This is a genomic window from Pedobacter ginsenosidimutans (assembly GCF_001442625.1).
GTDB classification, from domain to species: domain Bacteria; phylum Bacteroidota; class Bacteroidia; order Sphingobacteriales; family Sphingobacteriaceae; genus Pedobacter; species Pedobacter ginsenosidimutans.
On sequence record NZ_LMZQ01000002.1, the window covers coordinates 230,687 to 287,333 of the forward strand.

Genomic DNA, 56,647 nt, shown 5'->3' on the forward strand with positions numbered 1-56,647 from the left:
ATAGGGTTTTATCAAGATAATGTAAAAGAAGTAGGTAAACATTTGGAAATTAATCAATCGTTTGATTAATTTTGTGCCGTTAAAAGAAATGAAAACAGAAAAAGTAGATAAAAGACAAGCCATTCTCGATGCAGCTGAAAAGCTGTTTTGCGAGACCGGGTACGAAGGAACTTCAACCCGTCAGATTGCTAAGGAATCCGGAGCAAACATGGCGATGATAAATTATTATTTCGGCTCTAAAGAAGGGGTTTTTGTGGAGATTATGAACGAGCGTATTGCTGGTTTTGCTTCTCAGTTAAAAATCATCAATGAAGATAAGATTTCGGCATTAGAAAAATTGCACAGGGTTATAGAGGGCTATGTAAATAGGATACTGAATAACACTGCGTTTCATAAAATGATGCACAGAGAGCTTTCTTTAACCCAAAGGCCAGAAATGTATGATAAGATAAAAGACGCCATGAGCCACAACATGCAGCTTATCGATCGCATTATTACAGATGGTATTGAAGATGGGACCTTTAACAAGGTAGACGTTCGGATGGTAATCGCCACTATTATGGGCACCATAACCAACATTGTTATCTCTCCCCATAAGGTGATATCATGCTCCAACTTCGACTTGAATAACCCGAAAGATAAAAAAATTATTAAGGAGCGGACAGTCGCTCACTTACAAGATCTAACAACAGTTTATTTAACAACAAAAAAATGATACCCAGATCAATAAGATTAATGCTTGCGGCGTCATTAATTCCGGCAGCTTTATTTGCACAGAGCTCGAAAGAATTAAATATTAACCAGGCAATAGAACTTGGCATAGCCAATAGTAAAAACTTAAAACTTTCTCAAAACAAAATCGATCAGGCTGTTGCGCAGCTGGAGGTTGTAAAAGACAACGTTTTGCCTACCGCAAATGCAAGTTTTATGTACAACCATGCTGAAATACCAACCACTACTTTTGCATTACCAGGTAGCGAATCGTCTTTCCACTTGCCTAAAAGAGCCGATGCTTTTGTGGGAACAGCAGCAGTACAGGAATTGGTGTACGGGGGCGGTAAATTAAGATATGCAAAAGAATCGACCAAATTACTGGCAGATGTTGCGCGTTTAGATGCCGATAAAAGCAAAGAAGAAATCACTTATGCTGTAATTAATACTTATTATTCTCTATATAAGGTTCTGCAAAGCAGAAAAGTGGTTGACCAGAATTTAGAGTCAATTGCAGCACAGATTAAACAGGCACAACGTTTCTTCGAACAAGGTATTGTAACCAAAAACGATGTGTTGCGTTTCCAATTGCAACAGGCAAATGTTACGCTAACACAGATGGATATCGAGAGCAACCGAAAAGTGATTAATTATAACCTGGATATCTTATTAGGTTTACCAGAAGATACCGAAGTGAAAATTGTAGATCCAACAGCTGGTTTAAAAACCCCAGGCTCGTTAAATGAATACATCGGGCAGGCAATGGCTAACCGCCAGGAGCTAAAACAACTTGATGTGCAAAACAAAGTTGCCGATTATAACATCAAAACCATTAAAGCCAACACGTTGCCTACAGTTGGTGTTGGTGCAAACCTATATTATATTAATCCAAGTGGTAAATTTGTTCCGCCAACAAACCAGTACTTAATGCCAATTACTTTGGGCGCTACGGTTTCCTGGAATATCGGCAACCTTTGGACCAACAAGAACAAGGTTAGCGAAGCGAAGATTCAGCAAAGTGAAATTACCATTCAGAAAGATATCTTATCTGATCAGGTAAAAACAGATATCAATAAAAACTTTCAAGGTTATCAGGTGGCGATGAACAAAATCCAGGTATTGGAAACCTCAATTGCACAAGCAACCGAAAACGATAAGTTGTTGGCATCTAAATATAAAAACAATGTGGCTTCGGTTACCGATCGTATTGATGCAGAAACTTTATTGTACCAGGCAAAAATAAACTTAGAGATAGCTAAGGCAGACGCAGGTTTGGCTTACTATACCTTATTAAAATCAACAGGAAAAATAACGCAATAAATACAGCAATGACAACTGAAAAGAAAAAAAAGAACTTAGTAGTACCCATCATTTTAGGTGTTTTACTAGTAATAGGTATAATCTTCGGGATTACTGAATGGAATTATTATAGCAAACACGTAGATACGGATGATGCTCAGATTGATGGCGATATCAGTCCTGTTGTTGCCCGTGTTGGCGGTTATGTTAAGGATATTAATTTTGAAGAAAATACACACGTAACTGCAGATCAGGTTTTGGTTAAACTTGATGATAACGATTACAAGGTTAAATTAGAACAAGCAGAATCTGGTCAGAAAGGTGCAAGTGCAGGTGTTGGTGTGGCGCAATCGCAAATTGTGGCTACCCAGGCAAATACTGGTACTGCAAAAGCAAACGTTGATGCGGCAAAATCAAATGTTGAGGCTGCAAATGTTAAATTAAATTTAGCGCAGAAAGATTACAATCGTTACGAAAACCTTGTGAAAGATGGTTCAATCACACAACAGGCTTTCGATCAGGCTAAGGCAAGTAAGGAATCTGCAGAAGCGGCCAGACAATCTGCTCTGGCGGCATATCGCGCAGCGCAAGATCAATATAATGCTGCGGTTAAACAAGTTGGTACTACACAATCACAGTTGGCAGTGAGCAGCAATGTAATCAGCCAGCGTCAAAGTGATATCGATTTTGCAAAACTTCAATTATCTTATACCGATATTAAAGCCCCTGCAACCGGTATTGTATCTAAAAAGAATGTTCAAAAAGGACAATTGGTTCAGGCTGGTCAATCTTTATTCTCTATCGTGAATGACGGAAGCATTTATGTAACGGCAAATTTTAAAGAAACTCAATTAGAGAAAATTAAAGAAGGTTCTAAAGTAGAAATTGAGGTTGATGCTTATCCAGACGAAAAAATTGAAGGCGAAGTATATAATTTCTCTCCAATTACTGGTGCAAAAGGATCTTTATTGCCTCCTGATAATGCTACCGGTAACTTCGTTAAAGTTGTCCAACGTGTTCCAGTAAAAATCAAAATTCATCCATCAAAAGAACTGTTGGCTAAGTTGCGCCCAGGAATGAGCGTTAAAGCATCAGTATCTACTAAATAATATTAAAATGGCCGAAGTAGGTTTAAAAAAGTGGATTATTACATTTACGGTAATCACCGCTTCATTATTGGAGCTGATTGATACGACTATCGTAAACGTGGCAATTCCACAAATACAGGGAAACCTGGGCGCTACCCTAGAGGATGTGGCCTGGCTTTCTACAGGCTATGCGGTAGCGAATGTTATCGTGTTGCCAATGTCGGGCTGGTTGGGTAACCGATTCGGCAGGAAAAATTACTTTCTTACCTCCATCATCGTTTTTACACTTGTTTCGTTTTTGTGCGGAAACGCCACTTCGCTGAATGAACTTATTTTATTCAGGATTATTCAGGGTTTGGCCGGCGGTGGTTTAATCTCAACAGCGCAAGCTATTTTAATAGAAACCTGGCCACGTGAAGATGTGGGTATTGCAACTGCCTTATTTGGTTTGGGTGCAGTAGTTGGGCCAACCGTTGGGCCAACCATTGGTGGATATATCCTGGAAATCAGTTCGTGGCCCTGGATCTTTTATGTGAATATTCCCGTCGGAATACTCGCGGCCTACTGTACGTACACCTTTGTTCGGGCAACCCCGAAATCAGGGCAGGGGCAACCTGTCGATTGGTGGGGTATCGCATTATTGGCTATTGCAGTAGGTAGTTTACAAACTTTATTAGAAAAAGGGGAGAGCGAAGATTGGTTCGCAACACCATACATTACCGCATTGGCCGTGGCCTCGGTATTTGGTTTACTGCTATTTATATGGCGGGAAATGACCACCGACCACCCGATTGTGAACTTTAAAATTATGAGACACAGAAGTTTCTCTGTGGGTATGTTTACCTCATTCATTTTAGGTTTCGGGTTATACGGTTCGGTGTTCGTGTTTCCGGTATTCTGTCAGAATTTGCTCGGATTTTCACCTTTGCAAACTGGAGAAATCTTGTTCCCGGGTGGTTTATGTACCATTATAATGATGCCTTTTATTGGTATTATGCTTAAAAAAGGTGTTCCGGCACAGATTATGGCAACCTTTGGGATGCTGGCATTCTTCATTTTCTGTTGGATGTTGAGCAATTCGACGCTACAATCAGGAACCGGCGATTTCTTCTGGCCACTGGTAATCAGGGGTGTGGGTATGGCCTTATTGTTTGTGCCGCTAACAACACTTGCTATTCAAGATTTAAAAGGACCAGAAATCGGTCAGGGTTCAGGTTTAAACAATATGATGCGTCAATTGGGTGGTTCATTCGGTATCGCAGCTTTAACTACATTAATTCACATCCGTTCGGGTTTCCACAGAAGTGTTTTATTGGCAAATGTGAACGATTATAACCAACCATTTGTGGACCGTTTTAACGGTTTGATTAAAGGCTTTATGGCAAAAGGACAAACGCTGTTCGATGCCAAAATTATGGCTGCAAAAGCGATGGAAGGAATTGTAACCAGACAAACCATGTTACTTACTTATGACGATGCATATTGGGTTGCAGGATTGATCATGTTGTTCTCCATCCCGCTACTTTATCTTCAAAAGTTTAAGAAAAATGCAAACATTCCTGCCGATGTGCACTAATATTTGCAAAGAAATGCCATAAAAAATGGCAAAAAACAAAAACAGCCGGTGTATATTATTACATCGGCTGTTTTAACCCAAAAAATTAACAATCAATGCAATGCCCTTAAACATTGCAAATGTTCTTACTTAACCACATGGTGGCCAAATAAGATTCTAAAATTAAAATTTATTCTACAATTTTCCAAATAGTAAGCCTTAGAATTTTAATACCTTATGCATTTTTTGTAGTATTACGGTATACAAAACTATTGCATAAGCTATGCCTAAACTTCGTTTAACTACGCAACGAGAATCTATTTTTAATAATGAGGTAATCTCAAAATTCGAACTATTTAACAGTTTATTTCTCACCTTGCCTTTTTACAAAATTAAAGATACCGGAACATTGCTTCCGCTGTTTTTTAAGAGCTGTGAAGAAGGCATTGCAAACGGAGAAAAACCTGCACAGATTATCGAAGAATTTTTTGCCAAGTATACCAGTTATACCAACCCTAAGGATATTGTTGACCTGCTTTTCCGTTTTATCCAGTATATCGAACGTCAGGTGGTGCTTTTTGATGCTGTAGAAGATGCTTCTTTTACCAAGTTAAATACAACTGACGAGCAAAGTACGCTGGCATTCATCTTAAAAAAGAATGCCGATAACAAACCGATGTTATCAAAAATTGAGAAGTTGATTGACGAACTTTCGCTTCGTTTGGTTTTAACCGCACACCCAACCCAGTTTTACCCTGGAAGTGTATTGGCCATTATTACCGATTTAACCAAGGCCATTCGTGATAATGACCTTACTTCGATGAACTCGTTATTGCAGCAATTGGGTAAAACGCCATTTTTTAATAAAAAATCGCCAACACCGGTTGATGAGGCATTAAACCTGGCCTGGTTTTTAGAAAATACATTTTATTTTGCCGCGGCAAACATTCAGGAAGAGATAGACCAGAACCTTGATGAATACAACCTGGAGACCAAGAAAATTTTAGAGCTGGGTTTCTGGCCTGGGGGAGATAGAGATGGAAATCCGAACATTCATGCTGATACCACCTTGGAGGTTTCTAAAATGTTGCGTCAGATTCTTTTCCGTTGTTATTACCGCGATTTCAGGGTAATTAAACGCCGCATCACCTTTAGAGGTGTTGAAGAAAATATCGCAAAACTGCACGACGTATTGTATCTAAATGCTTTCGACCAGACCTGTGAGCTTCATGATATTTCTGATGAACTAAGGGACAACCTGAATAAAATTAAAGAAACATTGTTAGCCGAACACGAAGGTTTGTTTGTTGATCTGGTTAACGATCTGATCCGCAAGATAGATTTATATGGTAACTACTTTGCGTCGTTAGATATTCGTCAGGACAGCCGTGTGCTGAGAAATGTACATACCTATTGCCGCGCAAATAAGCCGATTTCTTCGCTGTATCCTGCCGATTATGATAAACTATCCGAAGCAGAGAAATTAGCTTTAATTTCTTTTAAAGAGGCAACGGTTGTTTATGCCAGTGAGCCCGATGCCCTGACAAAGGATACCATTGAAGTAATCCAAGAAATTAAAGGTATTCAAAGACGTAATGGCGAAAAAGCCTGTCACCGTTTTATTATCAGTAATTGCCAACAAGCGAGCGATATTTTGCAATTAATTGAGCTTTTCCTTTGGAATGGCTGGAGTAAAGAATCGTTGACTATTGATTTCGTGCCGCTTTTTGAAACCGTTAACGATTTAAAGGGGGCAGCTGCAATTATGGATACGCTTTATAGTAATCCATTCTATAAGGCACATTTAGCCAGCCGTGGAAATAAACAGGATATTATGCTTGGTTATTCTGACAGCACCAAAGATGGTGGTTACTTAATGGCCAACTGGTCTATTTTTAACGGAAAAACATCATTATCTGCGGTTTCTGCCAAGCACAATATTCAGCTGGCGTTTTTTGATGGCCGTGGTGGTCCGCCTGCACGTGGTGGAGGTAAAACACACCGTTTTTATGCTTCTATGGGCAAGGAAATTGCGAACAAGAACATGCAGTTAACCGTTCAGGGGCAAACCATCAGTTCTCAATATGGTTCGGTAGAAAGTGCTGAATTTAATATCGAACAATTAATCAACGCCGGATTAACCTCTGGATTGAAAGAGAAACACAATATTCTGTTAGATCCTGAAAATAAGACCTTGCTTGATGAGATGGCCGAAGAAAGTTATAAAGCTTTTGTCGACTTGCGCGAGCACCCATTATTTGTGAGTTATTTAGAGAAGTTGTCTCCTTTAAAACTATTATCACAAGCCAATATTAGCAGTCGCCCGGTAAAAAGAAATGGTGGTGGCGAAATGAAACTCGAAGATTTAAGGGCCATCAGTTTTGTTACCGCCTGGAGTATGCTGAAACAGAATGTTCCGGGTTTCTATGGAATGGGAACAGCTTTAAAAAACCAGGAAAAAGCTGGTAACTGGGATAAAGTGCTTAAAGTTTACCAAGATTCTGATTATTTAAAAACGATTGTAGATAACTGTATGATGAGTATGAGCAAATCAGACTTTACCATTACAGCGCATTTGGCCGCAGATAAAGAATTTGGCGCTTTTTGGACTCAACTACACGACGAATTCGAGTTAGCTAAGGAGATGCTTTTAAAACTCTCCGGACAGCCAACATTAATGGCTAATTATCCTGTAGATAAAAAGTCAATCGCCACACGCGAAAAGATTATTTTACCGTTGGTATTGATCCAGCATTTCGCTTTAGAGAAACTGCAACACGATCAGAACGAGAAAGATCAACATGCTTTAGAAAAGCTTGCAGTAAGAACGGTATTTGGTATTGTAAATGCAGGTAGGAATTTAGCTTAATTAAGCCAAACCCCTAAGGTTTCAAAAACCTTGTAGGTTTATAACATATTTCCAAGGTCTGTGTCCTCGCAGACCTTTTTTTATAATGAAGAAGAATGTTTCAAGCTATCTGGGTTAAAATATCTTTTTCTAACAGGTTTTGTGAAATAAAAGATCAGTGTAAAGAAGTAAAACAAAAGAGGCGAAAGGTTAGCTAAATAAGGAACAGGTTTAATGTTGATCTTTTCACGGCAAAAGAAATAGATGTTAAACCCAAAATCCATTCTCGTTGCGACACTTGCGATAGTAGCGTAAACAAAAAGATCATAAAGGCCATAGACGCATAATAAAACCATAAATAGCCACGATAGCCAGTTACGATGAAAGAACAAAAGGATAATAAATAGCAGTAATGAAATATGAGACCTGTGAAAAAGTAGCTCATGATTCGCAATCATCGTTATTCCATTAATATGATACCGCCGAAAATTATTGTCCAATATCATTTTCCTATTTTGAGTAGCGTATTCATAATCTAAAAGTATCAATTAAATTTTAGTCATGCTCATTCCACTTTGTTTAGGATTGCAGCCCCAGCCAATTAAACCTGATTGGACGAATGCCGATTTAAGCATCTGTTTTTATTTACTTATGGTATGCTTGCTTGTTTCACAGGTTTTCTATCGGCAGCAGGGAAAGCAGGACTGTCAGAACCGATAGAAACGGAACCTTGCTTTCCATAAAAAAACGATAAATAATACTTAAGCGGGATGTTTTGTTAAAAATAGGAAAGATGCTGAAATAAATTCAGTATGACGAGAAGTAGAAGGAATACCAAACAAAAATCCCTCGCTGATTTTCATCAACGAGGGATTATATTTTGAAAAAGCAAGATTAAGCTTTAAAACGATTATCGATCAATCGAACCCATTACCTTTTGGCCGAAAGCATTTAATGCGTCCTTTTCGGCAGCACCTTCACTTACCATCTGGTGTACTTCCAGGGCACCGCAAATATTGGTAATCATTTCGCCCGCAACATCAACTTCGTGTTCGCTAACACCTCTAAATTCGCAAAAAGCCTCTAAAACCTCCAACGTAGTTTCCAGTTGTGCTGGAGTGGTGTTTTGAAATAATTGTCTTATAACCGGAATCTTCATTACTTTATCTTGTTAAATAGTTCAATTAAACCTTCTGCTTTGTTGGTTTGCACCTGATCTACCAAGCTACCGCCTTCAAAAGCTGCGAAAGTTGGTAAATTATCAACGTTTGCAAATTTGCGTGAGTTTGGAAGTTTTTCGGCATCAACAATCAAGAAAGCTACATCTTCATTTTCTGAAGCCAATTTTTTAAACTTAGGCTTCATGATTCTGCAGTTTCCGCACCATGATGCAGCATACTGAACCATAACCTTTGAGTTATCGGCCAAATATTGTTGAAGATTATCTTCTGTTAATTCTAAAAACATAACGTTTTGTTTAATTAGTTAGCGGCTAAATATTCAGCAACGCCAGTTCTGTTCGCATTCATTGCTTCTTTTCCTTCTTCCCAGTTTGCAGGACAAACTTCGCCATGTTTTTGAACGTGAGCATAAGCATCGATTAAACGTAAATATTCTTTAACGTTTCTGCCTAATGGCATATCGTTAACACTTTCGTGGAAAACTTTACCAGTTTCGTCGATTAAGTAAGTAGCTCTGAAAGAAACATTAGATCCTGAGAAAGATTCATTTCCTTCTTCATCATAGTTAACTTCCTGATCTAAAATATCTAAGATACCTGATAATTGTCTGTGTGTATCGGCCAAGATCGGGTAAGTAACACCTTCAATACCGCCGTTATCTTTTGGTGTATTTAACCATGCGAAGTGAACTTCGTTGGTATCGCAAGATGCACCGATTACAATAGTATTTCTTTTTTCAAACTCAGGTAAAGCAGCTTGGAAAGCGTGTAATTCTGTAGGGCAAACGAAAGTAAAGTCTTTTGGATACCAGAACAATAACACTTTGCTATTTTTATTTACAGCCTCTTCAAATACATTGATTTTCAAGTCATCACCCATGTCTGACATTGCATCAATACTAACACTCGGGAATTTTTTGCCTACTATTGCCATAATTTTTTTGTCTTTAATTTTGTGCCACAAAGGTAAGGCTAAAACAGATGTCAAGCAACCCTGTTTCACTAATTGTTAATTGTATTTATTGATAACGATATAGACGAAAACTATATTTATTTAAAAAGATATAATAGACTTCTATTCTGATATTGAGGAATGCTTTTCAGGATCGTCATTTCGACCGTAGTGGAGAAATCTTTGAATTAAATATCGTTCAAAGATCTCTCCGTTCCGCTGCGCTCCAGCCGAGATGACGTAATTTTATTAAAAGCTACTTCTTCAACGTATTTTCATACAGTTTAAATATCCTTTTATACTCATCAGTCCAGCTGCTAGGCTCGATAAAACCGTGGTCTTCAACAGGGTAAACGGCCAGTTCCCAATTGTTTTTGCCCAACTCTATAAAACGTTGACTAATACGAACAATATCCTGAAAATGAACATTCACATCAACCATTCCATGCGCCATTAAAAGGTTGCCTTTTAACTTATCGGCGAAGTAGATCGGTGAGCTTCTTTTATATGCAATCGGATCGTTAAACGGTTCGTTTAAAATATTCGAGGTATAACCATGGTTATAATGTGCCCAGTCGGTTACCGAACGTAAAGCAGCACCACTGGCAAAAACATCTGCTTCATTAAACATGGCCATCAGGGTGATAAAACCACCGTACGAGCCTCCGTACAAACCAACATGCTGCGGGTTAACGCCATATTTCTCTACTAAAAACTTAACGCCATCAACCTGATCGGTTAAATCTTTTCCACCCATATGGCGGTAAATGCCTGTACGGTGATCGCGGCCATAACCAGAACTCCCGGTATAATCGATATCGATTACGGTATAACCGTTATCGGCCAGTAAATTATTGAACATAAACTCGCGGAAGTAGGTGCTCCATCCGAAATGCACATTTTGAAGATAGCCTGCTCCATGAACAAAAACTACCGCAGGGTGATTAGGATGTGGATTGTCGGATTTATAAACCCTCGCATAAACATCTGCCCCATAGCGGTTTTTAAAGCTTACCATATCCGGTTGACGCCACTTGTAAGAATTAAATTCGGCAGAGGTAGATTGTGTAATTTTTTCGGCTTTGGCACCAACCTTATTTGGCTGAAGATACAACTCTCCAGGTTTGTCCATAAAAGAATAATTAATGGCGATGTATTTCTCATCAGGAGAGAGAGTGATATCATTTAAGCCTTTCATGGTGGTAATTTGAACAAGCTCACCACCGTTTACACTGATTTTAAAGAAGTTTGTTATTCCTGGGTGCTCCTTATTTGTTTTAAGATAAAATGTACTTCTATCCTTTGAGAGCTGAACAGATTGCACTTCCCATTTGCCAGATGTTAGTTGTTTTTTATCGCCTGAGGCAGCATTAGCTACATAAAGGTGTGAGTATCCGGTAGCTTCGCTTTGGTAATAAAAGCGGTTATTATCTATCCATCCAGTGTTACCTTGGTAAAAACCGCTGATGCCAGGACCACCAATCCAGGCTTCATCGTGCTGACGGTCTACTAAAGAAAAATTCCCTGTTGATGCATCTAGTTTTAAGATCCAGCGGTCTTTATTGTCGGTAGAAGTTGCAACAACGATTGCCGTACTTCCGTTATCGTTCCAAATGGGGCCAAAGAAATTTACAGGCCTGTCTGCGTTTTTCTTTTTTAGCGAGTCCAATTCTTTTGGATAATCTTTAAGGTAATCAGGAAGATCTTTAATGCCCGGTATGGTAGCAGTTTGAATGGCATAAACAGAATCTTTTTGGGTATCGTAGATAAAGCCCTGCGAAATATTTTCATTTTCTCCAACCTTTGTTCTGCCAGGAATATCTTCGGTATAACCTGATGATGTGATATAATTCGGAACAATGGTGCTGTGGTTATTCTGGGCTGGCGTGGTTAGCTTATAAGTAATAAAATGCCCATCGGGGCTAATGGTTACGCCATTTAAAAATTTATCTTCGGTATAAAGCTCTTTTAATGGTTTTGAATCTGCAGATGTTGCGCCAGAACGGCCTCTTCCACCACGGGCGCCACTTCTGGTCTCAGCATTTCGTTTTTTAATGATATCGAACAATTCGGTTTGCTGTGCCTTTAGCCATGTATCTTGCTCGGTAAGTGGCCTGGCTTCTGGCCGGCCTGCTTTTTTACCTTTAACGAAATTAGTGAGCTGTTTGGTTTCGGCAGATTTTAAATCCACTTCGAAAAGATTATCACCCAATTGATAAACGATATTTCCATTGGTTAAAAAAACAGGACTGTTCTCTCGCTCTTGCGTACTGGTTAGCCGCGTTTCTTTATTGTTTTTGAAATTCTGCAAATAGATATCGCCACTTTTTTCGATTAAACCGAGTGAACGGTCAGTATTATAGGTATAGTTTAAACTTAATAGTTTTTCATCTTCCTTTTCTGCCGCTTTAATGGGTTTGGTAGCTGTTGCCGAAACTTTAAATAATTCTTCCTTAGCTTTATTTTCAGGGTTCCAGTTGAAGTACAGGGTTTTGCTATCTGCAGTCCAACGTAAATTAGTTGGCGCAACGCCCATCCACTTTGGATCGCGCATTATCTTTTCGACGGTTAAAGGCGCTAATTGTTGTGCAAAAGCATATTCGCCTGTGCAAAGCAAAAGGAAAAGTAAATATTTCTTCATGAATTTTAGGTTTGGCTGCAATTTAGGGAATGGACTTGCAAATTTTAGCAGGAAATGGAAATGTTACAACAACCTCACCCTATGAACGGTAGTGCTTTATTGCAAAAGCTGTTCATTCCCTCTCCTTGAGGAGAGGGATACGAGAGACAGAAGTAGCTGCACCAACTTGTATAGGGTGAGGTTAGCGGATTACTCCTCCGGTTTTATCTACATTCACATCATCAAAAGGCTTTAGATACTCGTTGATAATTACTGCAAATTCTCTTCTGGTTAATACTTTTTTAAGGTCATATTTAGAAGTAAACTTATAATTTTTGTTCCACTTTTTTTGCAGGTCGGTCTTGATTGCCTCAACCGATTTATTACCCACGTAACAAACCATCGCAGTGGTGTTTTCTAAATTAATGGGAATATTCTGATGATCATCAAACCAGATCTGGGCCTTGTAATAATAATCTTTGATGGGCTGCTTAATTTCATCGTAGGTAACTTCTTTTTCAGGATTGAAATAGGCTTTATCCTGTTTTATTTCTGCTTTGATGATTCCCGTTATACCCACTTTTTGGATGGCCAGCCAATTAGAATCAATCGCTTTTACATCCTCAAAAGGCATTAACGTATGTTTATAGGCTAATAACTCACCCTGGATCCTTTTTAAATTTGACAAACTGGTTTTGGTGTCGAAAAATGCAGCATAGGCTGCGATTGCCCCAGCAGCAGGGCCAATCTCGAACTGATCGGCAGAAATATATAAAAGGTTTTCTTGGTTCGGGATGAGTAGGCTGTATAATGATAAAAAATTGCTCCCTTTGGACGAAACACTTGCTACTGTTGTTCTATATAAGTTCTCACTATAATTTAATTGATTTGAAGTTGCAGGGTTTAAGCCCGTAATTTTTAATGCGGTCATTAACTTTTCTGGATTATCGGCCATAACCAAAACTTTTGCCCTAATGCTTTTATCTTTGGTGAGCTTCACTTCCCAGCTACTGCCAGAGCGTTTAATTTCGATATAAGGAGCGTTATTGATTACATTTAATAGCTGCGTGCTGTCAACCGTCACTTTTACAGGTTTCTTTTTATCTGGCTTTGGTTTAGGGGCCTCCAAGCTTTTTGCATTTTCGATTTCTCTTTTTAAGAAATTCTGATAGAAGGCCTCTGCGGTTTTAGGTCTGCCCTCAGAAACTTTCTTGAGGTCGAGCTGTTCCTTTTGTGTGAGCAGAATGGTTTTAACGCCAGATTTAAACGACTGAAAAGATGCGGCATAGGCGGCATCGCCACTGCCAATAACCAATACATCTGTTTTTAGGGTTTGGGCATGTATAACCAGGGGAATTATGAATGCGAAAACAAAAAACAATCTTTTCATCGGTGAATATTAAAATTTGCTGCAATATGCTTTAAATGAATGAATTTTTAATGAAACGGATGCATTTTAACTAAATTTAACGATCATTTTTAGCTAGCTCGATTAACCGTTTAATTTTCATATAACCACGCCGACCTTATATTTTCTTAAATTGCTTTTATGGTAAAAATTGTGAGCCTTTGTTAATTATGGAAGAACAGATAAAATCAGTTTTCGATTTACAGCAAAAATACAAATTCGAGTTGCGAAAAACGGATGCTAAAACCCGTATTGGAAAACTAAGGCAGCTTAAACAGGCATTAGAAAATGCCAAGGAAGAAATATTTGCCGCATTGAAAAGTGACTTGCGCAAAAACCGCTTCGAAACTGCTGTAACAGAGCTGTTTTTTACATATGCCGAAATAGATCATGCCATAAAAAAGCTGCGTAGCTGGATGAAACCAAAATCAGTAGGCAGAACCATGAGTAATCTTTTTGCCAGTAATAAAATCTATTATGAACCAAAAGGTGTTTGCCTAATTATTGCGCCATGGAATTATCCATTGCAATTAATCATGAGCCCATTGATTTCTGCGATAGCAGCAGGAAATTGTGTTATACTAAAACCGTCTGAATTGAGTGCTGCGACGGCGGCCGTGATCAATAAATTAATTTCAAATACTTTTGATGCAAAAGAAATTGCCTGTTTTGAAGGTGATGCCGAAGTTTCTACCGCACTATTAAAACTTCCTTTTGACCATATATTTTTTACCGGAAGCACAGCAATTGGTAAGGTGGTGATGGAAGCTGCGGCAAAAAACCTGAGCTCAGTTACCTTAGAGCTTGGTGGTAAATCGCCTGCTATTGTAGATGAAACCTGTGATCTACAAAAAGCAGCAGAAAAAATAGCCTGGGGCAAATTGGTAAATGCCGGACAAACTTGCATTGCGCCAGATTATGTGCTGATTAAAGATAATTTGCTGGCCGATTTTGTAGCGCATTATGAAAAAGCTGTTAAGAAAATGTTTTTTGATGAAGTGGGAATTAACAAAAATGATTATGCTAAAATCATCAATGTAAAACAGTTCCTGCGCTTAAATAAATTGATTGAAGAAGCTCTTCGCGATGGAGCTATATTGGCCTTAGGTGGAAAATCTGACGAAAAAGATTTAACCATTACGCCAACGCTTTTAACTTCGGTAGCCGTGGGTAGCAGCATCATGCAGGAAGAAATTTTTGGACCAATTTTGCCCGTTATTACTTACAACAATATACAGGAGGCAATTGATTTGGTGAACAGGAAAGAAAAGCCTTTGGCACTTTATATTTTCTCGGGCAATAAACAGAACCAGAATAAAATTATCACTGAAACAAGTGCGGGCGGATCCTGTGTAAATGATGTATTGGTCCATATCGGTAATCCGAATTTGCCTTTTGGTGGTGTTAACAATAGTGGGATAGGTAGCTGTCATGGTATTTTTGGTTTCAAAACTTTTTCGCATGAAAGGGCAGTGGTTTTCCAGTCGAAGTTGGGATTGACCAAAATGATTTATCCGCCTTACGAAAAAAAAATGAACTTGTTAAAATGGCTAAAGAAATTGATGTAGGTTTTGCTGTTATATGCCCAGCTCTGCGTACTCTGCGCCTTCCTCTCTGTGATCTTTGTGGTTAAAAAAAACGATAATTATTCTTAAAAACCTTATTTTGGTTTCATGGATTTACGAAATAGAAACTTTGCCTAATCAGCTTAGGAAAGCTACCGAAAATTTGACCGAAAAAGAATTAAACCAAACTTATCGCCCTGAAGGATGGACGTTGAGGCAAGTTGTTCACCACATTCCCGATAGCCACATTAATGCTTATATCCGTTTCAAGCAAGCCATTACCGAAGATGTTCCCATAATCAGGCCGTATTATGAAGAGCGCTGGGCAGAAACGGGGGAAGCAAAAAATGGTGATGTCAAATTATCTATTGATTTATTGGCTGCTTTGCACCAACGTTGGGTTGCTTTTTTAAAAACATTGAACCCTGAAGATTATCAGCGAAAATACATTCATCCAGCTCAAGGAAAAGAACTTACATTAGCAAACATGTTGGGTATGTACGCCTGGCACGGCAAACATCATTTGGCACACATTACCAATACAATAGCAAAATGAAAATAAATCGTTTAAATTTATTGGTCTTAATCCTTATCGGCTTTTGCACCAATGTGAATGCCCAAAAAGATCCTTCAAAAGCTTTTGCTTTTATTTTAGGCTCATGGGAAATGCAAACCGCCAAGGGCAAAATAGTAGAACAGTGGGTGCAAAATCCTGATAAAACACTCAGCGGCAAAAGCTATCGAATAAATGCCAAAGGCGGTAGTTTGCTTACCGAAACCCTTAAGATCAAAAAGATCGGAAAGGATACTTTTTACTGTTCGACTGTAACGGGGCAGAACGAAGGGAGGGAGACTTGTTTCAAACTTATTGCCACAAAAGATGAGACCTATGTTTTCGAAGATAAAACACACGATTTTCCGCAGCGGATAGTTTACCAAAATCAGGGAAAAAATGATTTACTCGCCTGGATTGAAGGCGAGCTTAATGGTAAAAGCCGAAAATCGGAGTTTAGGTACAAGCGGCAATAACTTATATTATAGGGATTAATAAAATCGTAATAAACCAGCCCCCTTGATCTTTTAGACTGTAATACGTATATTTGAATAAATCACACGTGTAATGACAACGAAATTAACATTAACTGTTCAAAAATCGACCATCGAAAAAGCAAAATCTTATGCAAGGCATACTGGGCGGAGCTTATCAGAATTAGTTGAGAAGTATTTAGAGACGATTACACTTGAAGAGAAGCCAATTATTTCGTCAAAACTAAAGGGCATAGTGGGAGCGGTAAAATTGCCAGAGAACTTTAATGAAGACACGGAACTTCGTCATTATTTTGAAAATAAACATATATGAAAAGGGTATTTGTTGATACCAATATCATCGTTGATCTAATTGCCGATAGACAACCTTTCAGCAAATTTGCTATAGAAATTTTTGAAAAGGCTGAACGAAATGAGGTACAATTATTCACCTCATCTCATTCAATCGCAACAACTCATTATCTACTAAAGAAATACCTAGAAGAAAAGAAGTTAAGGGATGTAATCTACAATGTTTTAGAATACGTTCAAATTATTGCGATAGACGAGGATATTATTAAAAAAGGTTTGAAGTCAAAACATAAAGATTTTGAAGATGCCCTTCAAATGCTTTGTGCTTATAATATTGAAAAGCTGGATTATATTGTTACCCGAAACATTAAAGATTTCAAAAATTCTGAAATTCCGGCTTTACCGCCTGATGAGCTGCTTACAAAAATGTAGTTTACATCGAAATCAGCATTGCTGCACTCATCGCAATCATAATGGCATCTTCAACAATGGTTACGGTACTCATGGGTAGATTAAAAACCGCACCCAAACAGGCGCATTGAATCTTTTTCTTATTTAAAACACTTTCCAAAACACCGAGGATACTTATCGTCATTACAACTAGTGTAACCCAGTTTACGACTATAGGTGATAAGTTTAAAGCAAAAGATAATCCTAATCCGAGTTCGATAAAAGCATAAATATATCCCCATGCGCTAAATTTTTTGGCTACAATATCGTACATGGCATAACTTTCGGCAAAAGCTTTCAGGTTAAGCATTTTAAAGAAAGAAAAGGTGAGGAAAAAGCCCGACATAAAAATGCGCATAAACACCATGAAATTAATTCCGCTTGATTGCCACGAAACCACAAGTGATATGGCAGTAACATAACCGAATATCAATAAAATGGGTTTATAAGTTTCGGCCCACGATTTTGCTTCTTCCAATGTTTCGCTGTGGTGGGCTGCAGAAATTTGATATTTGCTTTCTGATCCGCCCAAAGCTTGTTGTAGTGTATCTAAACCAATATGTTTATCCATGCTAATGGTGGCAGAATTGGTGTCTTTCGAAACCTCGACTGAGGTTACATCTGGTAAAACGAGCAGGTTACTTTTCACTTTATTTTCGCAACCGCCACAAGTCATGCCGGTAAGTTGATAGGTGTGTGTCATGATTAAAATCTTTATACAAATTTACCGCTTCATAGGGCTATAAGCGTTACAGAATAATCATAAAGTTTTATAGAATTTTAGCGCATTGACATGTTGTGAATAATTGTCGTTTAGAGCGCAACCGAGAAGTCTATAGTATGCTTCTTTAATGTACTTAATTTCTCAATGGTAAAGAGCGTTACTTTGTTTTTCATCATTAAGGAGTTAAGAAAATTAAGTTTTCAGATAAAAAACAAGTTCTTTAACGGTCTGTTCCTCCCTAAACCCTAAACCCTAAACCCTTGTTTACCCCACTAAAACCGAAGTCATGGTTAACGAACCGCCAACCGCTTTGTCATTAAAGAAAGTAACTTCTTCTTTATCTTTTTTCATACCGAGCGTATAAATTAGTGGTAAATAATGTTCTGGGGTAGGGATCGCCAACATGGCATCGGTACCGAGGTTGCGGTAATTAATTAAAGGTTGATGATCGCCGTTGGCAATTAAATTTTTAAACTTATTGTTCATTTCAATCGCCCAATCGTAACCACCACCATTAATCATTTCCCAGCTTAACATGCGTAGGTTGTGCACCATATTGCCACTGCCGATAACCAGCACGCCTTTTTTGCGGAGCGCATAAATTTCTTTGGCGATTTCGTAATGCTGTTCAGGCGATTTGGTATAATCGATACTTAATTGCAGAACTGGAATATCGGCATTTGGGTACATGTGTTTTACCACTGTCCATGTACCGTGATCTAAACCCCAATCATGATCTAAACCAATGGGAGTGGAGTGGATTAAATTCGGAATTTCTGCAGCCAGTTCGGGGTCGCCCGGGGCAGGATATTGAACATCAAAAAGTGCTTGCGGAAAACCACCAAAATCATGAATGGTGCTTGGGAAATCCATCGCCGTAACAAAGGTTCCGTGTGTGTACCAGTGGGCCGATACCACCAGCACGGCTTTAGGAACAGGAATGTTTTTTGCCAATTCTGCCCAACTCTGGCTAAACTCATTGTTTTCGATACCGTTCATGGGTGAACCGTGACCGATAAAAAGCGTTGGCATTAAATCCGTTTGAGGCAAACGTTGCGTGAAGTTCCTGAATTGTGATAGTGCAGACATGATTTTCTATTAGGTGATCGTCATTTCGACCGAAGTGTTCCAAAGGAACTCCTTTGGAGGAGAAATCTTTAAAGTTTATAAACCATCATAGGCTAAAAGATTTAGCTTCGCTGAGCACTTCGTGGTTCTCGATTCCGCTGCGCTTCACTCGAAATGACGATTCAGGTGTTATTTCCCTTGAACAAACTCCAGGTTTAATTTAATGGCTACATCTTTTGCAACGCCGGCACCAGTTGGATCATATTTAATATTATAATCTAAACGGTTAATGGTTGTTGTAGCACCAAAGCCAGCTTTAGTATTGCCTTGTTGATCTTTAGCTGTGCCGCCATAAACAACAGCAAATTTTACATCTTTGGTTACATCACGGATAGTCAATTTGCCACTTAATTCGTAGTTGTTGCCACTTAATTTTTTGAAAGAAGTGCTTTCGAATTTCATGGTTGGGTAGGTTGCCACATTAAAAAAATCGTCAGTTTTTAAGTGACCATCTCTCATATCAACACCAGTAGTAATGCTATTTACATCAACGGTAAAGCTGATTTTAGCGTCTGTTAAATCAGGTTTAGAAGCCGTAACTGTTCCGTCGAATTTTTTAAAGGAACCATCAACGAAAGAAATGCCCATGTGTTTAACCGAAAAGTTAACAAACGAGTGCATAGGATCAATTTTCCAGCTTGTTTGTGCAAATGATGCTACGCTGATTGAGGTAGCGATCAGAAATAAGAATAATTTTTTCATCAGTTTATAATTTAGTTTTAACTGTGATGAAGCTATCAGATTTTTCACCAATGTGGTTTGAAAAATCATGATGGTTTCATACCTAGTAAATTTATTTAGCTACAAAGTTAGCACAGAATCAGGCGATTAGTCTTGATTTATGGTAAGAAATTGGTGTTGTTAATAGCTGATGGTCTTATGGTTCATGGTCAATGGCTATCAACTATGATCTATCTAACCATCAACTATTTCTATTTTACAATCATTATATCTCGTCAAGCATTTTTCTGCTGTCCGTTGATGCTGTTTTATAAGCTGAAGGTGTAATTCCGGTTACTTTTTTAAACTGTGCCGATAAGTGTGCAACGCTGCTGTAATTCAGTTGATAGGCAATTTCGCTAAGCGTGAGTTCGCCGTAAGTAAGCATCTCTTTTGCTTTTTCTATTTTTTGAGCAATGAAATACTTCTCGATAGTTTGGTTTTCCACCTCCGAAAAAATGCTGCTTAAGCTCGTGTATTCCAGTTTTAACTGCTCGCTGAGATAGGCAGAAAGATTGATTTTTAATGGCTCTTGAGTGTAGTGTACCAGATTAATAATGGTGGTTTTAATCTGCTCTGCGATCTGGGTTTTCTTATCCTCAAGTAATTCGAATCCAAAATGAGTCAAACTATCCGATATCTTGATTTTATCCTCCGCAGAAATATTTTCAGCCAGGGTAACCTCGCCAAGTTCAACCAATAATGGTTTAAAGCCGAGCTTTTCCAGCTCAGCCTTAACCACCATTTTACAACGGTTGCATACCATGTTTTTGATATGCAGTTTCATTAGTTCGATTTTATGGTTTCTGCAACATCACCACAATCGAACATCATGCTTCCATAATATGGATTTTCGATATTTTCTTTTTCGTTTAACCAGCTTGCCTTCGCCATTGGGCAATGTTGTACATAAACGATTTGACTGTTAAATTTCAGGCCTTTTAGTGTTTTGATCATCGCATAAGAAATCCCTTCAAAAGCTTTTCTTTGTGTTTTGATGTCATTAGAGCCCGCAAGTTGAGCAGCTTTACTTTTAATGATGGCCGCTTGATCCATAAATATTTTATGCTGACCGGCAGGTAAATCTTTATGGTTAACCGCATTTACTTTTGCCGATAAAACCTTTACCTTTTCGATAGCCAAGTCTTTTTTATCTGTTGCTAATGCATTTTTTACATCGTAATAAGCCGTTAATACCTGGTTTAAGGCTACATCTGTTTTGCCTTGTGCGTAAGTTAAAGCTGTTGTTGCGATTGTTATGATGGCAACTAATCCTAATATTTTTTTCATCTTTTTTATATTGTTTTTAATGGTGATGAAGCGATCATGGTTTATGTTCAGTTTAATATGAAAACCATGATGGTTTCATTTTTTATACTTATTTTAAAACGTTAAAGAAATTAAATTCTGCCCGAAGCAGATACATGTTTTTGGTGTATCGGTTAGCCATATTTCCGGTTGCCTGAAAGCGGTAACCTAAATCGATCCGTGTTGTGCTATTCAAAATCATCTGTATTGCAGGGGCGATATCCAAATAAGATTGGCCGCTACTTGGATCTGTTTTGCCCAATAACTCTAAATATACGTTAAAGTTCGGCTGCTTATAATCTTTGTAAACTATGGGTAGAACCAAATAACCCGATGATAAACTGTACGATAACATGTTTTTTGGCTGCGGCATTCCGGCAATTTGCCTGTCGCTGTTTTCGAAAGCATGAGCGTAACCCAAAGTGGTTGATAGCGCCAGTTTGTGCAAAAGTTGCGTGAAAATTAATCCACTCTGTATCCCGCTATTATCACCTTCGAGGTTAATGTCTCTGGTGTAGGTTGGCCTTTTGCTGGTGCTTACCCTCCCAAAAGCTGCTGCCCTAAAATGGCTATGTGCTTCATCTAGTGATAAAAACCGATACTTGGCATAAAGACTTCCACCCTCTAAACGGTACTTTCCGTCCATATCAGACATAAAACCTTGGGCATGCATCATGAGGTTTTTATTAAAGCCAATCATTACTTCCGGAATAGTTCTGCTTACAAAGCCGGGATTGTTGAACATGCCTTCGTTCGTAATTCTTACACCAATCGATTTAGTTGGCATATTACTGGCAGGCTCGGTAAATACATATAGTTCTTGTGCAAAACCTTTTGTATAGGCACCGATAATCATCAGCGCCAATACGAGTATCCTTTTCATCTTACGAAAGAACTAAGTGATAAATACGCGTTTTTTTTCCGTTAACTACGCCAATACCACTCGCATAAGCATCAGAATTAGCAGTTGTGGCTTGCTTCTTAAATGCTGAACCAGAAATGAAGTTTTTATCAACCACGCTGGCTTTTACAGTTCCATTAAGTGTTTTGCTTTTAGCATTTACAAAACGGTACACATTACCATCAACCACTGCCTGACCTTTATCGTCTATTTTTACCTGGTTAAAATTGAAACTTGCCGTTAAACCACCAACCGAAAAACCAGCATCCTGAACCTTTTTGCGAACCAAATCAAGATTGATATTGGCATCTTTTTTAAAAGTTAGAACAAAGGTGTTTTTGTTTAAATCGGGTTTTACGCTGCTGATAAAGTTTAGCGTTTCTAACGATTTTTGTGTTGCATTTGAGCACATTGAGCAGGTTAAACCAGTTACCTGTAAATCGGCTGTAGATATTTGTTGTGCCGAAACATTAACGGCGAAGAATAGCATAATGATGCTGAATATTTTTATTGTTTTCATGATTTTTTTGAATTAGAATAATTTTTTAACTGTTGTCAAGCTGCCCCGATTCTCAGATGGAGCAAGGCCTTAGATGCTGAAACAAGTTCAGCATGACGTCAACGTAGAAAATCCTAATTCCTAAAAATGCAATTGAAAATATGCAGGGCAATCCGCGAGGAAAGTGGCGGGGCTTTATTCGAAATTTTACTGAAAAACTTCGGAGTAATGTTAGTCAGAAATTCTAAAACCGGAGGATGAAGAAAAAGTTGAATTGAAAACAACTTTGGCATTTGTACCTGTGCCGCTGTTTGGTGACTATCTTTAACTTTTACGGTTACCTGGGTATTTTTGCAGCAACCATCATCTTTCTTTTCGGCGGGAATGTCTTTGCAGAATTTGCATGAAACTTCATTGCTAAAAAGTTTAACGTTTTCTAATTTGCCCCCACAGAAATGGAGACTTAAAGCCAAACCCATAACACTAACTGCATAGAATACAGCCAAAGAAAGTGCTATTTTTTGTTTTAACTTCATTAATACAAAGGTAAAGGAAAAAATATCGAATAATGCCAGTAATTATTTATTGAATTTCATTTTTTAGCTTACTTTAGCCTTAAACACCAATTAAATGAAGAAAATATTATTATTCCTCTGCACCTTTTCGATACTTTCAGCCTTTGCTGCAAAGCCTAAAAATCAATATGTACGCATTAAAACCGAATTTGGAGAATGTATAGTTAGGCTATATAATCAAACTCCTTTACACCGCGATAACTTTTTGAAATTAACCAAATCGGGATATTACAACGGTGTTTTGTTTCACAGGGTGATTAAAGATTTTATGATCCAGGGCGGCGATCCGGATTCTAAAAATGCCAAGCCAGATTCGTTGTTGGGCAACGGCGGACCAAAATATACGATCCCTGCAGAATTTAATGATAGCTTGTTTCACAAAAAAGGGGTTTTGGCTGCTGCCAGGGAAGGTGATGATGTTAATCCGGCTAAAGCATCGAGTGGTAGTCAGTTTTACCTGGTTCAGGGAAAGGTTTTTACCGACCAGCAGTTAAATAGTGTTGAAGAGAAGCGTTTAAAATTTAAGATCCCTGAATGGCAGCGTGAGGTATATAAAACGATAGGTGGTACGCCTCATTTGGATAGAAACTATACCGTTTATGGCGAAATAGTGGTTGGTTTGGATATGGTAGATAAAATAGCCGTTCTGGCAACAGATAAAAACAATCGTCCAAAGCAGGACGTAAAAATGGAAGTTACAGTTTTGAAAAGAAGAGCGGCAAAAAAGTTAGAGAAACAGTTGTTGATGGGTTGATCAAAGATAATCGTCATTCAGATGATAATTTCCCTGGTTGGCGTCATCTCGAGCGGAGTGCAACGTAGTCGAGAGATCTATTGAGGCAGATCTCTCCATTCCACTGCGTTTCAGTCGAGATGACGGTTGCTAATAAATATCATTAATTGAATTACTAAGCATTTATTCAATTAATTTCTAAATTTACCGCCCACAACAATTGAAATTACTGAATGAAGATTATCTCCTATAACGTTAATGGGATTAGGGCAGCAAGTACCAAAAACTTTTTTGGCTGGCTTCAGGCTACAGATGCTGATATGGTCTGCCTGCAGGAAGTAAAAGCCTTGCCATTGCAGATTCCTGAAATTATTGCCCTGATTGAGCAACTCGGCTACCATCATTATTGGTTCCCCGCAGAAAAAAAAGGATATAGCGGAGTGGCGATCTTGTCGAAAATTAAACCCAACCATGTAGAATTTGGCTGCGGTGAGGAATGGATAGATAAAGAGGGTAGGATTTTAAGGGTCGATTTTAATGATTTTTCTTTAATGAGCCTTTATATGCCATCTGGCTCAAGCGGAGATGAACGTCAGGTTAAAAAGTACGAATTTATGCGGTTTTTTGATGTGTATATTGGAGAGTTGCGTAAAGAGATTCCGAATTTGATTGTAAGCGGTGATTACAATATCTGCCATACAGCCATCGATATTCATAACCCAAAATCAAATGCCAATTCATCGGGTTTTTTACCCGAAGAGCGGGAGTGGATGCAGTTATTTTTGGATAATGGTTTTATCGATACTTTCCGCCATTTTAATAAAGATCCACATCATTATACCTGGTGGAGTTATCGCGCAGGCTCGAGAGGGAAGAACCTGGGTTGGCGGATCGATTACCATTTGGCCACGAAACCTATGGAAAACCGTTTGAAAAATGTTAGAATTTTACCCGACGCAATCCATTCCGATCATTGCCCGGTTCTTTTAGAGATCGATTAAGTATTTGGTTAACTGGTTAATTGTTTAAATCGGTTAACTGTAACCAAAACCCGATTAACCAATTTATACCGTTTAAACAATTAACCTTTAGTCTAACCAATGCTAATCACAAATATAAAAGCCCTCATAGGCCTGCATCTAAAAGACACACTGGTGCTCCGTGGCAATAACTTGGATCACTTACCCATTCTCGAAAATGCCTGGCTTTTAATAGAAGATGGTCTGATCAAGGATTTTGGTAAGATGGATTCAATCCCATCTCATATCTCAAATCTCTCCTCTCATATCTCCGCAGAAGGCCGGTATATTTTCCCTTCATGGTGCGATAGCCATACGCACATTGTTTTTGCTGCTTCGCGTGAGGAAGAATTTGCAATGAAAATCCAGGGCAAAAGCTACGAAGAAATTGCCGCGGCGGGTGGTGGGATTCTAAACTCGGCTAATAAATTGCAAAAAGCTTCGGAAGACGAATTGTTTGAAAGTGCATCTTTGAGATTAAAGCAAATGATCCTTCAGGGCACCGGTGCAGTTGAAATTAAAAGCGGATATGGATTAACCACACAGAGCGAAATCAAAATGCTCAGGGTAATCCGCAGGTTGAAAGATCAGTTTCCGATCCCTATAAAAGCAACTTTTTTAGCCGCCCACGCTTATCCGGCTGAATTTAAAAACAATCATCAGGGTTATATCGATTTAATTATTAATGAAATGCTGCCTCAGATAGCAGAAGAAAAACTGGCCGACTATATTGATGTTTTTTGCGAAAAAGGGTTTTTTTCTGTCGAAGAAACCGATCAGGTATTAAAGGCGGGTGCAAAATATGGACTAAAACCAAAAGTACATGCCAATCAGCTTTCCGTTTCGGGAGCAGTAGAGGTTTCTGTGCAAAATAGCGCCATTTCAGTTGATCACCTTGAAGAAAGTAATGAAGAAACGATCCGGACGTTAAGAAATGCTGATACCATTGTAACATTACTCCCTTCTTGTTCGTTTTACCTAGGGATTCCTTTTGCTGATGCCAAAAACTTTATTAAAGCCAATTTACCCGTTGCTCTGGCTACCGATTATAATCCTGGTTCAACACCTTCAGGAAATATGAATTTTGTAGTGTCACTTGCATGTATTAAAATGAAGATGTTCCCTGAGCAGGCGATAAATGCTGCAACATTAAACGGTGCGGCAGCAATGGAGATGAGTGAAGATTATGGAAGCATTGCTGTTGGTAAAAAAGCGAACCTGTTTATAACCAAACCGATGCCTTCAATTGCCTATTTGCCATATAGCTTTGGCGAAATGCAAATAGAAACTGTTATTTTAAACGGTGAAATTTATAATGGATAACCTTAAAATATATTTGCAGAGCGACATTGATCGTTTGATTATCCCACGCGAGGGAGAAACCAAACTGGGCGAAAGGGTTGCTGTTTTATCCTCATGGGATGAACTGGAAAGCGCAAATGCGAAATTTGTACTGTTAGGTATTCCGGAAGACATTGGCGTGCGTGCAAACATAGGTATTGCGGGGGCAGCCTCTATGTGGCGGCCAAGTTTGGTGGCTTTTTTAAATATCCAAAGCAACCGCTTTTTAAAGGGCGAGGAGGTTTTGGTTTTAGGCCATTTCGAAATCGATGAGCCCGAAGATTCTTCCATAATGGGTTTAAGAAACAAAGTAGCACAGATTGATGAGCTGGTTTATCCCGTAATTGAAAAAATTGTAGCTGCAGGTAAAATACCTATTGTAGTTGGTGGTGGCCATAATAATGCCTATCCAATGATTAAGGGTACTTCTTTAGCACATAAAAGCCCAATAGTGGTTTTAAATGTGGATGCACATGCCGATTTAAGAGAATTAGAAGGTAGGCATAGCGGGAACGGGTTTTCTTATGCGTTAAAAGAAAACTACCTGAATAATTATTTCATGTATGGCTTGCATCAAAACTATAATAATGAAGCCATTTTAAATCAAATAGATACAAATCCAAAGCTTAAGGCTGTGTTTTTTGACGATATTTTAACTGGGGCTGACCTTACTGGCATGGTGAATGAAATGGGTTCAGTTGCAGGCTTGGAAATCGATCTGGACTGTATTCAAAATGTACTTTCCAGCGCCGAAACACCATCTGGTTTTGCAGTTAACGATATTAGAAAGTTAATTTTGACTAGTGCAAAGCAATTTTCTTATTTTCATCTAAGTGAAGGGGCAGCCCGAATGTTGGATGGAAGGGTGAGTAAGTTAACGGCTAAACTGGTTGCATATCTGGTGAGCGATTTTGTTAAAGCACAGAACTCTTAGGTCTTATTATCCTTAGCCACGGAGGCACAGAAAGCACGGAGTATTCCTGTGTTGAGTTGTCCGCCAAAGCCGTCATTTCGAGCGGACCCGATAGCTATCGGGTGTAGCGCAGCCGAGAACCACGAAGTGCTCAGCGAAGCTAAATCTGTCTCGAGCGTACTTTTGATTTAGATCTCTCCATTCCACTGCGTTTCAGTGGAGATGACGAAAAATCGGGGAAGGGTGAAGGCTTTTTTATGAAGCAACCAGACCAAAAAACTATGGCCACTGAACTAATGAGCCCTTACAAATGCTCTGCTTCGTATTTTTCTCCAGCCTGTAACATTAATTCAATCTGTTTCAGGTCTTCAGCGGTTAATTCTTCCTTTTCCTGTAATTCGAATACCGCAATCATATTGTCTTCGTATTGTTTTTCGGTTTTGATAACGATTTCCTGTGGCATGCTGGTAAGCTTAAAATTTTATAATTTCTGTTGGCGTAATGCAAAAATCTAATTTGATGTCGTGTTCATTTACATCGTCGATTTTTTCAATAGCAGGGTACAAAGATAAGCCTATTTTTTGAGCATTTATATCCTGTAAAAAACGATCGTAAAAGCCCTTGCCGTAACCCACCCGGTAACCTTGTTTGTCGAAAGCTAAAAGTGGAATAAGAACAAGATCTACCTCGCCCTCATGTAGGTTTCCTTTTTGCGGTTCCAGGATATTATAAAGGTTTTTCTTTAAATCGTCTACACCTAAATATTCGTGATTGGTCATTAAAGCCGTTTCAAAATCGGCTTTAGGTACAATGATTTTAATTCCCGGGTGATTTTTATTAAGCCATTCGATCAGTAAAAAAGTATTAGGCTCTTTTTTTTCGGTAATGGGCAAAAAGATATGCAGGGTTTTAATTTGGCTAAAATCGAGCGTTTTAAACCTGTCTAAGAGGGCTTCGCTTAGGTTTTCGTATTCCGCATCGCTGAGCAATAATCTGTCTTTTAACGCTTGCTTTCTGATTTCGGCTTTTAACATAGTATTCAAATTTATGTTTTTATAACAAGATAGCGAAGCAGGTTGTTTTTACAGACCTGTAAGGTTTTAAAAACCTTACAGGTCTAAATGTAGAAACCAAAAAGCCTCTGAAGCATTCACTTCAGAGGCTTTCATATATTCTGATCAAGTTATTTTACACGCTCAACATATTCGCCGGTACGGGTATCGATTTTAATTTTGTCTCCTTGGTTTACAAACATCGGAACTTTCACCTCAACACCATTTTCTAATGTTGCAGCTTTTAATGCGTTTGTAGAAGTATCACCTTTAACAGCTGGCTCTGAATAGGTAATTTCGAATTCAGCAAAGTTTGGCAATTGAGCCATAATTGCTTCTTCGCTTTCCATTGAAACAATAATGTTCATGCCTTCTTTTAAGAATTTAATAGCCGAACCGAATAGTGATTTCTCAACGTTAAACTGTTCGTAATTGTTGTTGTCCATTACTACCAGATAATCACCTTCTTCGTATAAATATTGATAATCATTGGTTTCAACGCGGCAGATTTCTACAGCCTCGTCGGTATTCATACGTGCCTCAACAATTCTGCCCGATTTAATGTTACGGAATTTCCCAGTGTAAAATGCGCCACCTTTTCCTGGTGTACGGTGATTCCATTCGTCAACAGTAACCAGCTCGTTGTTTATGCGAAGAATGTTACCTGTTTTAATTTCTGATGCTTTTGCCATATTGTGTTATCCTAAATTGGATTTATATTTCAGTTTTTCGTGACGGCAAAGGTAAAATTATTTTGATAAAAACCTATAAAGGTTTAAGGTATAAGGCATAGGGTTTAAGGAAATCTAAACCTTCAGTTGTGCTATTTTACCCGCTCCATATATTCGCCGGTTTTGGTATCAACCTTAACCTTATCTCCCTGGTTAATAAACAAGGGGACTCTAATTTCAGCACCTGTTTCTACGGTAGCATATTTTTGTGCACTGGTAGAAGTATCGCCTTTTACAGCGGGTTCAGAGTAGGTAATTTCTAGCTCCACGCTATTAGGGAGCTGTGCAACAATCGGTTCATCACTTTCAAAAGCGATGGTTACATTCATGCCCTCCTTTAAAAACTTAATGGAGTTCCCGAAAAGCAACTTAGGGATATTGTATTGCTCAAAAGTGCTGTTGTCCATCACCACCAAATAATCGCCATCTTCATAAAGATATTGATAATCGTTGGTTTCTACACGGCAAATGATCACCTCTTCATCGGTTCGGAAACGGTATTCTACAATTTTGCCTGTTTTTACGTTGCGCATGCGGGCCTGATAAAAAGCCCTTAAATTTCCTGGAGTACGGTGGATGTACTCTTCTACACTTACCAACTCTCCGTTAAAACGAAGCACATTTCCGCTTTTTACTTCCGATGCCTTTGCCATTTTATAATGAAATCTAGTTTTGTTAATTTTTGAGCACCAAAGTTAAAAAAAGGAATGATGATTTGGAAAGGAAAATCTGTGGTTCATTGGTTCGATAGTCATTGGTTAATTGGTCTGAAAGCATACGCGGATGATTGTTTTTAGGGAGCATTAACCTTAAAAATCCGTGTATAAAAGAAATGCCTTTGGGAACCACTCCAAAGGCATAATCAACCTAAACCTCAAACTAAACTATGAAAAACTCTTTGCCTTTTACGGGCTATATATTTTGATTCCGAAATACGGAAAATATGATCTTTTACTTCAAGAGATCAATTAAATAATTGTTTCTCTTTTTGGTGGTGCAAAGGTAAGTATAATTTGTGAATTACAAAATATTTTCTGAAAAATTTATTTATAATACAAATGTATGACAAAACAGACGTTTTGTAGGTAACAGAATTTTTCGATAACTTACTTATAGTCTGATATTTGTATCTGATTTGTGCAGAAATCGTATTCTTGTATTTGGTTGGAGCCAATTATTGTTAGGCGGTCCTTTCCGAAATTTTCGATCAGTTCGCGGTACCAATTTATTCCCTGAACGTCTAAATTGCTCGTTGGCTCGTCTAAAAATAAAATTGGTGTATCGGTACAACATGCCAAAGCTAGTTTGGTTCTTTGCTTCATTCCCGATGAAAAGTACTTGATTTCTTTGTTCGCTGCTTTTTCTAATCCAAGTATGGTGATCAGCTTTTTTGAATCGAGTCCCTGAGCAAAATTTTTGAACTTAAAATGGAAATCAATGCTCTCTTTTAAGGTAAATGTTTCAACCAGTTCGAGATATGGTGCAGCCAGGCTGATGTATTTATAGATATTCTCTATAGCGATCTCTTTGGTGTCTGAGAATGAAATTTCTCCTTCGGAAGGAGATAAGCTACCCGTTAAAACGCTTAATAGTGTTGATTTACCAGAGCCATTGGGTCCTAGTATTGCATAACTATTGCCAGAGGTGAATTCAGTACTTAAATTTCTGAAAATCCACTCTTTATTAAACCTTCTGCCAACATTTTGTAAAGTGATGTTCATTTGGGCTGGGCGTTTAGGGTTTAGCGTTAAGCGGTTTAGACATGCAAACGCCGTTATCAACGCCAATGTATTGTCCGTAGTTGGGGGTGATGTGATAACCCACCTTTTGATAAAGCGCAATGGCTTCGGGCTGTTTCTTGCCAGTTTCTAAAACACATGCACTAAATCCCATTTCAGTAGCCCGGTATTCCAGCTCATTTAAAATTTTAGCAGCTATGCCCTGGTTTCTGTAATCTGGGTGTACAAACATTCTTTTAACTTCGGCTTCAGTTGCTGAAAAAGGCTTTATAGCACCGCAACCAGCAGGGGTTCCATCTTGGAAGGCTACAACCACCTCTTTAATGGTATCGACCTTATTAAATTGAGCATAAAACGCATGGTCATCACCATCTCTAACGGCTAAATCCTGATCCAATAAAGAAACCAATGTCCTAAAATCGGCATTGTCTGAATCGGTCCTGATTAGCGTTAAATTACTCATGAATGTTTATTAGAATTTGGTTAAGGCAATGGGTTTTACCCTCCACCTTAAGCCCTTCAGCCTTCTACCTTAATTAGCTTCCCATTCCAAAGCCCTTCATTACCCCGCGGTTAGAATTACGGATAAAATCTACAATTTCATCACGGATTTCCGTTGGTTTAAATTCAGCTTCGATCATGTCTAAAGCTTTAGTTACGTTATTGTGTTTTACGAAAAGTACACGGTAAATCTCTTGGATCTCGTCAATCTGCTCGTTGGTAAAACCTCTTCTCCGCAAACCGACAGAGTTGATGCCCGCATAAGAAAGTGGTTCACGCGCCGCTTTAACATAAGGAGGAACATCTTTACGTACCAATGAACCACCGGTTACAAAGGCATAAGACCCTACTTTAACAAATTGATGTATCGCAACCAGGCCCGCCAAAACCACATTGTTTCCAATGGTAATGTGACCGGCTAAAGTGGTGCTGTTCGAGAAAATACAGTTGTTTCCAACCTCACAATCGTGCGCAATATGCGAGTATGCCTGAATTAAACAATTACTGCCGATCGTGGTCTTCCATTTATCTTTAGTACCCCTGTTAATGGTAACACACTCGCGGATTGTTGTGTTGTCGCCAATTTCTGCTGTGGTAACTTCACCGGCAAATTTTAAATCCTGCGGCTCGCCTGAAATAACAGCACCAGGAAAGATGCGGCAGTTCTTACCGATACGTGCACCGTCCATAATAGTAACGTTCGATCCGATCCACGTTCCCTCACCAATTACAACGTCTTTATGTATTACTACAAAGGGTTCGATTACCACGTTTTCGGCAATCTTTGCCTGCGGATGTATGTATGCTAAAGGTTGTATCATTATTGGGCGGGTTCTGCTTGTTTAATTTTTGAAATTTGGGCCATCATTTCGGCTTCGACAACGATTTTTTCGCCAACCATACCTACGCCTTTCATCTGGGCAATGCCCCGTCTGATCGGTTCGAGTAAATCGCAACGGAAAACAATAGTATCGCCAGGAAGTACCTGAGCTCTAAAACGTACGTTATCTATCTTTAAGAAATAAGTTAAATAATTTCTAGGATCTGGAACGGTACTTAATACTAAAATACCACCGACCTGAGCCATTGCCTCAATTTGGATTACACCTGGAAAAACTGGTGCGCCAGGGAAATGACCTCTAAAAAACTCCTCGTTCATGGTTACGTTTTTAACGCCAACCACGTGGTTTTTCGAAAGCTCTAATATTTTATCTACAAATAAAAATGGTTGACGGTGTGGCAAAATGTCCATAATCTGAACAACATCATATAATGGCTTTGCACTTGGATCGTACACCTTTTGTATTTTTTTGTTTTTCTCTTTTTTAATCGCTGCTTTAATTTTTTTGGCAAAAGCAACATTTGCTGCATGGCCAGGGCGAGCAGCCATAATGTGGCCTTTTAAATGCATGCCAACCAAAGCTAAATCGCCGATCATATCTAATAATTTATGACGGGCAGGCTCGTTTTGGTAACGCAGTTCCATGTTGTTCAAAATTCCCTGTGGGGCAACATCGATATCCTTGCGGTTAAATAATTTAGCCAGGTGGCTTAATTCATCTTTGGTAACCTCTTTATCTACAATTACAATGGCGTTATTTAAATCACCACCTTTAATTAAATTGTGCGAGAGTTGGTATTCTAATTCGTGTAAGAAACAGAAGGTACGGCAAGAAGCAATTTCTTTCTTAAACTCTGCAATGGTATTAATGCCAGCGTGCTGGCTGCCCAAAACAGGAGAATTATAATCGATCATACACGTAAAACGATAGTCGTCTAACGGCATGGCTACAATTTCTACTTTTCTATCTTCTTCGGTATAGGTAATGTTATGTGGAATGGTGAAATACTCGCGATCTGCATTTTGCTCAACTGTACCTACTTCCTCCAGTAAATCAACAAACTGGATGGAGCTACCGTCCATGATTGGGGTTTCTGGTCCATCTAATTTAATGAGTACGTTATCGAGGTCCATACCAACCAGCGATGCCATTACGTGTTCTACAGTGCTAACACTAGCGCCATTTTGGGTAAGCGTAGTACCTCGTGAAGTATCGGTAACGTTATCTGCATCGGCTTCGATAATCGGGTGGCCATCTAAATCAATACGCTGAAATTTAAAGCCATGATTTTCGGGGGCCGGGCAAAATGTTAAAGTAACATTAGCGCCTGTGTGTAAACCAACACCAGATGCTGATATTTCTTGTTTAATCGTTTTTTGTCTAACGTTCATTGTGTATTGTATTCTTTTCCAGTTCAGCTGTAAGCTTTTTCAATTCCTCTTCGAGCGCGTTTATTCTTTTTTCTACATCTGGAAGATGTTTGAAAATTACTGAGGCACGCATCCAGTTGCGCAAGGGTTGCGCCGGACTACCGTGCCATTGTTTATTTTCTTCTGTAATATTAAAATTGATACCGGCCTGTGCGCCAATCTGAGTGCCCTTTGCTAATGTTAAGTGTCCGGCAATACCAACTTGCCCGCCAACAACACTGTTAGGGCCAATTTTTGTACTTCCTGATATACCCGACTGTGCGGCTAGAACCGTGTTCTCGCCAATCTCTACATTGTGCGCAATCTGGATCAGGTTATCGATTTTTGCCCCTTTCTTTACAATTGTTGATCCCATTGTTGCACGATCTACAGTTGTATTTGCGCCAATTTCTACGTCATCTTCGATTATAACGTTTCCAATCTGAGGGATTTTATTGTAAGTGCCGTCTTTTTGTGGGGCAAAACCAAAACCATCGCTTCCGATAACGGTATTGGAATGAATAACAACCCTGCTGCCGATTATTGAATTGTGATAAATTTTTACACCAGGGAAAAAAGTGCTGTTTTCGCCGATTTTAGAATTCGCACCGATAAAGGTTTGCGCATTTATTTTACAGCCATCTGCAATTTCTACATTTTCGGCCACATAGGCAAAAGCATCTATAAACACGTTTTTGCCAATTTTCGCTGTAGGGTGAACAAATGCAAGTTTATCAATTCCAGATTGTGCAGTCTGAGCATTAACGGCTTCATTATATTTATCCAACAAGATTGTAAAAGCGCTATATGGATTTTCTACACGTATTAATGTACTGGTATATGGTTGCGTAGGGGCGAAATCCTTTGATACGATAACGACTGAAGCCTGAGTAGAATACAAAAAGTTTTCGTACTTAGGGTTCGAAAGAAAAGACAAAGAGCCTTCCTTTCCGTCTTCTATTTTAGAAAGTTCGGTAACGGCTACATCAGGGTTACCATCAATGGAACCGTTTAGAAACTGACTTATCTGCGTGGCAGTAAATTGCATCGTACAAAGGTATATGTTAAATTGATATGAACAAAAAAACCTGCTCTGGTTAAACTGTGTATATTTTACACAATAATAAGACTTAAAACGGCACTAAAAGTTAAATATTTTGTTAAATAACCTTAAATCCCTCTGGGATAACAGAGGATATATTTTTCTACAGTTTTTTGCAGCGACTCCAGATTAGACAAATCAGAGGCCTTTGCAATATCAACAATATCGTTATTTTTCATCAGAATCTTGATATTTCCAACCCCAGCGTTATATGCGCGGTTTTGAATCGAATCGGTAAAAACGAAATACCTTGCTTCTTGGGGTTTGATTTCTAATAAATTAACAGCGGCATCCTGTAAAAAGTTTACGCGGTCTAGGTTGGCCATTTCGTTGCCCATTTCTACTTTATAGAGATTTCTGGAAGTAAGCATTTTACATAACGTAGACAAAATTTTATCGGGATGCTTGGTCCAAACCTTAACTGCTGCATAAATGTCCTGGTCATCCAGGTTGGTAAAATGCTCCAGATTTTCGTGCTGCGCAAAGAAATTGGCCTCGTTGATATCGTTTTTTAAGAAATAATTTAATGATGGTGAAGCAAATAAATCAGCTCCAGCGGCTGATAATTCTTTTGCACGCTCTAATAGCTTTACCAAAATCATCTCGCCAGCAATAACGGTTTTGTGCAGATAAACCTGCCAGTACATTAGCCGGCGGGCAATTAAAAATTTCTCGATAGAATAAATGCCTTTCTCCTCAATCACCAGATCATCATCGTAAATGTTAAACATCTTAATAATCCGATCGAAACTGATTACGCCTTCGCTAACACCCGTAAAAAAGCTATCGCGGTTTAAATAATCCATTCTATCGAGATCTAACTGACCGGAAATCAGTTGGTGAAGAAACTTTTTAGGATAGGTGCCATTAAAAATTTCGATGGCATGGGTTAACCGCCCGTCAAAATGCACATTTAGATCGCGCATCAGTTTTGCCGAAATATCTTCGTGCCTAATCCCGGTTACTAAAGAATGTTCTAATGCGTGCGAAAAAGGGCCATGGCCGATATCGTGCAGTAAAATGGCCAAAATGGCGGCTTCTTCTTCGCCATCTGTTATGATATGACCTTTACTTCTTAAAAGATTTATGGCCAAACTCATTAAATGCATGGCGCCTAATGCATGGTGGAAACGCGTATGTAATGCACCTGGATAAACCAAATGAGTCATTCCAAGCTGTTTGATGTAACGCAAACGTTGGAAATAAGGATGTGAGATCACATCGTAAACTAATTCGGACGGAATGCTGATGAAACCGTATACCGGGTCATTTATTATTTTCTTCTTGTTCAATCGTTAAAAATAGTTAAATAGATAGATACGGTACAAAAATTGCTATTTTTATTTATAGTTTGATTTACCTGCCAAAATTAAAAGGCAATACTTACCTATTTTTACAATAACATGCAAGAAACTAAAATATTATGGGCCGATGATGAAATCGACTTATTAAAACCTCATATATTATTGCTCAATGATAAAGGTTACCATGTAACTACATTTACCAATGGGAACGATGCGTTGGAGGCATTTGGAAAAGCTCATTTTGACCTGGTTTTTTTGGATGAAAATATGCCGGGGATGAGTGGGATTGAAACCTTATCGGCCATTAAAAACCTGAATCCAGATGTTCCTGTTGTGCTGATTACCAAAAGTGAAGAAGAAAATTTAATGGAGGACGCGATTGGTAGTAAGATTGACGATTATCTGATTAAGCCCGTAAACCCTAAGCAGGTTTTGTTAACCATTAAAAAACTGATAGATAACAAACGCCTGGTAAGCGAGAAAACTTCTATGGCTTACCAACAGGATTTCCGTCGATTGGGTATGACGCTTGGCGACAGGCTGAATTACGAAGAGTGGGTGGATGTGTATAAAAAAATCGTTTTTTGGGAGCTGGAACTCGAAAAACTAGACGACCCGCAAATGCATGAAATTTTAACCATGCAGAAACAGGAGGCCAATACACAGTTTACTAAATTTATCGAAGAACATTATTTAGGTTGGATAAAAGAAAAAGATAAAGCCCCGTTGCTTTCTAATGAACTGTTAAAGAAAAAAGCATTTCCTCATATTAACGATACCACACCTGTCTTTTTTATTCTGATTGATAATTTACGTTACGATCAGTGGAAAATTATTAATCCGCTAATTTCTGAATATTTCAGGATCGATGAAGAAGATATGTACACGAGTATTTTGCCAACAGCAACACAATATGCCCGTAACGCCATCTTTTCGGGCATGATGCCCTTGGATATGGAGAAACGTTTCCCACAGCTGTGGCAGAACGATGATGATGAGGGTGGAAAAAACATGCATGAAGAAGCTTTTCTGGCCGATAACATTAAACGTAGTTTAAGAAAAGATTGTAAATTCAGTTATAATAAAATCCTCACATTTGAGCAGGGGAAAGATCTTGTTGATCAGACCAATAACTTGTTGCAGAACGATTTCAACGCCATTGTATTTAACTTTGTTGATATGTTAAGTCATGCCCGCACGGATATGCAGATGATCCGCGAGTTGGCCAATGATGATGCCGCTTACCGTTCGTTAACTTTATCTTGGTTTGAGCATTCGCCACTTTGGGATTTGTTGAAAAAAATCTCTCAGAAAAAGGTAAAAGTGATCATTACAACCGATCACGGAACCATCCGTGTTAAAAAACCGGTTAAAGTAATAGGCGATAGGAGCACAAATACCAATTTAAGATATAAACAAGGTAGAAATCTTAATTTTAATGCAAAAGAAGTGTTTTTGATTAAAAACCCTCATGATGCTTTGTTGCCTAAAATCAACATCAGCAGCAGTTATATTTTTGCAAGAGAAGATAGCTATTTCGTTTATCCGAACAATTACAATCAGTTTGTGAATTACTATAATGAAACCTTCCAGCATGGAGGTATTTCACTCGAGGAAATGATTATTCCGGTGGTGACGTATTCGCCGAGGTAGTGTTTAGATAACTAATAAAAAAGGAAGCCCAGTTCGTTTAATGAACTGGGCTTCCTTTTTTATTATCCCCCGTGTTGTGGAGGTACTGCAGATAATAATTGTGTTTTGGAGTTCAACTCGCTTATTTTTATCACCGTTTTTCCTTTTGGTGCAACAATAATTGCATAATCCCACCACACATTGGTAGCTGTTTCAAGGTCGTCGCTCCTGTAATAACGGTTTTCTCCCTTTAACTGATTGTCAGAAGTATAACTTACACCATAGGACCATGGATCGTATACCTCGAAATAAAACTGGTTATCTACCTGTTTGTATCCTTTTACTATTATGAAATGGCCTGATGCTGCTGCATTTACTTTATAATATTTATCTACATGCTGAGTTGCAATAGCGTTGTATCTTATGTAATAATTGTCTAAACATAATATTACAATATAGTTTTGATCTATGTATTTCTTTATGGTTTGATAATTATCAGGTAGAGCAGTATAAGCTGAATTAATACCATATTTACTTAGGTAATTTACAATATCGTCAGTATACCACCAACCGCCTGTAGCCCTATAAGTATTTCTGGCGTCTTCTGGTGTTTTGGTAAAAGTAGAATCGTTCCACTTAGCGGCCATTGTTGCCACCGTTGGACCACAGTTAATGGAAGAAAACTTGCCTGTTCCGGCTTGATCGAAGTACCACTTAAATGTCTTTTCGATGCTTTTAGAAGCTGTAACCGATTTGCCCAATCCATATTCTTCTGAAATGGTATTTACAACAATTGTCCAGCTAGCGGTATTACCATTTGGGGCAATAATATTCATTGTAGCAGGGGTGGAGAAGTCAGCTGTAGCGGTGTTGCCTATCTGCCTATTATTAATAGTAACCAACGCTTCATTCGAAACAGAAAAAATACAACTTAAAGCACTTATATTAGCTATTGGGGTAATGGTAACGGTAATTCTATGCGAGATTTCGTCAATTACCGGGGCAGAAAGCTGACCTACCACGGAGAAGGTCAATAATTTGTTTTCGCCACTTAATTCTGCTTTTTCCTTTTTACAAGATATAAGGAATAACATAATCAGTACAATATACGAGAGACGGAAATTTTTCATAATGTAATAATCGGCATAATTATTTATTTGAACAAAAGCAGTATCTAAAATCATCGGCATTACAAAAGCAAAATATTTTAGTATTACTTTTGCCTTTATTTTCTTAAAATGGATATCGAAGTTAACAATTTAGCCGATTTACCTGCTGTTGCACAACAGCTTTCAGATTTTGCCAGTGGCCAAAAAGTCTTCATTTTTGAGGGTGATATGGGTGCTGGAAAAACAACCTTCATTAAAAATTTCTGTAAACATTTAGGGGTTGATGATGTGGTTTCGAGCCCTACCTATTCTATCGTTAATGAATATGAAAGTCCTAAGGGTTCGGTTTTCCATTTCGATTTTTATAGAATAAAAGATATTCACGAAGCTTATGATTTAGGCTATGAAGAATATTTTTATGGTGGTGGCGTTTGTTTAATAGAATGGCCTGAGCGAGTGGAAGAGTTATTGCCGGAAAAACATATTAAAATTGAGATAAATGTGCTGGATGAAAACCGCAGATTATTCAGATTTTCGAAGGTATAACAATTAGTTATCAATAAATTAACAGATTTTCCTTACCTTGAACAACCTAAAACTATCAAAATTTTAATTCAACATGGCTACAGGATTACGCGAAGGAATGGCCGATATAGCTCGTCAGGGTTTACTACAAACGCAAGAGGCAAAGCTAGAAACCAGAAATAAAAAAAACAGTCTATATATAGGAATACCCAAGGAAATTTCTTTCCAGGAAAATAGAATTGCATTAACGCCTTTGTCTGTTGCATTATTGATAAACAATGGACATCGTGTTGTTCTGGAAAGTGGAGCTGGCACTGGGGCCAATTTTTCTGATACCGAATATGCAGAGCAGGGCGCTAAAATTGCCTATAACAAAAAAGAAGTTTTCGATGCCGATATCCTGGTGAAAATTGCACCGCCCATGTTGGAAGAGATTGAGATGATGCATAAAGGGCAAACGCTTATTTCTTCATTGCAAACCGGAACGCTAAAGCAGGATTATCTGAAAGCGTTGATGCATAAAAAAATTAACGCATTATGTTTTGAGAATCTTCGTGATGAAGGTAATGTACTCAGCGTAGTACGCGCCATGAGCGAAATAGTGGGGTCGACCTCTATTTTAATTGCTGCTGAATATTTGAGCAATGTAACAGGTGGAAAAGGTTTAATGCTTGGCGGCTTTACTGGTGTTCCTCCAACAGAGATTGTTATTTTAGGTGCAGGAACGGTTGGCGAATATGCCGCCAGAACAGCTTTGGCATTAGGAGCCGAGGTTAAAGTTTTCGATAGCTCCATTTACCGCTTACGCCGGCTGCAGAATAATTTAGGAAGCAGAGTGTTTACTTCCGTAATGCAACCTATTGTTTTGAATAAGGCTATTGTAACCTGCGATGTAGTAATAGGCGCCATTAGAGCTTCTCACGGGCGTAGTCCATGCATAGTAATGGAAGAAACGGTTGCCCGGATGAAACCACATTCGGTGGTAATTGACGTAAGCATTGATCAAGGGGGCTGTTTTGAAACTTCTGAAGTGACAAACCACACTAATCCAGTATTTAGAAAATACGATGTAATTCACTATTGTGTGCCAAATATTGCTTCGCGTGTGCCAAGAACAGCATCTTACGCTTTAACGAACATTTTTGCGCCTATTTTATTGGATATTGGTGAGTTTGGGGGTTTAATGAACATGGTTTGGAATAATCCGGGCATTCGTGAAGCACTTTATATTTACCAGGGCAATTGTACCAATAAAGATCTGGCTGATATGTTTAATCTGCCGTTTAAAGACCTTGAATTGTTGGTCGTTTCGAATCAATAAAACTTTGCAGTAACGAGACTGTCGATTTAGCGGATAAACCAACGAAATGTCATCCTGAGCTCGTCGAAGGACATTTTGTTCGTTATTCAAATGTAAAGGTCTTCGACAGGCTCAGACTGACAACAGTTTTAACTTAACAGCGGTAATGACCTACGCCAATACCAATTTTATGAAAATCAATCTCTTTACGTTATTTCTTTTCCTCTCGGTGGTTGTTTGCGCTCAAAACAAACCTGTTGCCGTAAAAAAGTTAGTGGTGATAAGTTCCTTTAATCAATATCTGGCATCGGTAAAAACAGATCCGAATAACGAATTGGTTGAAATCAAAAAAGCCATTCCCAATATCAAATTAGATATCCGCTATGCCACTAGGAATAATTTTATGCAGCAGGTAATGTATAAACAGGCAAGGGCCTTTGCCCGAAAACCAGTAGTAGAATCATTAAAAAAAATCCAAAAGGAATTAAATAAAAAAGGTTATGGCTTGAAAATATTCGATGGTTACCGGCCTTATGCTGTTACCGTTGAGTTTTATAAAAAGGCCAGTGATAAAAATTTTGTGGCTAATCCTGCAAAGGGCTCTAAACACAACAGGGGCTGTGCCGTAGATTTAACGCTAATTGATCTGAAAACAGGCAAAGAAATAACAATGCCAACCCCTTACGATAGTTTCTTGGCTGCTGCTGCGGCGAAATATGAAAAGGTATCGCCAGAGGCTAAAAAGAACCGCGATTTTTTAATTGCAATAATGAGTAAATATCAGATGAATGTACTAGAGAATGAATGGTGGCACTATGATTTTTCGGGCTGGAAAAAGTACAATTTAATGGATATTCCGTTTGAGAAGCTTTAGATGTTCATTAACCACTGGTTCATTTGTTCAATAGTCATTTGTTCATTGGGCTGGGAGTATACACTGGCATAATTCGTCATTGCTGCGAGCCGAAGCAATCTCAATGCCTACGCGTAAAATCTTAATTTTCTTAACTCCTTAATGGTCATTAATCAATCGTGATCGTCATCCTGAACTTGTTTCTGGATCTTTCGGCTTGATATTTCGTGATGTTAGGTGGTAACACCTGACATCAAAAATTACAAATGATGTGGCCTCCCGTATTGCTCCATTTTTACCCTCGCTTTATCTTCTTTTACTGATAATTCAAAAATGTAATCATAATCATCATCAGTTAATTCCTCTTTAGGCTTTTTGCCACCAAGGCCTTCAATAATCTCGAGTACGGTATTAGAATGGCCTGCTACAATAATGGTTTTGCCAATATAATTGGTTTTAATGCTGTCTACAAGCGATTTAATGTCTTTATAATCGATTACCTTCGGAACCACCAATGAATCCAATGTTTGGTGCGTTCTTTTTGTCGGCGTGGCAAAAGCAACATCAAACTTTACCTTTTTTAGGTAAGTTGCTAAATCTCCCGCTCTTACTTTTCCTTCATCAGAGAGATTAGGGTTGGTATCCTGTGGGTTAGACTTGTCTTTCTCTGCGTGCCTAACAATCCAAACTGTGGTAGTTTGTGCTGAAATTATGTTGGCAAAGAGAAGCGTTAACGACAGTAATACAAGCAGTTTTTTCATGTTATAAATATTCAAAAATTAATTGGATAAGAAAAGCATTAAAAAGATATGGCAGCAATTAGCTTTTCAATATCCTCCTTTTCATGCCAGGCGGAAAGCACTATACGGTTTAAAGTTTCGTCTGTAGGGTTCGGATAAGGGAAAGACGAAATCAGGATCTGCTTTTGCAAAAGACGTTGTGAAAAATTTACATCGCCCAGCAAATATACCGGAAAACCAAAATCGTGTTTCCAGGTAAGATTTAATGCAGTTTCAAACATCAGCATGTTATTTTTTAGTTTGTTAAAAGCTTTGTGATATATATCTTCGGCGTGGATAAATGCATAAAGTGCGGCGGGGCTTGGCGGAGAAGCACCAATAAAAGTATTTGTACTTTTAAGTTTATCGATAATTTTATTGGAGGCCAAAACAATACCTGCATCTATCCCTAGTGCTTTTGCCATGGAGGCAACCACCACATTTTCGATATTTTCTTGTTTCGGAAGGTTTACGATGGCCCCCATGCCATTGTTGTTTATGCCTATTCCATGAGAATCATCAACAACAAGGATTATATTTTTATCCTTACGGATCTCTTTTACAAAGTCGAAGTCATAAATTTCGGGTACAAGATTATTCATGGAATTACTGATCAAAATCCAGGTTTTTTCTTCAGATGAATTTATTCTTTCAATCGTTTCCTGTTCCCAATCTCGAAATAATTTTACGTTTTTGTCTTGATTTTCTACCAACCAAAGTGCAGGGTGTGCTGCAGGACCATAAATTACTTCCCCCAATCTGGATAAATCCTTAACGGTAAGCTGCGCTGCTAAATATCCGCTTGAAGTAATTAGCGCAGCTTCTGCTCCATACCGCGCTGCTGCTACCTTTTCGGCATCATCATAAATACCAAGCTGAATGTTGTTGGTACGGCTTGTCCCATTGTTTAAACCGAATTTTTTAATCCCTTCGATATATAGCTGAATGAAATCCTGATTTTTTGGAATGCCCAAATAAGCCGTTCCCCCAAAATATAAATAGGTGTTTCCTTCAATATTTATGTGGTTAGAAAAAGGTTGATCAATCGATTTAAAGTTAGGCTTCATATTAATTGTAGTTTCTTCCAAGCTCATCATTTGCTGCACGGATAATAGATTTATCGCCATTGTCATCATGGTAGAATTCCCAGAACATGATACCATTTGCAATATCTTTGGCGAGTTTAGCTTTTTTCTTGGTGGTTATGGTTCCATTAAAGTAAAATTGAACGCCATCAATTAATGCATTATCTAAACTTACATCAGCCCCCGCTGCCACAAAATCGCGATAGGCCTTAGCCGTGTTACTGGCATTTTTACCATAAGCCGGGATACCCAGAACAGCTTTCTCCTTTGGCATGCCACGGGTGCTTAACCAATAATTTAAACTGGCAACTGCCATGTTATAGGATGCATGTTGTACAGGCTCATTTTTATCCCAGCCAATGCCATCATACACCATAATATTAAAGAAATCTACAACAGGGAAAACTTCCGGTTTTAATCCATCCCGGATACTGCCGGCGTATACACCAGGGGTTATGGCCGCACTTAAAAATTTATGGTATTTGTGTAGCGAATCTGAAAGTTCCTTCATTAATAGTACATAATTATCTGCCGATCCATCGCTGGTGCTTGGATATTCCCAATCCATATCTACACCGTCCAGATTATTTGTTTTGGCAAAAGTTAGCACATTTTTTATAAACAGGTTTCGAGCCGTTGCAGATGCCGCCATGGTTACAAAAATACTTTTCGTCCCCGATATCGAAATGCCGGTTTTTACGCCATTTGCTTTTGCTTTTTGCATTACGGTTGTAAATCGACCGGGTTGTGCTAACGCCGCTAAACTTCCGTCGGTATTGGGATTTAGAAAGGCATAAAAGAGGTGCGTAATCATTTTGAACTTCGAATCTGCAACACTGGCTGGATCCCGGTAACTTGGGAAATAGCTTACAATTTTAAAGCTATTGTCGGGTACATATGGCGTAGAAGGGATAGGAGGTCCTGTAGGATCGGTTATGGGGTCATTTTTTTTACAGGATGATATAATGAGCAGGGTAGAAATACCAATCAATAGATAGAATTTTTTCATAGGTTAGGTGTTATTTGATGCTACATATGCTTAAAAAGTATTGTGTATGTAAGTGATTATCCTCACCATTTCTGCACGTACTTCGGCAGTTGGTTTTACAAAGCTGTTGTTCATGAAAGAATAAATGTACGTTTTACCCTTTTTGGTGAGTACATATCCGCTTTGATTATGAACACCCCCGAGCGAACCTGTTTTTCCGAAAACAAAGGGTTTGTCGGTTTTTGGGTAAGCACTTTTTAATGTACCACTTTTACCACCCGCAGGTAACAGACTAAACAGCTTTTCCGGATTGTTTACCAATCTATAAATGGAATCAAGGAGGTATATATTATCACGCGGCGTAAATAAATTCTGACGGGACAAACCAGATCCATCAACCCATTTTACTTTATCAGGCAGAAAAGAAAGGTAATTTTTCGTAATGTAATCAATGGCTTTTGTTGTACTCAACGTATCGCCAATCTGATTGGAGCAAACCAATAACAAATGTTCGGCGATAAAATTATCGCTGGGTAACATCATGTGTTTTAAAACTGAATCACGCTTTGCGCCCGATAAAGTTTTAGCATTCGATGGTATTTTTAAGTTTATAATTCCGACAGGTTTGTGCAGGGTATCTGATAATATTTCGACGGTAACCTGTGCACTGGTTTTATATGGGTTTTGCTGATTGTAGCCCGGTTGTACTGAAACGGCGGGATAATGAAAGCGGTTGCTTAAAAAATCTCTGCTTACCTGAAAGCTACCCGTCTTTTTTGTAGAATCTATTTCGAAACAGGAGGCAAAAATCCTTGGTTCGATATTGATTTTATTCGGACTGGCATAAGTAGAAGTAACCATGTTATCCATAATTGGCATTTCGGTAATTTCTGGCTGATAATAATAATCGTAATCATCCCACGACCAGCCATCGCCAAAAAAACTGCCCGAATATCGTCCGGGAGAAAAGAATAGCTTTTTGTTCGAAGCCAAAAGAAAATTGTAAGCCGATTTGTCTTTTACAGCAAACTGTAAAAAAGCCGGATCGCCTGTACCCCAAAAAATCAATGAATCATTCCGTTCAATATATTTTAAAGCTGGCATCAGATCTGGCAGCATTTTTAAGCTCGCAAAAAAAGTATAAAGTTTGGTATTAGATGCCGGGGTGAAATACTTATCGGCATCTTTCTGAAAAACCATTTTTTTTTCTGCAGGACTGTAAAGGGCGAAGCCAACCTGATATTGTTTGATTACCTGCGAATTTTTAAATTCTTTAGCTACTTTTTTTGAGATGATTTTATTGGTCGAGCAACTTGTTAACAAACAAATAGATAATGCAAATGCAAGAAAAATAAAATTATGATTTTTTAAGGGAAACATGTTCTAAATTTAGGGGACATAATTATCAACTAATTTATTAAATTTAGTTTAATGTTAACCAAATATAACCCCGGTGTAATAATCTGTTTACGCAAACTAACAATTTGTTTGGGGTTGGTATTTCTTGCTTTTTCTGGGTTTGGCCAGGAATTCCTTTTTAAAAGGAACCGGCAAAAACAGTCAATTACTTTTAAGTGCATCAAAAACCTAATGGTTATTCCGGTGTATGTAGATGGTAAGGGGCCATATGATTTTGTTCTTGATACCGGAGTTGGACCGATGATTATTACCGATCCATCCATTATCGACTCGTTGAATTTTAGTAAACTCCGTAAAATTAAAGTATCTGGCTTGGGCATTGAAACAGTTGAAGCCTACGTTTCTCAAAGTCTGGATGTTAAGGTAGGCAGTACGGGCATTAAGAATATACCAACAGCAATCTTAAAAGAAGATCTCTTTAACCTGTCGGGGCATTTGGGACTGAAAATTTACGGCTTGCTGGGCTTCAGTTTTTTTAACAGCTTTATTGTTGATATAAGATATAATGAAAACAGGCTGATTATTTATGATCACGATGCCAAAATTAAATACCGCGGCAAAAAAATACCCATTGAGATTGAGAATCAGAAACCGTATATTTTAGCTACTGTTGATGTTCCTGGCGGTAAAACCATTGAGGCTAGGTTTTTAATGGACACTGGAGCCAGCCATGCTTTATCGCTCGAAATGCTCCATGGAACCGAATTCCCGCTACCTGAAAAAAAAATCAAAGCAAATTTAGGAATGAGCCTTAGCGGCCAGATTAAGGGATATGTTGGCCGTGTTGACAAATTTAATGTAGGTGGCCATGTTTTTAAAAACGTTGTTGCAGGATTCCCTGATTTTAAGAGTATTGCAGATAAGATCGATTTATCAAAACGGAATGGGAATGTCGGAGCTGATTTGCTGCGGAAATTTAATATCCAGTTTAACTACCAGGAAGGTTTTATTTATGTTAAGCCTAATGGTTTAAGCAAAACTCCGTTCGAACACGATATGGTAGGTATGGTGCTTTATCTCGATCAGAAAGAGTATAAAAGAGTTCTGATTGGAGAAATAGACGAAAATAGTCCGGCAGAAAAAGCGGGACTATGCCCTGATGATGAAATTATTGCGGTAAATTTCAAAAATATAGATGCCTATTCTTTAAATGAACTTACCGAAATGCTTAAGTCAAAAGCAGATAGAAATGTAATTTTTGAAATTTTTAGAGACAATCAAGTTTATTTTAAAGTGGTTCGCCTTGAAAAGAGGATCTAAAAAGCGTAATTTTCCAGTTACAAAAGAATTGTCGTGTAACAAGGTTCTAACTTTAACCTCTTATTGCCAAGCAAACTAACTTTTATATACACATGAAGAAAAACTTTAGGGTACTTGCCCTCGCAGGTATCGTAGTACTTGGTGTAGCCGGATCAGGTTCGGTATATGCCCAGAAAAAATCTAAAACGACAAAAGGAGCTACCCCTGCGGCTCCAACTGCAGCCCCGGCAGCAGCACCCAAAAAAGAAGGAATTAAACCATTTTCTGAAATAATTACCGCAAAAGCCAGAACAACAAATGGTTTATTCAAAACACACAAGGTAGATGATAAATGGTATTTTGAGATACCAGATTCGATGATCAACCGCGAAATGCTTGTGGTTACCCGGTTGGCGAAGGTACCAGCGGGAGTAAAAGTTGGCAACCAGCAATATGGTGGTGAACAATTAAATGAACAGGTATGGAAATGGGAGCGTAGAGGCAAACAGGTTTACATCCGTGTACCAAGTTATTCAACTAAGGCCGATCCAAACAGCGATATGTACGAATCGGTACAAAACTCTAATCTTGCACAGATTTTAGCCAGCTTTGAAATTAAAGCTTATAACAAAGATACCACTGGTGTTGTAATTGATGTGACCGATTTTTATAATGGTGATGTAATGGCAATTGGTGCTACCGATCAGATCCGTAAGGCTTATAAAGTTACCATGTACGATGCAACACGTTCTTATATCGATACGGTAAAAACTTTCCCGATTAACGTTGAAGTAAAAACAGCTAAAACTTACCGTGCAGCAGAATCTCCAACAGATAACAGTAATGGTGCGGTTACTTTCGAATTTAATACATCGATGTTATTATTGCCGAAAGCCCCTGTAAAAGCCAGAATAATGGATAGCAGGGTTGGTTTTTTTGGCCAATCGCAGATTGATTACGGAAGCAACGCACAAAAGGCAGAGCGTACCGCTTATATTCACCGCTGGAATTTAGTTCCGAAAGATACTAACGCATACAAACGTGGCGAATTGGTAGAACCGGTAAAACCGATTGTAATTTACATAGATCCTGCAACGCCTAAAAAATGGGTGCCATTTTTGATCCAGGGGATTAACGATTGGCAGGTAGCTTTTGAGGCTGCAGGTTTCAAAAATGCCATTATAGGTAGAGAAGCGCCAACGCCTCAACAAGATCCTCAATTTAGCGTAGAAGATTCGAGATATTCGGTTGTTCGTTATTTTGCATCAGATATTGCAAATGCTTATGGTCCGCATATCAGCGATCCCCGTACCGGACAGATTTTAGAAACGCATATTGGTTGGTACCATAATGTAATGAACCTATTGCGTAACTGGTATTTTGTACAAACTGCAGCCATTAATCCTGAAGTTCGTAAAGCTAAATTTACGGATGCGCAAATGGGCGAATTGATCCGTTTTGTTTCTTCACACGAAATTGGCCACACTTTAGGTTTGCCACACAACTTTGGTTCGAGTTATGCTTACCCGGTTGATTCATTACGTTCGAAAGCATTTACAGATAAACATGGTACTGCACCATCTATTATGGATTATGCGCGTTTTAACTACATCGCTCAACCTGGCGATGGCGTAACCAAGCTTCACCCGCAAATTGGAGAATACGATAAATGGGTAGTGAAATGGGGATATTCTTGGATTCCTGGAAACAAAACTGCAGAACAGGAAAAAGAAATTTTAGACCAGTGGACATTGAAAAATGCAGGTAATCCTTTGTATTTCTATGGCCGTCAGGGAACTTCATTAGATCCTCGTTTGCAGAGCGAAGATTTGGGCGACAATGCAATGAAAGCAAGTACTTATGGTATTGCCAACTTAAAGCGCATTTTGCCTAACGTAGAAAAATGGACCTATCAAAAAGGTAAAGACTATAGCGATTTAAAAGAAATCTACACTGAAATTGTTGGCCAGTTTAACCGTTATATGGGGCATGTGGCAACAAATGTTGGTGGATTAAGCGAAAACTTTAAAACCTATGAGCAAAAAGGGCCAGTTTACGCCTATTTGCCTAAAGCAAAACAAAAAGAAGCTGTTGCTTTCTTCAATCAACAATTATTTACTACCCCACTTTGGTTAATCAGCAATGATCAACTCAGTAAGTTTGATAATGGTGTATTGTTAAACCGCATTAAAAGTGTTCAAGCGAATACTTTAGGCAATTTATTATCCGCTTCGCGTATTGCTCGTTTATTAGATAACGAAACTAAAAACGGTGCAGCAAAAGCATACACCTTACCTGAATTATTTACGGACTTAAGATCGTCGGTTTTTGTTGCAGGAAGAGCAGATGCGTTTAAACGTAATTTACAACGCGCTTATGTAGACCGTTTACAAGATTTAATGACCAAAGAAGCAGAACTTCCGGTTGGGTTCCCTGTAGATTATGCAGCAAGTTACGGTTTAACGCCAATCAATGTGGGTTTATCTGATATCAGACCACTGGTTAGAGCAGAGTTAAAAACCTTATTGGCGACCACAAAAGCCCGAGCAGCAGCAGGTGATGCCATTACCAAAGCACACTACGAAGATTTAAATATCAGAATTAAAGATATTTTAGATCCTAAGAAATAAATAACTGAATGATAGGGATTTAATGTTAGACTATTCAGCATCTAAATTACTAATTCAAAAATAAAAAGCGGAGCAGCTCATTAAATTGGTGTGACCCCAAAAGTTTTTGTCCAACTTTTGGGGTTCACTTCAAATTGACCGCTCCGCTTTTTTATATAAAACCTCGCAGGATTTCAATAAAAAGATCGTCATCTCGACTGTAGTGCAATCCCGAAGTTTCGGGAGAGAGATCTTGAACTAAAGTTATTGAATTGAAATTTAAAAGATTTCTCAGCTTCGTTGTACTTCGTTTGAAACGACGAATCTATTTAATCCCCTTTGTATAATTTTTGATGCTTTAAGCTAAACACACAGCAGTTTTTTAATTTTATCGCAAAACAGGATTATGTTTAAAAAACTATTCTTTGCGGTTGTTTTATTTACAGCTTCTTTCTCAGCATTTGGCCAAAATGCCGATTCAATTATCATTGTTAAAACCGAATGGCATAAGAACAGAATTGCCAAACAGGTGGTTTTATTCCAACATCATTTTGATCAGAAAAATCTTTTCGCTGCAAACGAAAACATTTCGTTTTTAGAAATAAAAAATACAGGCCGGAAGGCAGTTTTTGCTATTGGGGCAGAAGAAAAAGAACTGATTACCACCAGTAATTTTGGATTACGCGATACAGCAATTGCTGCGGTGAACGGCAATTTTTTCGATGTAAAAAATGGAGGGTCGGTAGATTTTGTTCGTGTTAATGGAAAAACCATTAATACTAACCACTTGGATAAAAATGGAAATCGGGCAAGGCATCAGGAAGCAGCGGTTGTAATTGAGAACGGAAAAATTTCGATCCAAAAGTGGGATGGGACAAGTGACTGGGAAACAAAACTGGCCGCTAAAGATGTTTTGTTAAACGGCCCCTTATTAACTTTAAATCATATTGATGAAAAGCTAGATACGACCGGATTTAGCCGTTTGCGCCATCCGCGTACCTGCCTGGGGATAAAGCCAAATGGGAGGGTAATTTTGTTAACTGTTGATGGAAGAAATGAAAACTCTGCAGGCATGAGTTTGTTCGAGCTAACCAAGTTAATGCGTTGGCTAGGTTGTGCCAGTGCCCTAAATTTTGATGGTGGAGGTTCTACAACTTTGTGGGTAAATGGAATGCCTGATAATGGTGTTGTCAACTATCCAACTGATAATAAAAAATGGGACCATGAAGGGCAGCGCAAAGTAGCTAACGTCATTTTGGTGAAAAAACAAGTACGGAGATAAACCTGTATCTATAACAGCATGTTTAGCTCTGGTTAAAAAAACTTATTTTAGCCAAAGATTTTTGTTGAAATGATTAAAAATACGATATACTTTTTCTTTTTTGTGCTGATGCTTTCTGCCTGTAAGTTTGGCTCTAAAACCAGCGACCCAACCTTAAGAGATTTTACTTTCGAGCCAGTAAAAGGCATCCGTTATCAAGAGGTAAAACGCCGTTTTAAAACCGGACTTTCTTTTAATGCCGAAGGTTTTATGCAAAAACCATCCTGGATCATTGAAGTGGTTAAAGAAGATACCATGTCGGCCTGGAGTCCACAGAAGCAAAGAATGCAAAAGTTCTACATGCAGTACGATCACGGAAATGTATATAATTTTGCTGCAGAATTTTTTAAAGTAAAACACATCAGTAAAGATAGTTTGGTTTTTCAGCGGATCCAGGTTGATGGAAAAGTAATTGCTTCAGATGTTCGCTCGGATGTAAATATGACTTTTTACGCACAGGATTATATTAAAAACAAACTGAAGGCAAAGGCTGCCGATCTGCAAAAACCAAGCAAGGCCGATACTGCTTTTATAGAGAAGCGTGCTGCCAAAGTTAACTTGAATAGCGATAGTGCTTTTGCAGCAACAGATCCGGTTCAGTTTATACCCAAAAGTAAAATCGTAAGGGTAGAAAAAATCAGCACGGTTGATCGGGCCAATAACAGGACCGAAGCTTACGATTATATGTTTCCGCAATATATTATCCGGATAGATCGGGCCTATAAAGATTTTGCATACCAGGCTGCAGCGGTGATAGATTTTCAGGGAAGGATACACGTAAAAACGATTTACAACGTGCTTCCCGAGAATGTTGAAGCTAAAAAAAAGGTGGCTCAGGGGATAGCAGATATCTATGTGAGAAACCTTTTTGATGTGGCTCCCGGAACAACACTCGGGATTCCGCATAATAGTGAAATTACTTTAACAATAATTGGGAAGGCAATTAAAAAGCCTTAGTAATCTGCTATTTACAAAATTTTAACGTTAAAAAAATGTTAAAATTTATTTTGATTTTAAAAATTAAAACTTACCTTGCATACTTAATTTTAATATTTAATACAATGCAAGAAGGCACAGTAAAATTCTTCAATGTAACTAAAGGTTTTGGCTTTATCGTACCTGCAAATGGCGACAGCGAAATTTTTGTTCATTCAACAGGTCTTATCGACGAAATCCGTGAAAACGACAAAGTACAGTACGAAGTTGCTAACGGTAAAAAAGGCTTAAACGCCGTTAATGTGAAAGTAATTTAATTTATTTATCATATTTACAGAGAAGGCTGCTTTCTTGCGATGGCGGCCTTTTTTTGTTTTATTTTTCGCTGTCTGAATTCATTCAGGATCTATTCTCACTTATTATGACCTACTATTTTATTGTTCCTGGTTTGGGTAATTCAGGAGCAGATCATTGGCAAACGCATTTCGAAAAATCTGGAGATCATTTTATCCGAATTAATCAGCAAGAGTGGGACTTACCCGCAAGCAAAGATTGGATTGAAACAATAGATCGGGCCATTGCTGATTATAATTTGGCCAATGTGATTTTAATTGGACATAGTTTGGGCTGTATTGCAATTGCAAATTGGGCAAAACAATATCAAAAGAAAATTAAAGGGGCTTTACTCGTTGCACCAAGTGATTTAGAAGCACCCCGATATAACTTCTCGACGGTGGGTTTTGATCACGTGCCTTTAGATAAAATAAACTTTAGAACCATTGTTGTGGCTAGTTCAAATGATGAATGGGTAACACTAGAAAGGGCTGAATTTTTTGCCGAAAATTGGGGCAGTGAATTTATTAACATCGGTAATGCTGGCCATATTAATACCGATGCTGGTTTTGGTGAATGGCCAAAGGGATTGGAAATTTTAAAAACTTTGGGGTAATATTACCTTGCTGAGTTCCCGCAGATTTCGGGAGAAGCGCAGATGAGCATAAGTCTGCGTAAATCAATTTGATCTGAGGGAGCTATTTAATCTATATCTTACTTCTGCGCAACTTTCTTCCTTAGAAACTGATCAAGAAAAATTAATCCGATCACCAGGTCTGCAAAAAGAAAGACATAAATAGCCGTAGGCGTAATGTATTTCTCTAAATTGAAATCGAAATTCACCTTCAAATCGAATTGAGGCATTTCGAGGTTAGCATTGTAAAACACATAACTTAATATGGCTAGTAGCGAGACCACGAAAAAGCCCCCAATGCTGTAAATGATCTTTTTGTCGACCTTTGTTTTCATCGCTACCGGGGCAGGAACTAAGGCAATACTTTCCATCACATTCCTGTTGAAAGACATAGAAGGTTCATCAAGATCCATCCCATCAAAAACTAAATTAAGCTTTAGCAGATCCTCGTACTGGGATTTAATCTCAGCATTCGATTCAATTTTTTCTTCGATGGCTTTTTTTGAAGAATCATCTAAATTCCCATCAATGTAATCCCAAAGCTGTTGTTCTATTGTGTTCATAGTAACTCCTTTACTTCATCTTTTAACAAATATTGTAATTTTTCTTTAAGTCTTTGCCTGGCCCTATGCAGCTTTACTTTTATCGTATTGGCTTCCATGTGCAGCGCTTCGCCAATTTCTTCTAAACTCTGTTCGCCTTTGTAAAATAGGGTAATAATAGCCGCATCGTCTGGTAAAAGCTGGGTAATGGCAATATTTAAAAAAGCATGGCTATCCTGCCGCTCATAGCCATTTGCGTTAAAGCTAGAGGTCTGGTTTTCGAGCTGTAAAATGGTGCTTTCATCATGTATCGACGTAGTATCTAAACGGTTTTTCCTTAAAAAAGTCATCGCCGTAGTATAGGTTATCGTGTACAGCCAGGTGCTAAATTTAGCTGTTTGTTTAAAGGTGCCCAACGCTTTATATGCTTTTACAAAGCAATCCTGTGCAATTTCTTCGGCATCTTCCCTGTTTTTCGAAAACCTTAAAGCAAGCGTAAATACAAATCGCTGATGGCGCTTTACCAACAAAGCATACCGATCGGTTTCGCCGTTCAATACCTTTTGGATCAGCTCTAAATCTGTAGGTTTTTGCTCCATGTTTAGCTTAAGACTACATTAAAGATAAGTAGGTTACACGTGAAATATAATTAAGGATACTTATTATTTATCCGTTGCCAGGTGAATAATGTAAATAGGTTAGTTTTTTTGGAAATGAAAGGGCAGTTTTTATCGGAGATTGCAGCCCTGCTGTCCACTGTAGTCCCGACGTGAAGTCGGGAGCTGCCGCTGCCATCAGGTTTACGAACAACATGGGTGCACCCTGCAACCTTAAAAATGAAATACTGTTTTAGCCATTTAGCCCCGGGTGAAGCGGTACCCTGCAGGCTAAGGAACAAAGCCAAAGCGTACAAGCTTAACACGGGAACCAATTCGGTTAACTGAAGAGGCACTGCGCTCCAAAAAGAAAACGATAAGCAGAAACATTCATTTTTTAGGTTTTTGGAAACGAAAGTGCGGTTTTCATTGGAGATTGCAGTCCTGCTGTTCGCTGTAGCCCTCATGCTTCGGGGCTGCCGCTGCCATCAGGTTTACGGAACAACATGGGTGCACCCTGCAACCCTAAAAATGAAATGCTGTTTTAGCCATTTAGACCCGGGTGAAGCGGTATCCTGCAGGTTTAGAAACTAAGCCGAAGCGTACAAGCGCAACACGGGAACCAACTTGATTACCTGTACAGACATTGCGCTCCAAAAAAGGAATCAACCATTTTTTTGCTCACCAGCTAATGAATATAATTAAACTTCGCAAGCGCTCGCTAATGTGAAGCAAAGAATTTCAATCCTGCAATTGATCCTATAAGCGTACAGATAAAAAATATCCGCCAAAAGGTTGCTGGTTCATTGAAATAAAAAATGCCGATAATTACCGTTCCTACGGCACCGATACCCGTCCAAACAGCATAGGCAGTTCCCATGGGTAAAGTTTGGGTTGCTTTATTTAGCAATAAGAAACTCAAAATAATACAAACAAAAAAAGCTGTACTCCATTTTATATTCGAAAAATTGTTCGATAATTTAAGGCAGGTGGTAAAGCCAACTTCAAAAAGGCCAGCAATAATTAAGATAATCCAGTTCATGATAAATGTGTTTCTGCAAATTTAAGGCACATTTATCGGACAGCATTTTACAAATGTTAAAAAATGATTTTATTTATGAGCTGCTCTTATTCTGCTCAGGGTAACCTGTGTTACACCCAGGTATGAGGCAATATGTTTTAAGGCTACTCTTTTAATCAGTTCGGGAGATTGATCTAAAAAATCCTGATAACGTTCTGCCGCCCCTTTAAAAGCCCGGTCTATTAATCTTCTTTCAGTAGCAATTAACTCGTGTTCGGCAATTTTTCTGCCCCAGTTGGCAATTTCTAAATGTTGTTCGTAAAGCAAAAAAAGATCGGTTAGCCTGATTTGAATTAAACTGCAGTTTTCCAATAGCTCAATGTTTTCGTACCCGGGGCTGTTATTAATATAGCTGTTAAAAGAAAAAAGAACTGCACCACTTTGTCCAAACCAAAAGGTTATCTGCTGGCTTTCGCCATCAGAATAGGCTCTGGCAATACCACTTTCGAGGATATAGAAATAAGGCTCTGTTTTATCTGCATAGATTAAAATCGTTCCTTTCTGATGTTCTACCCGCTTAGAAACAGCCGCTAACCTTTCTAAAGCTTCATTGCTGAGCGACTTAAAGATTTCTATATTTTTTAACTGACCGTACAAGGGAATTTTGAATGTTTGATAAAGCTATCGATTTTTTTTTCAGCAAGGGTGTAACCTGATTAAAAAGTGTGTAGTCATAATACACAGAACACGGTTCAATTTAAACAATAGAATATTTACAAATTAAAAAATTATAATCATGGAAGGTATATTAGTCCCAATCTCGCTTTTTTTAGGTGCATTCGCAATGGTATTCGGAATCCGCTACCTATCAAATAAAGAGAAAATGGCAATGATCGAGAGGGGAATCGATCCAGGTGTGCATAAGGCTACACCAAAACCGTTTTTAAGTTTAAAGTTCGGTTTACTTTTGGTTGGCCTGGGAATAGGTTTATTAGTAGCGCTCTTCACCGTTAGAGGGGTATTCGGCAGCGACATGACGCGTAGTGAACAAGGACAATCGGTAGCCATTTACTTTGGTTTCATCGGAATTTTCGGCGGACTGGGTTTAATCGTTTCTTACCTGGTAGAGAAGAAATGGCTTGATAATAACAAGTTTTAATTATTAAATAAGTCCTGCCGTCAGATGCTTTCATCTGATGCGGATCGGAGAGGAGTCAGGTTTTAGAACAAGAGGTGTTCAAAACTTGATTTCTCTTATTTTTTTTGCGCTGTGGGATATTGTGTTGTCAGATATTTCTATCTGACAAAAAAGACCAAGCATTAATATAACTGTCAGATGGTAACATCTGGCAGCACATGACTGCAAGGAATGACTTCTCTTTATTGCGGTTTGTTAATAATCGCTACGGTTAAACGGCTAATGCAGTTCATTTTTCCACGTTCATCGTAAATTTTGATTTCCCAGACCTGGGTTTTGGCCCCAATATGTAAAGGTTTGCAAATGCCTTTTACTAAACCACTTTTTACTGGCCTTAAATGGTTGGCGTTTACTTCTAAACCAACAGCAACATACTTTTCAGGATCTATACACATATAAGAAGCAATACTGCCCAAGGTTTCTGCCAAAACCACCGAGGCGCCACCGTGCAAAATCCCTGCAGGTTGATGTGTACGTTCATCAACAGGCATGGTTCCGACAATAAAATCTTCGCCAATTTCGGTAAAGCGGATATCAAGCAGCGCACCTAAATGATTTTTAGGACGGTTGTTCAGCTCATCAACCGTAAAGTTTTTAAACCACATGGTAACGGTCTTTTAAAATGTAAACATGATGGATGATATGGCCACCCACAATAAATAAAATAGATTTTACATTAATTTCCCTGCCCGAAGCAATTCCTTTTCTGTTTAGTTCTTCTTCATTTAAAGATTTAAAAAGGTATAAATTGGCTTTACGCAATGCAATAAACTCTTCAATCAGATCTTCCAGATTGCGCTCGGCAAAGCGGGCATTGGTTACATAGTCATCTTCCTCGAAACCTGGTAAAGGCTGCTGTTCTTTTCGGGCAAAACAGGTAATTCGAAAAGCAAAAACACGTTCAGCATCTATAACATGGCCTAACATTTCTTTCAGTGTCCATTTACCTTCGGCATAGGCATAATCAGCTTTA

Annotated in this window: 59 protein-coding genes (1 of these 59 only partly in view); 25 read left to right on the plus strand and 34 right to left on the minus strand. The window is 38.5% G+C overall.

What is annotated here, in order from left to right; genetic code table 11:
* The first annotated feature begins 88 nt into the window (after positions 1 to 88).
* From ASU31_RS03565 to ASU31_RS03585, 5 genes are all read left to right on the plus strand, one after another.
* Complete coding sequence (locus ASU31_RS03565) at positions 89 to 715, plus strand: TetR/AcrR family transcriptional regulator (protein WP_057931020.1); 627 nt, start codon at positions 89 to 91, stop codon at positions 713 to 715.
* Positions 712 to 2,031, plus strand: a complete 1,320-nt coding sequence (locus ASU31_RS03570; RefSeq protein WP_057931021.1) for a TolC family protein — start codon at positions 712 to 714, stop codon at positions 2,029 to 2,031. Before ASU31_RS03565 ends, ASU31_RS03570 begins: the two co-directional genes overlap by 4 nt.
* An 8-nt stretch (positions 2,032 to 2,039) precedes the next feature.
* Positions 2,040 to 3,119 (plus strand): HlyD family secretion protein, encoded by a 1,080-nt coding sequence (locus ASU31_RS03575; protein WP_057931022.1) that lies wholly within the window; start codon positions 2,040 to 2,042, stop codon positions 3,117 to 3,119.
* Positions 3,120 to 3,126: 7 nt separating this feature from the next.
* The gene (locus ASU31_RS03580; protein WP_057931023.1) at positions 3,127 to 4,674 is read left to right on the plus strand and encodes a DHA2 family efflux MFS transporter permease subunit; all 1,548 of its coding nucleotides are present in this window, start codon (positions 3,127 to 3,129) and stop codon (positions 4,672 to 4,674) included.
* Positions 4,675 to 4,936: 262 nt separating this feature from the next.
* Positions 4,937 to 7,522: a phosphoenolpyruvate carboxylase gene (locus ASU31_RS03585; protein ID WP_057931024.1), complete on the plus strand. Its 2,586-nt coding sequence runs from the start codon at positions 4,937 to 4,939 to the stop codon at positions 7,520 to 7,522.
* An 889-nt stretch (positions 7,523 to 8,411) separates the two neighbouring features.
* Here the strand turns inward: ASU31_RS03585 and ASU31_RS03595 are convergent.
* From ASU31_RS03595 to ASU31_RS03615, 5 genes are all read right to left on the minus strand, one after another.
* The gene (locus ASU31_RS03595) at positions 8,412 to 8,660 is read right to left on the minus strand and encodes a DUF6952 family protein (protein ID WP_010599336.1); all 249 of its coding nucleotides are present in this window, start codon (positions 8,658 to 8,660) and stop codon (positions 8,412 to 8,414) included.
* Positions 8,660 to 8,968: a thioredoxin family protein gene (locus ASU31_RS03600; RefSeq protein ID WP_025141703.1), complete on the minus strand. Its 309-nt coding sequence runs from the start codon at positions 8,966 to 8,968 to the stop codon at positions 8,660 to 8,662. The genes ASU31_RS03595 and ASU31_RS03600 overlap by 1 nt, the downstream gene beginning before the upstream one ends.
* Positions 8,969 to 8,982: 14 nt before the next feature.
* Complete coding sequence (locus tag ASU31_RS03605) at positions 8,983 to 9,615, minus strand: peroxiredoxin (RefSeq protein ID WP_025141704.1); 633 nt, start codon at positions 9,613 to 9,615, stop codon at positions 8,983 to 8,985.
* A 274-nt stretch (positions 9,616 to 9,889) separates the two neighbouring features.
* A complete protein-coding gene (locus ASU31_RS03610) occupies positions 9,890 to 12,274 on the minus strand; it encodes a S9 family peptidase (protein ID WP_057931093.1) in 2,385 nt (794 codons plus the stop codon).
* 181 nt (positions 12,275 to 12,455) lie between these two features.
* Positions 12,456 to 13,643 carry a hypothetical protein gene (locus ASU31_RS03615; protein WP_057931026.1) on the minus strand — a complete coding sequence of 396 codons (1,188 nt, stop codon included), beginning with the start codon at positions 13,641 to 13,643 and terminating at the stop codon, positions 12,456 to 12,458.
* A gap of 188 nt (positions 13,644 to 13,831) precedes the next feature.
* Between ASU31_RS03615 and ASU31_RS03620 the strand changes: the two genes are divergently transcribed.
* The 5 genes from ASU31_RS03620 to ASU31_RS03640 all read left to right on the plus strand — a co-directional run bounded on the left by ASU31_RS03620 (position 13,832) and on the right by ASU31_RS03640 (position 16,996).
* Complete coding sequence (locus tag ASU31_RS03620; RefSeq protein WP_083505260.1) at positions 13,832 to 15,229, plus strand: aldehyde dehydrogenase family protein; 1,398 nt, start codon at positions 13,832 to 13,834, stop codon at positions 15,227 to 15,229.
* 97 nt (positions 15,230 to 15,326) lie between these two features.
* Positions 15,327 to 15,782 carry a YfiT family bacillithiol transferase gene (locus ASU31_RS03625; RefSeq protein WP_167346151.1) on the plus strand — a complete coding sequence of 152 codons (456 nt, stop codon included), beginning with the start codon at positions 15,327 to 15,329 and terminating at the stop codon, positions 15,780 to 15,782.
* On the plus strand, positions 15,779 to 16,255 hold the full coding sequence (locus tag ASU31_RS03630; RefSeq protein ID WP_057931029.1) for a DUF6265 family protein: 477 nt from the start codon (positions 15,779 to 15,781) through the stop codon (positions 16,253 to 16,255). Before ASU31_RS03625 ends, ASU31_RS03630 begins: the two co-directional genes overlap by 4 nt.
* 91 nt (positions 16,256 to 16,346) lie before the next feature.
* Positions 16,347 to 16,586: a DUF6364 family protein gene (locus ASU31_RS03635; RefSeq protein WP_057931030.1), complete on the plus strand. Its 240-nt coding sequence runs from the start codon at positions 16,347 to 16,349 to the stop codon at positions 16,584 to 16,586.
* Positions 16,583 to 16,996, plus strand: a complete 414-nt coding sequence (locus tag ASU31_RS03640; protein ID WP_057931031.1) for a type II toxin-antitoxin system VapC family toxin — start codon at positions 16,583 to 16,585, stop codon at positions 16,994 to 16,996. The genes ASU31_RS03635 and ASU31_RS03640 overlap by 4 nt, the downstream gene beginning before the upstream one ends.
* 1 nt (position 16,997) lies before the next feature.
* Here the strand turns inward: ASU31_RS03640 and ASU31_RS03645 are convergent, their stop codons facing one another.
* From ASU31_RS03645 to ASU31_RS03680, 8 genes are all read right to left on the minus strand, one after another.
* On the minus strand, positions 16,998 to 17,717 hold the full coding sequence (locus ASU31_RS03645; RefSeq protein WP_083505261.1) for a heavy-metal-associated domain-containing protein: 720 nt from the start codon (positions 17,715 to 17,717) through the stop codon (positions 16,998 to 17,000).
* A gap of 285 nt (positions 17,718 to 18,002) precedes the next feature.
* On the minus strand, positions 18,003 to 18,827 hold the full coding sequence (gene ygiD / locus ASU31_RS03650) for a 4,5-DOPA-extradiol-dioxygenase (RefSeq protein ID WP_057931032.1): 825 nt from the start codon (positions 18,825 to 18,827) through the stop codon (positions 18,003 to 18,005).
* A 168-nt stretch (positions 18,828 to 18,995) separates the two neighbouring features.
* Complete coding sequence (locus tag ASU31_RS03655) at positions 18,996 to 19,568, minus strand: YceI family protein (protein ID WP_057931095.1); 573 nt, start codon at positions 19,566 to 19,568, stop codon at positions 18,996 to 18,998.
* A gap of 244 nt (positions 19,569 to 19,812) precedes the next feature.
* The gene (locus ASU31_RS03660) at positions 19,813 to 20,373 is read right to left on the minus strand and encodes a helix-turn-helix domain-containing protein (RefSeq protein ID WP_057931033.1); all 561 of its coding nucleotides are present in this window, start codon (positions 20,371 to 20,373) and stop codon (positions 19,813 to 19,815) included.
* A complete protein-coding gene (locus ASU31_RS03665; RefSeq protein WP_057931034.1) occupies positions 20,373 to 20,876 on the minus strand; it encodes a DUF3347 domain-containing protein in 504 nt (167 codons plus the stop codon). The genes ASU31_RS03660 and ASU31_RS03665 overlap by 1 nt, the downstream gene beginning before the upstream one ends.
* Before the next feature lie 88 nt (positions 20,877 to 20,964).
* Complete coding sequence (locus ASU31_RS03670; protein WP_057931035.1) at positions 20,965 to 21,777, minus strand: transporter family protein; 813 nt, start codon at positions 21,775 to 21,777, stop codon at positions 20,965 to 20,967.
* A gap of 1 nt (position 21,778) precedes the next feature.
* Complete coding sequence (locus tag ASU31_RS03675) at positions 21,779 to 22,315, minus strand: heavy-metal-associated domain-containing protein (RefSeq protein ID WP_057931036.1); 537 nt, start codon at positions 22,313 to 22,315, stop codon at positions 21,779 to 21,781.
* A 113-nt stretch (positions 22,316 to 22,428) separates the two neighbouring features.
* Entirely contained in the window at positions 22,429 to 22,830 is a 402-nt protein-coding gene (locus ASU31_RS03680; protein ID WP_057931037.1) for an HYC_CC_PP family protein, read from the minus strand.
* Between the two features lie 94 nt (positions 22,831 to 22,924).
* Between ASU31_RS03680 and ASU31_RS03685 the strand changes: the two genes are divergently transcribed.
* The 4 genes from ASU31_RS03685 to ASU31_RS03700 all read left to right on the plus strand — a co-directional run bounded on the left by ASU31_RS03685 (position 22,925) and on the right by ASU31_RS03700 (position 26,896).
* Positions 22,925 to 23,623, plus strand: a complete 699-nt coding sequence (locus ASU31_RS03685; RefSeq protein ID WP_057931038.1) for a peptidylprolyl isomerase — start codon at positions 22,925 to 22,927, stop codon at positions 23,621 to 23,623.
* A 212-nt stretch (positions 23,624 to 23,835) separates the two neighbouring features.
* Positions 23,836 to 24,603 (plus strand): exodeoxyribonuclease III, encoded by a 768-nt coding sequence (locus ASU31_RS03690; protein ID WP_057931039.1) that lies wholly within the window; start codon positions 23,836 to 23,838, stop codon positions 24,601 to 24,603.
* A gap of 99 nt (positions 24,604 to 24,702) precedes the next feature.
* Entirely contained in the window at positions 24,703 to 25,944 is a 1,242-nt protein-coding gene (gene hutI, locus ASU31_RS03695; protein ID WP_057931040.1) for an imidazolonepropionase, read from the plus strand.
* Positions 25,937 to 26,896 carry a formimidoylglutamase gene (locus ASU31_RS03700; RefSeq protein WP_057931041.1) on the plus strand — a complete coding sequence of 320 codons (960 nt, stop codon included), beginning with the start codon at positions 25,937 to 25,939 and terminating at the stop codon, positions 26,894 to 26,896. The genes hutI and ASU31_RS03700 overlap by 8 nt, the downstream gene beginning before the upstream one ends.
* 283 nt (positions 26,897 to 27,179) lie before the next feature.
* Here the strand turns inward: ASU31_RS03700 and ASU31_RS27385 are convergent, their stop codons facing one another.
* From ASU31_RS27385 to ASU31_RS03745, 10 genes are all read right to left on the minus strand, one after another.
* Positions 27,180 to 27,338, minus strand: a complete 159-nt coding sequence (locus ASU31_RS27385; protein ID WP_157257919.1) for a hypothetical protein — start codon at positions 27,336 to 27,338, stop codon at positions 27,180 to 27,182.
* A gap of 10 nt (positions 27,339 to 27,348) precedes the next feature.
* Positions 27,349 to 27,909: a 5-formyltetrahydrofolate cyclo-ligase gene (locus ASU31_RS03705; protein WP_057931042.1), complete on the minus strand. Its 561-nt coding sequence runs from the start codon at positions 27,907 to 27,909 to the stop codon at positions 27,349 to 27,351.
* A gap of 149 nt (positions 27,910 to 28,058) precedes the next feature.
* Positions 28,059 to 28,619, minus strand: a complete 561-nt coding sequence (gene efp, locus ASU31_RS03710) for an elongation factor P (protein ID WP_029274299.1) — start codon at positions 28,617 to 28,619, stop codon at positions 28,059 to 28,061.
* A gap of 131 nt (positions 28,620 to 28,750) precedes the next feature.
* Positions 28,751 to 29,311: an elongation factor P gene (gene efp, locus ASU31_RS03715; RefSeq protein ID WP_057931043.1), complete on the minus strand. Its 561-nt coding sequence runs from the start codon at positions 29,309 to 29,311 to the stop codon at positions 28,751 to 28,753.
* Between the two features lie 453 nt (positions 29,312 to 29,764).
* Positions 29,765 to 30,379, minus strand: a complete 615-nt coding sequence (locus ASU31_RS03720; protein WP_057931044.1) for an ABC transporter ATP-binding protein — start codon at positions 30,377 to 30,379, stop codon at positions 29,765 to 29,767.
* Positions 30,380 to 30,392: 13 nt separating this feature from the next.
* Complete coding sequence (locus tag ASU31_RS03725; RefSeq protein WP_057931045.1) at positions 30,393 to 30,860, minus strand: GNAT family N-acetyltransferase; 468 nt, start codon at positions 30,858 to 30,860, stop codon at positions 30,393 to 30,395.
* 73 nt (positions 30,861 to 30,933) lie between these two features.
* The gene (gene lpxA, locus ASU31_RS03730; protein WP_029274294.1) at positions 30,934 to 31,719 is read right to left on the minus strand and encodes an acyl-ACP--UDP-N-acetylglucosamine O-acyltransferase; all 786 of its coding nucleotides are present in this window, start codon (positions 31,717 to 31,719) and stop codon (positions 30,934 to 30,936) included.
* Complete coding sequence (locus ASU31_RS03735; RefSeq protein WP_057931046.1) at positions 31,719 to 33,131, minus strand: bifunctional UDP-3-O-[3-hydroxymyristoyl] N-acetylglucosamine deacetylase/3-hydroxyacyl-ACP dehydratase; 1,413 nt, start codon at positions 33,129 to 33,131, stop codon at positions 31,719 to 31,721. Before ASU31_RS03735 ends, lpxA begins: the two co-directional genes overlap by 1 nt.
* Positions 33,121 to 34,197, minus strand: coding sequence for a UDP-3-O-(3-hydroxymyristoyl)glucosamine N-acyltransferase (gene lpxD / locus ASU31_RS03740; protein ID WP_057931047.1), 1,077 nt, complete (start codon positions 34,195 to 34,197; stop codon positions 33,121 to 33,123). Before lpxD ends, ASU31_RS03735 begins: the two co-directional genes overlap by 11 nt.
* A gap of 122 nt (positions 34,198 to 34,319) precedes the next feature.
* Positions 34,320 to 35,543: an HD domain-containing protein gene (locus ASU31_RS03745; RefSeq protein ID WP_057931048.1), complete on the minus strand. Its 1,224-nt coding sequence runs from the start codon at positions 35,541 to 35,543 to the stop codon at positions 34,320 to 34,322.
* 111 nt (positions 35,544 to 35,654) lie between these two features.
* On the opposite strand from ASU31_RS03745, the gene porX reads away from it, so the two are divergent.
* Positions 35,655 to 37,208, plus strand: a complete 1,554-nt coding sequence (gene porX, locus ASU31_RS03750) for a T9SS response regulator signal transducer PorX (RefSeq protein WP_057931049.1) — start codon at positions 35,655 to 35,657, stop codon at positions 37,206 to 37,208.
* Positions 37,209 to 37,270: 62 nt separating this feature from the next.
* On the opposite strand, the gene ASU31_RS03755 is transcribed toward porX, so the two are convergent.
* Positions 37,271 to 38,317, minus strand: coding sequence for a C39 family peptidase (locus ASU31_RS03755; protein WP_167346152.1), 1,047 nt, complete (start codon positions 38,315 to 38,317; stop codon positions 37,271 to 37,273).
* A 108-nt stretch (positions 38,318 to 38,425) separates the two neighbouring features.
* Between ASU31_RS03755 and tsaE the strand changes: the two genes are divergently transcribed.
* The 3 genes from tsaE (at position 38,426) to ASU31_RS03770 (ending at position 40,995) form a co-directional block, all read left to right on the plus strand.
* Positions 38,426 to 38,842 carry a tRNA (adenosine(37)-N6)-threonylcarbamoyltransferase complex ATPase subunit type 1 TsaE gene (gene tsaE, locus ASU31_RS03760; protein WP_057931051.1) on the plus strand — a complete coding sequence of 139 codons (417 nt, stop codon included), beginning with the start codon at positions 38,426 to 38,428 and terminating at the stop codon, positions 38,840 to 38,842.
* Between the two features lie 73 nt (positions 38,843 to 38,915).
* Complete coding sequence (locus ASU31_RS03765) at positions 38,916 to 40,142, plus strand: alanine dehydrogenase (protein WP_057931052.1); 1,227 nt, start codon at positions 38,916 to 38,918, stop codon at positions 40,140 to 40,142.
* 145 nt (positions 40,143 to 40,287) lie between these two features.
* Positions 40,288 to 40,995: a M15 family metallopeptidase gene (locus ASU31_RS03770; protein WP_245224460.1), complete on the plus strand. Its 708-nt coding sequence runs from the start codon at positions 40,288 to 40,290 to the stop codon at positions 40,993 to 40,995.
* A 239-nt stretch (positions 40,996 to 41,234) separates the two neighbouring features.
* On the opposite strand, the gene ASU31_RS03775 is transcribed toward ASU31_RS03770, so the two are convergent.
* Genes ASU31_RS03775 through ASU31_RS03790 form a run of 4 tightly spaced genes read right to left on the minus strand, consistent with a single transcriptional unit; the run spans position 41,235 to position 45,149 of the window.
* Entirely contained in the window at positions 41,235 to 41,735 is a 501-nt protein-coding gene (locus ASU31_RS03775; protein WP_057931053.1) for a histidine phosphatase family protein, read from the minus strand.
* 38 nt (positions 41,736 to 41,773) lie between these two features.
* On the minus strand, positions 41,774 to 42,820 hold the full coding sequence (locus tag ASU31_RS03780) for an aminotransferase class I/II-fold pyridoxal phosphate-dependent enzyme (RefSeq protein WP_057931097.1): 1,047 nt from the start codon (positions 42,818 to 42,820) through the stop codon (positions 41,774 to 41,776).
* 1 nt (position 42,821) lies between these two features.
* The gene (locus tag ASU31_RS03785) at positions 42,822 to 43,847 is read right to left on the minus strand and encodes a glycoside hydrolase family 18 protein (RefSeq protein ID WP_057931054.1); all 1,026 of its coding nucleotides are present in this window, start codon (positions 43,845 to 43,847) and stop codon (positions 42,822 to 42,824) included.
* Positions 43,848 to 43,877: 30 nt separating this feature from the next.
* Positions 43,878 to 45,149: a D-alanyl-D-alanine carboxypeptidase gene (locus ASU31_RS03790; RefSeq protein ID WP_245224461.1), complete on the minus strand. Its 1,272-nt coding sequence runs from the start codon at positions 45,147 to 45,149 to the stop codon at positions 43,878 to 43,880.
* A gap of 267 nt (positions 45,150 to 45,416) precedes the next feature.
* Here ASU31_RS03790 and ASU31_RS03795 point away from each other — a divergent pair, with 267 nt between their 5' ends.
* From ASU31_RS03795 to ASU31_RS03820, 6 genes are all read left to right on the plus strand, one after another.
* Complete coding sequence (locus ASU31_RS03795) at positions 45,417 to 46,505, plus strand: aspartyl protease family protein (RefSeq protein WP_167346153.1); 1,089 nt, start codon at positions 45,417 to 45,419, stop codon at positions 46,503 to 46,505.
* Positions 46,506 to 46,597: 92 nt separating this feature from the next.
* Positions 46,598 to 49,114, plus strand: coding sequence for a zinc-dependent metalloprotease (locus ASU31_RS03800; protein ID WP_057931057.1), 2,517 nt, complete (start codon positions 46,598 to 46,600; stop codon positions 49,112 to 49,114).
* A gap of 385 nt (positions 49,115 to 49,499) precedes the next feature.
* Positions 49,500 to 50,375, plus strand: a complete 876-nt coding sequence (locus tag ASU31_RS03805; protein ID WP_057931058.1) for a phosphodiester glycosidase family protein — start codon at positions 49,500 to 49,502, stop codon at positions 50,373 to 50,375.
* A 69-nt stretch (positions 50,376 to 50,444) separates the two neighbouring features.
* Complete coding sequence (locus ASU31_RS03810) at positions 50,445 to 51,371, plus strand: hypothetical protein (protein WP_057931059.1); 927 nt, start codon at positions 50,445 to 50,447, stop codon at positions 51,369 to 51,371.
* 104 nt (positions 51,372 to 51,475) lie between these two features.
* Positions 51,476 to 51,667 carry a cold-shock protein gene (locus tag ASU31_RS03815; protein WP_025141747.1) on the plus strand — a complete coding sequence of 64 codons (192 nt, stop codon included), beginning with the start codon at positions 51,476 to 51,478 and terminating at the stop codon, positions 51,665 to 51,667.
* Positions 51,668 to 51,771: 104 nt separating this feature from the next.
* A complete protein-coding gene (locus ASU31_RS03820) occupies positions 51,772 to 52,299 on the plus strand; it encodes an RBBP9/YdeN family alpha/beta hydrolase (RefSeq protein WP_057931060.1) in 528 nt (175 codons plus the stop codon).
* A gap of 98 nt (positions 52,300 to 52,397) precedes the next feature.
* Here ASU31_RS03820 and ASU31_RS03825 read toward each other — a convergent pair whose 3' ends face one another.
* The 4 genes from ASU31_RS03825 to ASU31_RS03845 all read right to left on the minus strand — a co-directional run bounded on the left by ASU31_RS03825 (position 52,398) and on the right by ASU31_RS03845 (position 55,133).
* Positions 52,398 to 52,880 (minus strand): anti-sigma factor family protein, encoded by a 483-nt coding sequence (locus tag ASU31_RS03825; protein WP_057931061.1) that lies wholly within the window; start codon positions 52,878 to 52,880, stop codon positions 52,398 to 52,400.
* Positions 52,877 to 53,458 carry an RNA polymerase sigma factor gene (locus ASU31_RS03830; RefSeq protein ID WP_057931062.1) on the minus strand — a complete coding sequence of 194 codons (582 nt, stop codon included), beginning with the start codon at positions 53,456 to 53,458 and terminating at the stop codon, positions 52,877 to 52,879. Before ASU31_RS03830 ends, ASU31_RS03825 begins: the two co-directional genes overlap by 4 nt.
* A 718-nt stretch (positions 53,459 to 54,176) precedes the next feature.
* Complete coding sequence (locus tag ASU31_RS03840; protein ID WP_057931064.1) at positions 54,177 to 54,497, minus strand: DMT family transporter; 321 nt, start codon at positions 54,495 to 54,497, stop codon at positions 54,177 to 54,179.
* A gap of 69 nt (positions 54,498 to 54,566) precedes the next feature.
* A complete protein-coding gene (locus ASU31_RS03845) occupies positions 54,567 to 55,133 on the minus strand; it encodes a Crp/Fnr family transcriptional regulator (protein ID WP_057931065.1) in 567 nt (188 codons plus the stop codon).
* Between the two features lie 139 nt (positions 55,134 to 55,272).
* Between ASU31_RS03845 and ASU31_RS03850 the strand changes: the two genes are divergently transcribed.
* Positions 55,273 to 55,635 (plus strand): DUF6249 domain-containing protein, encoded by a 363-nt coding sequence (locus ASU31_RS03850; RefSeq protein ID WP_057931066.1) that lies wholly within the window; start codon positions 55,273 to 55,275, stop codon positions 55,633 to 55,635.
* 221 nt (positions 55,636 to 55,856) lie between these two features.
* Here the strand turns inward: ASU31_RS03850 and ASU31_RS03855 are convergent, their stop codons facing one another.
* On the minus strand, positions 55,857 to 56,279 hold the full coding sequence (locus ASU31_RS03855; protein WP_057931067.1) for a hotdog fold thioesterase: 423 nt from the start codon (positions 56,277 to 56,279) through the stop codon (positions 55,857 to 55,859).
* Positions 56,269 to 56,647: the 3' portion of a DinB family protein gene (locus ASU31_RS03860; protein WP_057931068.1), read on the minus strand. It continues 131 nt past the right edge of the window; 379 of the gene's 510 nt are visible here — the last part of the coding sequence; its start codon lies off the right edge, out of view; its stop codon occupies positions 56,269 to 56,271. Before ASU31_RS03860 ends, ASU31_RS03855 begins: the two co-directional genes overlap by 11 nt.

What these genes read in the sequence shown, in the direction of transcription:
- tsaE (WP_057931051.1), top strand. Translation starts at nt 38,426, where the DNA reads ATGGATATCGAAGTTAACAATTTAGCCGATTTACCTGCTGTTGCACAA.
- ASU31_RS03800 (WP_057931057.1), top strand. Translation starts at nt 46,598, where the DNA reads ATGAAGAAAAACTTTAGGGTACTTGCCCTCGCAGGTATCGTAGTACTT.
- ASU31_RS03655 (WP_057931095.1), bottom strand. Translation starts at nt 19,568, where the DNA reads ATGAAAAAATTATTCTTATTTCTGATCGCTACCTCAATCAGCGTAGCA.
- ASU31_RS03780 (WP_057931097.1), bottom strand. Translation starts at nt 42,820, where the DNA reads ATGAAGCCTAACTTTAAATCGATTGATCAACCTTTTTCTAACCACATA.
- ygiD (WP_057931032.1), bottom strand. Translation starts at nt 18,827, where the DNA reads ATGTCTGCACTATCACAATTCAGGAACTTCACGCAACGTTTGCCTCAA.
- ASU31_RS03820 (WP_057931060.1), top strand. Translation starts at nt 51,772, where the DNA reads ATGACCTACTATTTTATTGTTCCTGGTTTGGGTAATTCAGGAGCAGAT.
- ASU31_RS03825 (WP_057931061.1), bottom strand. Translation starts at nt 52,880, where the DNA reads ATGAACACAATAGAACAACAGCTTTGGGATTACATTGATGGGAATTTA.
- ASU31_RS03610 (WP_057931093.1), bottom strand. Translation starts at nt 12,274, where the DNA reads ATGAAGAAATATTTACTTTTCCTTTTGCTTTGCACAGGCGAATATGCT.
- ASU31_RS03815 (WP_025141747.1), top strand. Translation starts at nt 51,476, where the DNA reads ATGCAAGAAGGCACAGTAAAATTCTTCAATGTAACTAAAGGTTTTGGC.
- ASU31_RS03605 (WP_025141704.1), bottom strand. Translation starts at nt 9,615, where the DNA reads ATGGCAATAGTAGGCAAAAAATTCCCGAGTGTTAGTATTGATGCAATG.
- ASU31_RS03600 (WP_025141703.1), bottom strand. Translation starts at nt 8,968, where the DNA reads ATGTTTTTAGAATTAACAGAAGATAATCTTCAACAATATTTGGCCGAT.
- ASU31_RS03595 (WP_010599336.1), bottom strand. Translation starts at nt 8,660, where the DNA reads ATGAAGATTCCGGTTATAAGACAATTATTTCAAAACACCACTCCAGCA.
- efp (WP_057931043.1), bottom strand. Translation starts at nt 29,311, where the DNA reads ATGGCAAAGGCATCGGAAGTAAAAAGCGGAAATGTGCTTCGTTTTAAC.
- ASU31_RS27385 (WP_157257919.1), bottom strand. Translation starts at nt 27,338, where the DNA reads ATGCCACAGGAAATCGTTATCAAAACCGAAAAACAATACGAAGACAAT.
- ASU31_RS03615 (WP_057931026.1), bottom strand. Translation starts at nt 13,643, where the DNA reads ATGAAAAGATTGTTTTTTGTTTTCGCATTCATAATTCCCCTGGTTATA.
- ASU31_RS03700 (WP_057931041.1), top strand. Translation starts at nt 25,937, where the DNA reads ATGGATAACCTTAAAATATATTTGCAGAGCGACATTGATCGTTTGATT.
- ASU31_RS03855 (WP_057931067.1), bottom strand. Translation starts at nt 56,279, where the DNA reads ATGTGGTTTAAAAACTTTACGGTTGATGAGCTGAACAACCGTCCTAAA.
- efp (WP_029274299.1), bottom strand. Translation starts at nt 28,619, where the DNA reads ATGGCAAAAGCATCAGAAATTAAAACAGGTAACATTCTTCGCATAAAC.
- ASU31_RS03785 (WP_057931054.1), bottom strand. Translation starts at nt 43,847, where the DNA reads ATGAAAAAATTCTATCTATTGATTGGTATTTCTACCCTGCTCATTATA.
- ASU31_RS03725 (WP_057931045.1), bottom strand. Translation starts at nt 30,860, where the DNA reads ATGAGTAATTTAACGCTAATCAGGACCGATTCAGACAATGCCGATTTT.
- ASU31_RS03755 (WP_167346152.1), bottom strand. Translation starts at nt 38,317, where the DNA reads ATGAAAAATTTCCGTCTCTCGTATATTGTACTGATTATGTTATTCCTT.
- ASU31_RS03805 (WP_057931058.1), top strand. Translation starts at nt 49,500, where the DNA reads ATGTTTAAAAAACTATTCTTTGCGGTTGTTTTATTTACAGCTTCTTTC.
- ASU31_RS03665 (WP_057931034.1), bottom strand. Translation starts at nt 20,876, where the DNA reads ATGAAAAAAATATTAGGATTAGTTGCCATCATAACAATCGCAACAACA.
- ASU31_RS03795 (WP_167346153.1), top strand. Translation starts at nt 45,417, where the DNA reads ATGGTTATTCCGGTGTATGTAGATGGTAAGGGGCCATATGATTTTGTT.
- porX (WP_057931049.1), top strand. Translation starts at nt 35,655, where the DNA reads ATGCAAGAAACTAAAATATTATGGGCCGATGATGAAATCGACTTATTA.
- ASU31_RS03575 (WP_057931022.1), top strand. Translation starts at nt 2,040, where the DNA reads ATGACAACTGAAAAGAAAAAAAAGAACTTAGTAGTACCCATCATTTTA.
- ASU31_RS03660 (WP_057931033.1), bottom strand. Translation starts at nt 20,373, where the DNA reads ATGAAACTGCATATCAAAAACATGGTATGCAACCGTTGTAAAATGGTG.
- ASU31_RS03680 (WP_057931037.1), bottom strand. Translation starts at nt 22,830, where the DNA reads ATGAAGTTAAAACAAAAAATAGCACTTTCTTTGGCTGTATTCTATGCA.
- ASU31_RS03630 (WP_057931029.1), top strand. Translation starts at nt 15,779, where the DNA reads ATGAAAATAAATCGTTTAAATTTATTGGTCTTAATCCTTATCGGCTTT.
- ASU31_RS03640 (WP_057931031.1), top strand. Translation starts at nt 16,583, where the DNA reads ATGAAAAGGGTATTTGTTGATACCAATATCATCGTTGATCTAATTGCC.
- ASU31_RS03810 (WP_057931059.1), top strand. Translation starts at nt 50,445, where the DNA reads ATGATTAAAAATACGATATACTTTTTCTTTTTTGTGCTGATGCTTTCT.
- ASU31_RS03685 (WP_057931038.1), top strand. Translation starts at nt 22,925, where the DNA reads ATGAAGAAAATATTATTATTCCTCTGCACCTTTTCGATACTTTCAGCC.
- ASU31_RS03635 (WP_057931030.1), top strand. Translation starts at nt 16,347, where the DNA reads ATGACAACGAAATTAACATTAACTGTTCAAAAATCGACCATCGAAAAA.
- ASU31_RS03645 (WP_083505261.1), bottom strand. Translation starts at nt 17,717, where the DNA reads ATGACACACACCTATCAACTTACCGGCATGACTTGTGGCGGTTGCGAA.
- ASU31_RS03580 (WP_057931023.1), top strand. Translation starts at nt 3,127, where the DNA reads ATGGCCGAAGTAGGTTTAAAAAAGTGGATTATTACATTTACGGTAATC.
- ASU31_RS03670 (WP_057931035.1), bottom strand. Translation starts at nt 21,777, where the DNA reads ATGAAAAGGATACTCGTATTGGCGCTGATGATTATCGGTGCCTATACA.
- ASU31_RS03565 (WP_057931020.1), top strand. Translation starts at nt 89, where the DNA reads ATGAAAACAGAAAAAGTAGATAAAAGACAAGCCATTCTCGATGCAGCT.
- ASU31_RS03570 (WP_057931021.1), top strand. Translation starts at nt 712, where the DNA reads ATGATACCCAGATCAATAAGATTAATGCTTGCGGCGTCATTAATTCCG.
- ASU31_RS03735 (WP_057931046.1), bottom strand. Translation starts at nt 33,131, where the DNA reads ATGAACGTTAGACAAAAAACGATTAAACAAGAAATATCAGCATCTGGT.
- ASU31_RS03830 (WP_057931062.1), bottom strand. Translation starts at nt 53,458, where the DNA reads ATGGAGCAAAAACCTACAGATTTAGAGCTGATCCAAAAGGTATTGAAC.
- ASU31_RS03675 (WP_057931036.1), bottom strand. Translation starts at nt 22,315, where the DNA reads ATGAAAACAATAAAAATATTCAGCATCATTATGCTATTCTTCGCCGTT.
- ASU31_RS03620 (WP_083505260.1), top strand. Translation starts at nt 13,832, where the DNA reads ATGGAAGAACAGATAAAATCAGTTTTCGATTTACAGCAAAAATACAAA.
- ASU31_RS03690 (WP_057931039.1), top strand. Translation starts at nt 23,836, where the DNA reads ATGAAGATTATCTCCTATAACGTTAATGGGATTAGGGCAGCAAGTACC.
- lpxA (WP_029274294.1), bottom strand. Translation starts at nt 31,719, where the DNA reads ATGATACAACCTTTAGCATACATACATCCGCAGGCAAAGATTGCCGAA.
- ASU31_RS03765 (WP_057931052.1), top strand. Translation starts at nt 38,916, where the DNA reads ATGGCTACAGGATTACGCGAAGGAATGGCCGATATAGCTCGTCAGGGT.
- ASU31_RS03775 (WP_057931053.1), bottom strand. Translation starts at nt 41,735, where the DNA reads ATGAAAAAACTGCTTGTATTACTGTCGTTAACGCTTCTCTTTGCCAAC.
- ASU31_RS03585 (WP_057931024.1), top strand. Translation starts at nt 4,937, where the DNA reads ATGCCTAAACTTCGTTTAACTACGCAACGAGAATCTATTTTTAATAAT.
- hutI (WP_057931040.1), top strand. Translation starts at nt 24,703, where the DNA reads ATGCTAATCACAAATATAAAAGCCCTCATAGGCCTGCATCTAAAAGAC.
- ASU31_RS03840 (WP_057931064.1), bottom strand. Translation starts at nt 54,497, where the DNA reads ATGAACTGGATTATCTTAATTATTGCTGGCCTTTTTGAAGTTGGCTTT.
- ASU31_RS03705 (WP_057931042.1), bottom strand. Translation starts at nt 27,909, where the DNA reads ATGTTAAAAGCCGAAATCAGAAAGCAAGCGTTAAAAGACAGATTATTG.
- ASU31_RS03850 (WP_057931066.1), top strand. Translation starts at nt 55,273, where the DNA reads ATGGAAGGTATATTAGTCCCAATCTCGCTTTTTTTAGGTGCATTCGCA.
- ASU31_RS03770 (WP_245224460.1), top strand. Translation starts at nt 40,288, where the DNA reads ATGACCTACGCCAATACCAATTTTATGAAAATCAATCTCTTTACGTTA.
- ASU31_RS03720 (WP_057931044.1), bottom strand. Translation starts at nt 30,379, where the DNA reads ATGAACATCACTTTACAAAATGTTGGCAGAAGGTTTAATAAAGAGTGG.
- lpxD (WP_057931047.1), bottom strand. Translation starts at nt 34,197, where the DNA reads ATGCAATTTACTGCCACGCAGATAAGTCAGTTTCTAAACGGTTCCATT.